Origin of the sequence: Prevotella heparinolytica, assembly GCF_002998535.1 — a bacterium.
GTDB classification, from domain to species: Bacteria; Bacteroidota; Bacteroidia; order Bacteroidales; family Bacteroidaceae; genus Bacteroides; species Bacteroides heparinolyticus.
Genome location: NZ_CP027234.1, coordinates 10001 through 67671, shown reverse-complemented (window position 1 = coordinate 67671; position 57671 = coordinate 10001). Strand labels below are relative to the sequence as shown.

47 protein-coding genes (1 of these 47 cut by a window edge) are annotated in these 57671 nt (G+C 44.1%); 22 read left to right on the top strand and 25 right to left on the bottom strand.

Translation table 11 applies throughout. The features are described 5' to 3' along the window. The 7 genes from C3V43_RS00295 to C3V43_RS00265 form a co-directional block, all read right to left on the bottom strand. Positions 1-1119, bottom strand: the 5' portion of a protein-coding gene (locus C3V43_RS00295) for a TlpA family protein disulfide reductase (protein WP_164996199.1). Its footprint begins 210 nt before the window's first position; 1119 of the gene's 1329 nt are visible here — the first part of the coding sequence; it begins with the start codon at positions 1117-1119; its stop codon lies off the left edge, out of view. A 13-nt stretch (positions 1120-1132) separates the two neighbouring features. Continuing rightward, positions 1133-2680, bottom strand: a complete 1548-nt coding sequence (locus tag C3V43_RS00290) for a PKD-like family lipoprotein (protein WP_164996198.1) — start codon at positions 2678-2680, stop codon at positions 1133-1135. Positions 2681-2704: 24 nt separating this feature from the next. Continuing rightward, entirely contained in the window at positions 2705-3382 is a 678-nt protein-coding gene (locus C3V43_RS00285; RefSeq protein WP_106068108.1) for a DUF4843 domain-containing protein, read from the bottom strand. A gap of 18 nt (positions 3383-3400) precedes the next feature. Then, positions 3401-4834 (bottom strand): RagB/SusD family nutrient uptake outer membrane protein, encoded by a 1434-nt coding sequence (locus C3V43_RS00280; protein ID WP_106068107.1) that lies wholly within the window; start codon positions 4832-4834, stop codon positions 3401-3403. 11 nt (positions 4835-4845) lie between these two features. Beyond that, complete coding sequence (locus C3V43_RS00275; RefSeq protein ID WP_106068106.1) at positions 4846-8154, bottom strand: SusC/RagA family TonB-linked outer membrane protein; 3309 nt, start codon at positions 8152-8154, stop codon at positions 4846-4848. Positions 8155-8365: 211 nt separating this feature from the next. Continuing rightward, a complete protein-coding gene (locus tag C3V43_RS00270; RefSeq protein WP_106068105.1) occupies positions 8366-9505 on the bottom strand; it encodes a FecR family protein in 1140 nt (379 codons plus the stop codon). A gap of 67 nt (positions 9506-9572) precedes the next feature. Next, positions 9573-10109, bottom strand: a complete 537-nt coding sequence (locus C3V43_RS00265) for an RNA polymerase sigma factor (protein WP_131927244.1) — start codon at positions 10107-10109, stop codon at positions 9573-9575. 196 nt (positions 10110-10305) lie between these two features. Between C3V43_RS00265 and uxuA the strand changes: the two genes are divergently transcribed. The 4 genes from uxuA to rprY all read left to right on the top strand — a co-directional run bounded on the left by uxuA (position 10306) and on the right by rprY (position 16838). After that, positions 10306-11520 (top strand): mannonate dehydratase, encoded by a 1215-nt coding sequence (gene uxuA / locus C3V43_RS00260; RefSeq protein ID WP_106068103.1) that lies wholly within the window; start codon positions 10306-10308, stop codon positions 11518-11520. Between the two features lie 523 nt (positions 11521-12043). Beyond that, on the top strand, positions 12044-14200 hold the full coding sequence (locus C3V43_RS00255) for an elongation factor G2 (protein WP_106068102.1): 2157 nt from the start codon (positions 12044-12046) through the stop codon (positions 14198-14200). 389 nt (positions 14201-14589) lie between these two features. Beyond that, entirely contained in the window at positions 14590-16131 is a 1542-nt protein-coding gene (locus tag C3V43_RS00250; protein ID WP_106068101.1) for a sensor histidine kinase, read from the top strand. A gap of 5 nt (positions 16132-16136) precedes the next feature. Continuing rightward, the gene (rprY, locus tag C3V43_RS00245; RefSeq protein ID WP_106068100.1) at positions 16137-16838 is read left to right on the top strand and encodes a response regulator transcription factor RprY; all 702 of its coding nucleotides are present in this window, start codon (positions 16137-16139) and stop codon (positions 16836-16838) included. 78 nt (positions 16839-16916) lie between these two features. Here rprY and C3V43_RS14725 read toward each other — a convergent pair whose 3' ends face one another. Then, positions 16917-17093, bottom strand: coding sequence for a hypothetical protein (locus C3V43_RS14725; protein ID WP_164996197.1), 177 nt, complete (start codon positions 17091-17093; stop codon positions 16917-16919). A gap of 202 nt (positions 17094-17295) precedes the next feature. Then, on the bottom strand, positions 17296-17742 hold the full coding sequence (locus C3V43_RS00235; RefSeq protein ID WP_106068098.1) for a MarR family winged helix-turn-helix transcriptional regulator: 447 nt from the start codon (positions 17740-17742) through the stop codon (positions 17296-17298). 145 nt (positions 17743-17887) lie between these two features. Between C3V43_RS00235 and rpsF the strand changes: the two genes are divergently transcribed. The 3 genes from rpsF to rplI are packed head-to-tail and all read left to right on the top strand — an operon-like array spanning position 17888 to position 18973. After that, a complete protein-coding gene (gene rpsF / locus C3V43_RS00230; protein WP_106068097.1) occupies positions 17888-18232 on the top strand; it encodes a 30S ribosomal protein S6 in 345 nt (114 codons plus the stop codon). A gap of 2 nt (positions 18233-18234) precedes the next feature. Further along, positions 18235-18507, top strand: coding sequence for a 30S ribosomal protein S18 (gene rpsR, locus C3V43_RS00225; protein WP_004288442.1), 273 nt, complete (start codon positions 18235-18237; stop codon positions 18505-18507). Between the two features lie 16 nt (positions 18508-18523). Then, a complete protein-coding gene (gene rplI / locus C3V43_RS00220; protein ID WP_106068096.1) occupies positions 18524-18973 on the top strand; it encodes a 50S ribosomal protein L9 in 450 nt (149 codons plus the stop codon). A 721-nt stretch (positions 18974-19694) separates the two neighbouring features. Here the strand turns inward: rplI and C3V43_RS00215 are convergent. Next, complete coding sequence (locus C3V43_RS00215) at positions 19695-19904, bottom strand: hypothetical protein (RefSeq protein ID WP_106068095.1); 210 nt, start codon at positions 19902-19904, stop codon at positions 19695-19697. A gap of 160 nt (positions 19905-20064) precedes the next feature. Beyond that, complete coding sequence (locus C3V43_RS00210) at positions 20065-21738, bottom strand: long-chain fatty acid--CoA ligase (protein ID WP_106068094.1); 1674 nt, start codon at positions 21736-21738, stop codon at positions 20065-20067. Positions 21739-21822: 84 nt separating this feature from the next. On the opposite strand from C3V43_RS00210, the gene mtaB reads away from it, so the two are divergent. From mtaB to C3V43_RS00190, 4 genes are read left to right on the top strand one after another with little or no spacing between them, the layout of a single operon-like run. Then, positions 21823-23154: a tRNA (N(6)-L-threonylcarbamoyladenosine(37)-C(2))-methylthiotransferase MtaB gene (mtaB, locus tag C3V43_RS00205; RefSeq protein WP_106068093.1), complete on the top strand. Its 1332-nt coding sequence runs from the start codon at positions 21823-21825 to the stop codon at positions 23152-23154. Then, positions 23151-24050 (top strand): lysophospholipid acyltransferase family protein, encoded by a 900-nt coding sequence (locus C3V43_RS00200; protein ID WP_106068092.1) that lies wholly within the window; start codon positions 23151-23153, stop codon positions 24048-24050. The genes mtaB and C3V43_RS00200 overlap by 4 nt, the downstream gene beginning before the upstream one ends. Further along, positions 24043-25059, top strand: a complete 1017-nt coding sequence (locus C3V43_RS00195; protein WP_106070372.1) for a glycosyltransferase family 2 protein — start codon at positions 24043-24045, stop codon at positions 25057-25059. Before C3V43_RS00200 ends, C3V43_RS00195 begins: the two co-directional genes overlap by 8 nt. Before the next feature lie 32 nt (positions 25060-25091). Beyond that, positions 25092-25610 (top strand): methylglyoxal synthase, encoded by a 519-nt coding sequence (locus C3V43_RS00190; protein WP_106068091.1) that lies wholly within the window; start codon positions 25092-25094, stop codon positions 25608-25610. A 386-nt stretch (positions 25611-25996) separates the two neighbouring features. Here the strand turns inward: C3V43_RS00190 and C3V43_RS00185 are convergent, their stop codons facing one another. From C3V43_RS00185 to C3V43_RS00130, 11 genes are all read right to left on the bottom strand, one after another. Beyond that, complete coding sequence (locus tag C3V43_RS00185; RefSeq protein WP_164996196.1) at positions 25997-26560, bottom strand: DUF5025 domain-containing protein; 564 nt, start codon at positions 26558-26560, stop codon at positions 25997-25999. Between the two features lie 73 nt (positions 26561-26633). Then, on the bottom strand, positions 26634-28235 hold the full coding sequence (locus C3V43_RS00180; protein ID WP_235655866.1) for a hypothetical protein: 1602 nt from the start codon (positions 28233-28235) through the stop codon (positions 26634-26636). Positions 28236-28319: 84 nt separating this feature from the next. After that, positions 28320-28697 carry a BACON domain-containing protein gene (locus tag C3V43_RS00175; protein ID WP_106068088.1) on the bottom strand — a complete coding sequence of 126 codons (378 nt, stop codon included), beginning with the start codon at positions 28695-28697 and terminating at the stop codon, positions 28320-28322. A 34-nt stretch (positions 28698-28731) separates the two neighbouring features. Then, a complete protein-coding gene (locus C3V43_RS00170; RefSeq protein ID WP_106068087.1) occupies positions 28732-29109 on the bottom strand; it encodes a BACON domain-containing protein in 378 nt (125 codons plus the stop codon). A gap of 134 nt (positions 29110-29243) precedes the next feature. Then, positions 29244-29729 (bottom strand): C10 family peptidase, encoded by a 486-nt coding sequence (locus C3V43_RS15025; RefSeq protein ID WP_262494714.1) that lies wholly within the window; start codon positions 29727-29729, stop codon positions 29244-29246. 44 nt (positions 29730-29773) lie between these two features. Next, positions 29774-30808: a Spi family protease inhibitor gene (locus tag C3V43_RS00165; protein ID WP_262494713.1), complete on the bottom strand. Its 1035-nt coding sequence runs from the start codon at positions 30806-30808 to the stop codon at positions 29774-29776. A gap of 360 nt (positions 30809-31168) precedes the next feature. Next, on the bottom strand, positions 31169-32338 hold the full coding sequence (locus C3V43_RS00155; RefSeq protein WP_106068085.1) for an IS4 family transposase: 1170 nt from the start codon (positions 32336-32338) through the stop codon (positions 31169-31171). A gap of 427 nt (positions 32339-32765) precedes the next feature. Then, complete coding sequence (locus tag C3V43_RS00145) at positions 32766-34454, bottom strand: tetratricopeptide repeat protein (RefSeq protein WP_106068083.1); 1689 nt, start codon at positions 34452-34454, stop codon at positions 32766-32768. Positions 34455-34487: 33 nt separating this feature from the next. Next, on the bottom strand, positions 34488-34853 hold the full coding sequence (folB, locus tag C3V43_RS00140; RefSeq protein WP_106070371.1) for a dihydroneopterin aldolase: 366 nt from the start codon (positions 34851-34853) through the stop codon (positions 34488-34490). A gap of 136 nt (positions 34854-34989) precedes the next feature. Next, a complete protein-coding gene (locus C3V43_RS00135; RefSeq protein ID WP_106068082.1) occupies positions 34990-37686 on the bottom strand; it encodes a 4-alpha-glucanotransferase in 2697 nt (898 codons plus the stop codon). Positions 37687-37870: 184 nt separating this feature from the next. After that, positions 37871-40408, bottom strand: a complete 2538-nt coding sequence (locus C3V43_RS00130; protein ID WP_106068081.1) for an adenosylcobalamin-dependent ribonucleoside-diphosphate reductase — start codon at positions 40406-40408, stop codon at positions 37871-37873. Positions 40409-40754: 346 nt separating this feature from the next. On the opposite strand from C3V43_RS00130, the gene C3V43_RS00120 reads away from it, so the two are divergent. Then, on the top strand, positions 40755-41489 hold the full coding sequence (locus C3V43_RS00120) for an NADPH-dependent oxidoreductase (RefSeq protein WP_106068079.1): 735 nt from the start codon (positions 40755-40757) through the stop codon (positions 41487-41489). A gap of 46 nt (positions 41490-41535) precedes the next feature. Here the strand turns inward: C3V43_RS00120 and dnaA are convergent, their stop codons facing one another. From dnaA to C3V43_RS00105, 3 genes are all read right to left on the bottom strand, one after another. Then, positions 41536-42924, bottom strand: coding sequence for a chromosomal replication initiator protein DnaA (gene dnaA, locus C3V43_RS00115; RefSeq protein ID WP_106068078.1), 1389 nt, complete (start codon positions 42922-42924; stop codon positions 41536-41538). A gap of 352 nt (positions 42925-43276) precedes the next feature. Then, the gene (locus C3V43_RS00110; RefSeq protein ID WP_106068077.1) at positions 43277-44170 is read right to left on the bottom strand and encodes an MlaD family protein; all 894 of its coding nucleotides are present in this window, start codon (positions 44168-44170) and stop codon (positions 43277-43279) included. 13 nt (positions 44171-44183) lie between these two features. Further along, entirely contained in the window at positions 44184-45434 is a 1251-nt protein-coding gene (locus C3V43_RS00105) for an N-acetylmuramoyl-L-alanine amidase family protein (protein WP_106068076.1), read from the bottom strand. A gap of 590 nt (positions 45435-46024) precedes the next feature. Here C3V43_RS00105 and lysS point away from each other — a divergent pair. The 10 genes from lysS to C3V43_RS14720 all read left to right on the top strand — a co-directional run bounded on the left by lysS (position 46025) and on the right by C3V43_RS14720 (position 57525). Then, the gene (gene lysS / locus C3V43_RS00100) at positions 46025-47755 is read left to right on the top strand and encodes a lysine--tRNA ligase (protein WP_106068075.1); all 1731 of its coding nucleotides are present in this window, start codon (positions 46025-46027) and stop codon (positions 47753-47755) included. Between the two features lie 83 nt (positions 47756-47838). Beyond that, the gene (locus tag C3V43_RS00095) at positions 47839-48834 is read left to right on the top strand and encodes an NAD(P)H-dependent glycerol-3-phosphate dehydrogenase (protein WP_106068074.1); all 996 of its coding nucleotides are present in this window, start codon (positions 47839-47841) and stop codon (positions 48832-48834) included. A 60-nt stretch (positions 48835-48894) separates the two neighbouring features. Further along, the gene (locus tag C3V43_RS00090) at positions 48895-50232 is read left to right on the top strand and encodes a glucose-6-phosphate isomerase (protein WP_106068073.1); all 1338 of its coding nucleotides are present in this window, start codon (positions 48895-48897) and stop codon (positions 50230-50232) included. 122 nt (positions 50233-50354) lie between these two features. Then, positions 50355-51560: a helix-turn-helix domain-containing protein gene (locus tag C3V43_RS00085; protein ID WP_106068072.1), complete on the top strand. Its 1206-nt coding sequence runs from the start codon at positions 50355-50357 to the stop codon at positions 51558-51560. Between the two features lie 494 nt (positions 51561-52054). Further along, positions 52055-53326, top strand: a complete 1272-nt coding sequence (locus tag C3V43_RS00080) for a hypothetical protein (protein WP_129588715.1) — start codon at positions 52055-52057, stop codon at positions 53324-53326. Between the two features lie 56 nt (positions 53327-53382). After that, positions 53383-53910 carry a hypothetical protein gene (locus tag C3V43_RS00075; protein ID WP_106068070.1) on the top strand — a complete coding sequence of 176 codons (528 nt, stop codon included), beginning with the start codon at positions 53383-53385 and terminating at the stop codon, positions 53908-53910. Between the two features lie 48 nt (positions 53911-53958). Beyond that, a complete protein-coding gene (locus C3V43_RS00070) occupies positions 53959-54804 on the top strand; it encodes a Cbp1 family collagen-binding glycoprotein adhesin (RefSeq protein ID WP_106068069.1) in 846 nt (281 codons plus the stop codon). Between the two features lie 28 nt (positions 54805-54832). Then, positions 54833-55525 carry a porin family protein gene (locus C3V43_RS00065; protein WP_129588714.1) on the top strand — a complete coding sequence of 231 codons (693 nt, stop codon included), beginning with the start codon at positions 54833-54835 and terminating at the stop codon, positions 55523-55525. A gap of 144 nt (positions 55526-55669) precedes the next feature. Further along, positions 55670-57034 (top strand): hypothetical protein, encoded by a 1365-nt coding sequence (locus C3V43_RS00060; protein WP_106068067.1) that lies wholly within the window; start codon positions 55670-55672, stop codon positions 57032-57034. A gap of 323 nt (positions 57035-57357) precedes the next feature. Beyond that, positions 57358-57525: a hypothetical protein gene (locus C3V43_RS14720; RefSeq protein ID WP_164996195.1), complete on the top strand. Its 168-nt coding sequence runs from the start codon at positions 57358-57360 to the stop codon at positions 57523-57525. Positions 57526-57671: the final 146 nt, after the last annotated feature.

Genomic DNA, 57671 nt, shown 5'->3' with positions numbered 1-57671 from the left:
GTCATCAATAGAGATACCGACAAAATGAATCTGCTTTCCTCTATACCTTTCCTCCAACTGTTGCAATAAAGGAAGTTCCCGACGACAGGGAATACACCATGTAGCCCATACATCTATATAGACATATTTCCCCGACAAGCAAGAAAGGGAAATCCGTTTTCCATTAATATCCGGAAGCATAAAATCCGGAGCTTTTTCCCCTTTTGCCAAATGCAGGTATTTCTGATAAATTTTAGCGAACTCTGCTTTTCGGCCAAAATCATTCACCTTCTCCTTATAAACAGGCAGGAATTCTTCAACTCCTTTCGCTCCGAATTTTCCGATATGTCCGTATATAAACGTATGAACCAGATAATCAGAAAGTCGGGAATCTCTCACAGAGTCTTGTATGTAACGCAATGCATAACGCAACTGCTCCAATGGTTTATTTTCGGTAAATTTTTCTGCTAATATCCGGATACCATTCTTAAAAACTTGCCGATATTCCCACAACTCATAGGCTTCCTTATCCTCTCTCATTGTTTTCTCCACCTGCCGGTAATAGTTTTCTTTAGGAAAATACTTATTTATATTCAGTTTCCTCGCATGATAAAGCGGATAAGCCTGTAACATATTACAAACTTGATAATACAATCGTTTTCGTTCCAACCGTTTAAATTCTTCAGGTAGCGGAAGCGAGTCCAGATGAGTTTGGAACCTATCCGGCAGCAACTTCCATTCTTTTAAAAAGGCTTCCTCCGATTGCTCATATTTCAAATTTAGCATACTCAGAAATCCCCCGTTTAAATATTCATTAATAATTTTTCCATCTCCTTCAAACTCAAGATGCCCGTCAGAATATTTATTTATGCTTTGCCGCCCACCCGGAATAAGATAGAAGTAATTGACACTGCGCGGTCCATACAAAACGGCATATCCGGAAGTTAGCGAGGTGGGAACTTGGATAGTTCCCAACCCCGATTCGTCCAGCACTGCTTGATATGATGAGTCTCGGAAAGCGACTTGTATCTTCACTTTCGTGAATGACTCAAAGTAAAAAGTCACTTGGGAGAATACTTGCCCTCCCCATTGAATACAGAGAAAAACAAGCCCTATTTTTATAATAAACAGTTTTTTCATTGGAAAATATTTTTCAAGAACCATATTTGGGGTAATTATACTCCATATCCAAGATTTGTCCGAATCCGCTAAAAGTTTTCTCCGAAGAAGTGTCGATGGCACCATTACTTACGTTGATATAATACATATACACTTTTCCTTCTTTTGAACTTTCGTTATAAGTGGAAATTATCAGAATCTTATTATTGTAAGGATGTGACTTAATGAAACGATCGACACAAGGTTTGAAGATTTTCATTCCTGTAATCCTTTCCTCGCTGTTAGCTAAAGAATAAACCTTCTTGCCTGTATTGGAACCTGTATAGTCATATTGATAAATATCCCTGTCTGTAGCGTAATAAAATACCGGTCCTAAGTCTCCTACGGCAAAATGACTGGCATTCTGTATCTCAGGACAGTTAGCCGCACTATACATCGCCTTATCCACATTAGTTCTCCTATCAAAGTTAAATACACACAAAGTATTCGTATGAGTATCCCAATCTTCAAACAATCCATACTCATAGTTCTTAAAACCTGTATCCATATACCGCAGTTTCGCACGCATATTCTTTATGTTGAACACCGAGCCTGAAGCATTATCCGGCATTTCTTGAAGCACCCATGTAGAGCCTCCGTTTTTTTTAGGAAAACATAAGAAACGCCCACCCAGTTCATCATAGATAATAGCCAGATAATAATCAAAATAACGAGGAGCATAAGAAGATGACTTATAAGTCATTCCATCTATCAAAATAGGTTCAATATATGTAGTAAAGCCCATCGCACTGATGACGCTATATTCATAAAAACGTCCGTTAGAAATGAGAGCGTCATAACCGTATCGTCCGGGGCTCCAATAATAATGATAGAAAATATAGTTTTCCGGCTTCCAGTCACTCATATCCGTCATCAAAGTAGAGATATCATACGTTTTCTGCATGGTAATGGCATCCAAGCGAGCTCCCCCCTTATCTGTCAGAATCATTACATGCTGATAGCGTCCCAAACAGAAAAAGCTACCTATCTTAACGCCCCTTCCTTCCAATTGTTCTCCGTTGATCGACTTATAAACGTCATGTAATATCTGATCTTTATCTACTCGGTTAGAAAAATAAGGACTCATAATAAGATCGAAATCGGTCTTTCCGTCTTTCTCTTGCAAAACCATCCATCCTTCGGTAATAATTCCTTGTACAACCAAAAGAACCTTTTTGTAGGTATCTATTCCAGATTTCTTATTATGACAAGTAAGTACCAGCGAGTAAGATCCTGGAATTTCGGTCACAGAATAAGAAAGTTTTTTTGTCTTGCAGATAGTTTTTTGTTTCCAGACACCTCCGATTTCGTTCGACCAAAGACGCCAACTAAATTCATAATCACTTTCTTCTACACCATCCAGTTTGATTTCCACCGACAATTCTAATGGCTTGAATTGGGTGGCATATACCGTATCTTTTACTTCAAGAGTGATACCGGGTAACTCGGAATAATTATAATTCCCGTGATCATCATAACAAGCAGCCAGACCTATTATCAATCCGATAAGGCATAGGCCGTTTCTTAATATATTTTTCATCATTGCACGCATCTTTACCATTAATACTTAGAATGTTACCACCAAACCGTTTTCATCAGTCAAAGGTTCTCCCGGATGTGCTTTATTATATTCATAAAGCGCTTTTATCAGTACGCCTTTCCAATAGATTTGCTCCGAAGTACTCCATTGGTCATAATTCGTAGCAACCCCTGTATGCAATATAACAAACTCATGCTTTACACGACTGTACTCATTGAAAATCCATCCCACAGGTTCAGCCAATTCATTGGTTATTACAATCCGGAACATCGACTCATTGACCGGAGCCTCAGAAAAGTAATTGTTGCCGCATAAATGTAGAGTAACAACCCTGCGCTCCGCATCCGAATTTGCATTTTTTCGTACTTTTATCTTTACACTACCGGTAATAGCATCTGCCGGTAATCTGCACGGTTCAATCACAAAATCATTATTTTCCGTAGCCGTTGTCTTCTCTTTAACTACTTCCACAGCAACGTCTCTTGCTCCGGAAGAACTTACACCTATCAGTTTGAACGGAACTTCTACGATATCTTCTTCTATCCCCGGATGTAAGCCAAAAGAGTAGATCGTACTATCTTTCCCTGCCGGAGAATAAATAAACCGCAAAGAGGCTACATCTGTGTCATATCGCAAATACCCGGTTTGGGTACAACTTACCATCAATAGCAACAATAAACCTGTCGTATAACCGAATCTTTTCATATATCGTCTCCTTTCTTTTTATTTTCTACTACCATATTCCTTTTCCTGATCAGGCATCGGAAGTATATAAAATCCCTTACTGAAAGGAACCGTTACATTAGGAATCTCTTCAATATCCAAACGTTTGCAATATAAGAACCATTGCCCTTCACCGATAAACTCTTTTCGGTATTCTTTTCCAATAATGGTTTTCAACATTACATCGGTCGTCCCCTCTTCGGCCAGCATACCCCCTTCATCAAAACCTCTATGCCTGCGCAATGTATTGATACAGTTCACAGCATCTTTCTTCGTAGCTGCACATTCAGCCGCAATCAACCACATCTCACTGATTCTGAGCAATGGCTGACGATTGTTATAATTAGAAGAAAACTGCCACAACTTAGTACTGCCAAGATAATAGCTTGACAATGTTTCAAAATAATAATTATACCGCCAATCAAAACCATACAAATTGGTCTCAAATATTTCCGCACATACTTCCGGAGACATGATAAGCAAATTACCCACGGTATTGCTTTCTCCTTCTTTCAAGAATCTTTCTGTCAACGACTTCAACCTTGTATTATTAAGAGTGAAGATACACTCCGACTTAAAAATCCCGTCACGTGTTTCACGTGTATTGGTAGTGACATTAGTACTTTCCACCCAAGGATACTTGTTCGATTCAATCACTTCATGAGCACATCGCAACGCATTACTTTTATCATTTTTATAAAGATAGGCACGAGCCAACAAAGCGCAAGTAGCATAATAATTGAAATGAAAATCACGCGTACCCAAAAAAACCGTAGCAGAATCACCTGTCTTTATGGGATCTGCCGCCAATAAATCCAATGCACGTTTCAAATCCTCAATCACCAAATCAATGCACTCTGAAACTGTAGATAATGGAGTGACCTCCTTTGATACCCCCTTCACATACGGAATGGCTTTTTCACCGGTACCGCTCACATAACTCTTACCGAACCATCGGAGCAAATCGAAATGCAAGAAGGCACGCAAAGCATAGGCTTCGCCTTCATAAACATTTTCTTCTACTTCCGACAGAACTCCCCGATGCTCATCAATGCCCTGCAAGAAGATATTAATATTGGCAATCGCATTATACATACTACTCCACACATTGTTGATTACCCCACGGCTAGTAGTATTCTCGTATTCAAACCGATGCAGGTGATAGTAAGTACCTGCCTCCTGCTTCCATACATATTGCTGTCCCAAGGCATCCGCCATACCAAAAGTAAGGTTCGCACCATACAAATTATCGGCACAAAGCGCTGTATAAATTCCAGTCAACTGATCTTTAAATCCATTTTTGTAGCTGAACAAATCATCATATTTCACTTCAGACTTCGGACTGACATCTAACCAGTCCTGACACGAAATACTCAGCAAAGACAAGAACAGTATCCCAAGTATTCCTCTTATTTTTTGTATTTTTGCCATCATATCTTACTATATTAAAAAGTTGCCTGTAAAGAAACCGAATATGTGCGAGCAAACGGATAGTCTAATCCTCTTTCCACTTTCACGGTAGATACACGAAAAATATCGTTCATATAAAAACTGACCTTCAGTTGTGCGAGTTTAAGCCGGTTCAGAAAAGTCGTATGGCGAAAATCATAACCGACATTCAAGATAGAAAAACGCAATTCATTCAAATCCTGAATAAAACGGGAGCTTGGCTTGGTTGTCTTATAAGGACTATAAGAAAAATCAACGATATCACCCGGTTGCTTCCAAACCGCATTATATATCCGCTTATCTACGTTCAGACCGACATAAGCATTTTCCACACGGTTTACCAATGTCTGATTATATATTTGTCCGCCCAACTGATAATAGAAAGACATATTCATGAAAATACCTTTATAATCTAAGTTCAATCCGAAAGTGCCTGTACATTTCGGCATGGCATCTCCACACACAACTTGATTTTCAGCTTTCCATTCCGTTGTAGTTTGTCCATCTTTAGTCCGATATAATTCATCTCCCGTAGCCGGGTCAATACCCAATGACCGTACAGCCCAAATAGCATTCATTGATTCTCCTTCAATAAAATGAAGCTGAGGTCTATTCGTTTGTCCGGCTATAATTTTGCCATCTACTTCATCATTGTAGTTTTTCAAGGCATTTGATATTTTTTTAAGCTTATTCGAGTTATTGGCAATAGAGAAAAATGCGCTTAAGTAACGATTATCTGCCGGATTATATAAAAGATGCGCATTCAACTTCAGCTCCATACCTTTGTTTTCGGTACTTCCCAAATTCTCCATATAACTACGAAATCCCATGGAAGGCGGAATTGTAAGCGCCAAAAGCTGGTCTTCGGTCTTCTGTACATAATAATCGTAACGGATACTCAAACGATTAAAGAGGTTAACATCAACCCCAATATTATAATCTTGGGTTTTCTGCCATTTCAAGTTGTCGTTAGGCAAAGTCATCAGATAAGCTCCTATCCAATTATCATAAGCTTGCGTCTGATAATAACTAAAAGTGGCCAATGCCTGATACGAACTGAAATTTTGTGCTCCGGTATAACCCGTAGAGGCCCTTACTTTAAATTGCTTCAACCATGTAACGTCTTCCATAAAATGTTCCTTATGCAAATTCCAACCTGCGCCCATTGCCCAAAAATGTCCCCAACGGTTTTCTTTTCCAAAAAGAGAAGAGGCACTGGCACGATACGAGAGGTCTGCCAAATAACGGTCATCGTATGAATAGTTCAAAGCCGACAGCAAACTAATTGAGCGAACGATACTTTCGTTTCCGGAAAATGGTTGATTCGGGTCCGGTTTCAAACCGGAAGCAATGAAGTTGATACGATCATTGGGAAAACCTATTACTTTAAAACGAGTAGTTTCCGATTGATTTTGCTGCATATTCCAACCTGCATTGAAAAACAACTGATTTTTATTCAATAATAACGAATAATTCGCCGTTACGTCAACAGATACAGAACTACTCTCGCCGTCAGATTTACTATAACTTCCTTTATCAAAAGAACGTTCTTCCGAATACCCTAAAAAATAAGTATGAGAGGCAGGATAAAAATCATCTCGCTTATTGATTGTTTTCGACAGTCCCAGACGTCCCATCAATTTTAATGATTCGAGCAACTGCCACTCGATATAGAAATTATTAGTCAGATTGGTATATTTACTGAAATTCCTTGTACCTATAGTAGCATTCCACAACGGATTTCCTTTAGTCACCCCCACCAAACCTCCACCGCCTGTTGAACCGGCTATTTGCTTCAAATTGCCATTCCTATCGTATGGTGTCCAATAGGGGTTCAACTCTGCATATTCAGAAAAAGAGCCGTAAGGAGAGTCATCTGCATGATTCAAAGTGGCGTTGAATTGATTGCGAAACAATAAATTCTTATAACGGTAGGAAAGCATACTTCCTCCGGTGAACGTTTTACGCCCAGAACCTTTCATAATACCTTTGATATCATTATAAAGTAGATTTACGCCATATCGAAGACGTTCATCACCGCCTTCCAGATAAACAGAATGTCGATGTCCGACTCCCATACGTAAAGGTTGCGCCAACCAATCGGTATCTACACCACGCGCTATCTCCGATTGTATATTATTCAAATATTGTTCCCAAAACCACGGGTCGGAATACGTTCCATGTGCTTTATCCACTTCAAACTTCTCACGTGCATTGCAAAGATTATATCCCGTCAGATCAGGAATAGTAAAATTCAAATCTCCCTTATAAGTGATTCGCAGTTTTCCGGCTTCAGGCTTACGTGTTTCTATCACCACTACCCCATTAGCAGCCTTAGAGCCGTAAATTGCTTTTGCCGCAGCATCTTTCAACAAGACAATAGTCTCTACACGATTCATATCCAAGTCGTAAACAGCAGTAACATCGGCCTCAAAACCATCCAATATAAACAATGGTTGGTTAGGATTCCCATTATACGTTCCTTTCAAATCGGGCATTGACTGTTGACCACGCATTCGGATTTCGGGCATGGCATTTGGATTGGAACCTAAGTCCATATTCTCTACAATCTTAAAAGACGGATCTATATTCTTCAAATTTTGCAACAAGTTTTGACTGCCGTTCCGCATCAGTTCTTCTTTTCTAATAACAGTAGTGGCACCCGTGAAGCTCTCTTTTTTACGCTCAAATATACCATTGACGACTACTTCATCTACAAGCTGCGTATCATCTTTCATGAAAATAAAGAGTTGCTTTCCCGTAAAAGGCACAGATACGGCTTTCATCCCAATATAAGAAAATTTCACTTCCGTTATTTCCTTTTTATCGGGAATTAAAATATCAAAATTCCCATCAACATCACTGACTCCCGCCACATAAAGGTCATTGGTAAGAATAGTCACACCGGGCAAAGGGACTCCGGCAACATCCACTACACGCCCTTTTATGCGTTTCTGCTTCGCTTTCTGCAAAGCTGAAACTGTGACATATATCCCGTTAATCTTATAAGTTAACGGATAAGAGGCTAAAATAGCCTTCATCACCTCATCAATTGTTTTCGATTTAATCTCAACCGTTACCTTAAAATGCTGTATCTCATTATAAGTAAACAAGAATTTGAATTTAGTCTCTTGTTCCAACTTTTTCAGTACAGCCGGCATAGCCTCATTCTGACATACCAAATCTATTTTCTGTGAAGTACTTTGCGCCAGCGCACTTCCACTCCCAATACCCCCGGTAAAAAAGAATAGTAAGAAGAATAAAAACTTCATACGGAAGGTTTTCAAAAAACAATAACTTTTCATAAAATTATGATTAAATTAAAGGTGACTTTTATTTAAATACGAAAAAAGAAAGCGTTTAGTCCCACTAAACGCTCTTTATTTTAAATCTTTACCTTCTTACTCTTGAGAACCACATTTTACATCATCTCTCGCTTATGCGGAATAATTCATTTCATTTGTTCTCTAAGACAAATATTTATCTCATTATTTCAAAATCATATTTGATACTCCTTCATTGGATTTCATTATCTTTCCATTTCACGGTCAGCTTATTCTCTGTTTTTATAACAGAAAAAGACTCATAAGCATTCAAATTCTCAATTACCTGTTCGATATTATCGCCTCGCTCTGCAATAAAGTGTAGTCGCAGATTCATAAGTGAAGGATTCTGTTCTATCTCGACAGAAAAATTATACCAACGCCCGAGATCACGTAAAATATCAGTAAGGGATACGTCATCATAATAAAAGTAACCTTCCATCCACTGGCTATAATAACTTGTATCTATTTTTCTCACTTGGTAGTTATCCTCGGTGCAAACAATGTCGTCACCCGGAGTTAGAATTACTTCCTCTTTTTTATGAGGCAATCGCACGCATACCGAACCACGTACCAGCGTCACATGTGTTTCAGATTCTTTATACGCTTTGATATTAAACTCTGTCCCTAATACTTGTGTTGTCATTTTATCAGTGACAATAATAAAAGGCTTATGCTCATCAGGCGCTACTTTGAAATATGCTTCCCCGTCAAGTGTCACAACACGATTCTTACCGGAAAAACGGGAAGGAAAAGAGAAGCGACTGTCTGCATTAAGCCAAACCTCCGTTCCATCGTTTAAAAGTATCTTATAGACTTTGCCCCGAGGTATGGAAACAATATTATGACGGATTTTCTTGACGTTTACATGAGTATAATCGGCTTCTCTTTCCGACAAAACAGCACCTTGTTGTTCTATACGAGGAACTGTATTATCAATCACCACCGTCCGTTCTTCGGAAACAGCGTCTTCCGACTCCTCCAAAACAACTTGCCGTTCCTCAGATTTTGAAGTTATCAATAGTTCCATCTTTTCGCGACCTTTCACTCTCTGCGCTTTATGCTCCGGCAAAACAAAAAAAACCGCCCCCAATATCATTGCGGCTACCGAGATTCCACCTATAATATAATAGGTAAAAAGGCGCTTTTTACGTTTGTCGGTCAATAGATTCGACGGTACCGAATGTTGGAACTTCTTCCATTCATCATTGACAGAAGGCAACTTGAAATGACAGCGCAATAATGCTTGCTCACATTCGTAATGCAAATTCTCTTCAGGCGCTTGATATACTTCTTTACCCAATTTATCATCTTTACTATTTGAGTTATTCATAAAGCTTACTTCCTCACAATATAAGATATTTATAACATTATCTATTACAAACTGAGCAACGACTCAGTCACTGTCGTTTTTTATATTTAACGGAAAAATATCGTCTGATAATATTCAATCCTTTCATCACATGCTTACGCACACCACTCTCTGAAAGGCCTGTAAATTCAGCTACCTCTACGTATTTCTTTTTATATATATAACATTGCTCCATTACTGTCCGGGTAAGTGTGGGCATCTGCTTTATCAGACACATAATATTCTGAATACGTTCTTCACTTTCTCTCCAATCATTCTCATTCCACTCTCGAAGCATAGCAAGATAAGAGTCTGTTTTGCTAACTGCCATACCTAAACGACGAAGATAATCAATGCAAAGCCGTTGAAGATGAGTATACATATAAACCTTTGCTGTTTCCATACGTAAGGTTTCAATATTTTCCCATATAAAATGGAATGTATCACTTACTAAATCTTTACAAATCTCACTATCAGGAATAAAATGAAGAGCATAATAATAAAGACAAGAATAATTCTCTTTGAAAAGCGTCTCAAATTTATCTTTCAAAGCATCTGACCGATTGTTCTCTTTTTCTTCCTCCATACCGACTTTCGGGTATCTGAATAAAGTAAATAAGTTACAGAATAACAAATATACGAAAAAACAATTATCCAATAAATCTCTGCCTACTATTTTTTTCTGCTTTAAAACAGCAGCGATACAGATTCTTTTTGTTATTTTTGAATCATATCTGCAAATCACAAAACAAGCAGTATCGTATAGACAACGAATTATAGAAATGGAAAAAACTTGGAGATGGTTCGGCAAGAAAGATAAAATCACACTTGCCATGTTGCGTCAGATAGGCGTAGAAGGTATTGTCACAGCTTTGCATGAGGTTCCAAACGGAGAAGTCTGGACATCGGAAGCTATTGAAGAGCTGAAGGCGCATATCGAATCCTACGGTTTGCGCTGGTCTGTAGTGGAAAGCCTTCCGGTCAGCGAGCCAATAAAGTATGCAGGAACCGAACGCAATGTACTGATAGAAAACTACAAAGTCAGCCTTGCCAATCTGGGAAAGGCAGGGATAAAGACAGTTTGTTACAATTTTATGCCAGTGATTGATTGGATTCGCACAGACCTTCAACATCCTTGGGATGACGGCACTTCGTCTCTCTATTTCGACAAAATCCGTTTTGCCTATTTCGATCTGAAGATATTGGAACGGAAAGGCGCCGAAGTCGATTATTCTCCGGAAGAACTGGCAAAAGTGGAAGAGCTGGACAAAGTGATAACAGAAGCGGAGAAAGACGAATTGGTAGATGCCATCATTGTAAAGACACAAGGATTTGTAAATGGAAACATCAAGGAGGGCGACAAGAATCCGGTAGCCATCTTCAAGCGCCTGCTGGCTCTTTATGAGGGGATTGACCGCACCGCATTGCGCGAAAACATGCGCTATTTCCTGTCGGCCATCATGCCGGTGTGCGAGGAATATGGAATAAATATGTGCGTACATCCCGACGATCCTCCTTTTCAAGTATTGAGTTTACCTCGCATTGTAACGGACGAACAGGACATCGACTGGCTGCTGAATGCCGTGGATAATCCCCATAACGGACTGACTTTTTGTGCCGGCTCTTTGAGTGCAGGCGAACAAAACGATACCCGCAAGCTGGCACAAAAGTTCGCCAAACGCATTCATTTCGTGCATCTGCGCAGCACGAAAGCCATGCCAGGCGGAAGTTTTATCGAAAGTTCCCACCTCGAAGGCAGGGGCCATATCATTGATTTAATCCGTATTTTCGAGAAAGAAAATCCCCGACTTCCCATGCGCGTGGATCACGGACGTATGATGCTGGGCGATGAAGACAAGGGATACAATGCAGGTTATTCGTTTCACGGCCGTATGCAGGCATTGGCCCAAGTAGAAGGAATGATGGCTGTGGTAGACGATGAATTAAAAACGGGAAATAAGCAAAAGACGGTGTGTCCAAACTGGTTTCCCGCTTGATTGACATAGAAAAAAGATGACAACCGACGTTTGATGCGTCTCTTCCCGAGAATGAATTTGTACCAAGCTGATTATCAGCGGATAATGTCCTAAATTTTTTCTTCTTCAAGATAACGCATCGTTCGGCACCGAGGAACGCATCGTTCGACACCGAGGAACACCCTCTTCGACACCGAGGAACGAGACTTTCGACACCGAGATACGATTCACCCCTATCGCATCCATACATATTTTTTTACAAGCGAACGTCCCGGCCATATTATAAATAGGAAGAGCCATATCATTACTCGAAAAAACAGAGCCTGATATGGCTCTTTAGTTTGACGGTATGGCTGTTTAATAGGTAAATATGTCTCAAAAGACGAAGCTATCCCATGTTCACTACGTGCAGACAAAAACCGGGTGTGTTTTATAACATGCTTTGCTTTGTTGCTTTTTCTTTTATTAATGCCTAATTTGCGCCTCACAAAAAATTAACGGCATATTTTTATGTCAGGTTATTCACTTAAAATCTTAATACATCATGAAAGTATATCAGACGAATGAAATTAAGAACATTGCCCTCCTTGGCAATGATGGCTCGGGTAAAACCACTCTCACAGAAGCGCTGCTCTTTGAGAGTGGTATTATAAAACGTCGTGGCAGAATTACTGCCAAGAATACGGTCAGCGATTACTTTCCGGTGGAGCAGGAATATGGCTATTCTGTGTTTTCCACCGTTTTCCATGTGGAATGGAACGGTAAGAAACTGAATATCATCGACTGCCCGGGCAGTGATGACTTTGTGGGAGCAGCCATGACTGCACTCAATGTGACAGATACCGCCATTTTGTTGCTGAACGGGCAATACGGCCCGGAAGTAGGCACTCAAAACCATTTCCGCTATACGGAAAAGTTGGGGAAACCGGTCATTTTCTTGGTGAACCAGCTTGATAACGAAAAGTGCGATTATGACATGGTGCTGGAACAATTGAAGAGTATCTATGGGTCTAAAGTCGTTCCCGTACAATATCCGCTGTCCACCGGTCCAAATTTCAATTCGCTGATAGACGTGCTTCTGATGAAAAAATATTCGTGGGGACCCGAAGGAGGAGCTCCTACCATTGAAGACATTCCGGCAGAAGAAATGGATAAAGCTACGGAAATGCACAAGGCCTTGGTGGAAGCTGCTGCCGAACACGATGAAGGCTTAATGGAGAAATTCTTTGAACAAGAATCCTTGACGGAAGACGAAATGCGCGAAGGCATACGCAAAGGCTTGGCTTCACGCGGCATGTTCCCCGTGTTCTGCGTGTGTGCAGGAAAAGACATGGGCGTGCGCCGTTTGATGGAGTTTTTGGGAAATGTAGTACCCTTTGTAGACGAAATGCCATCGGTACACAATACACGCGGTGAGGTGGTGAAACCGGATCCGGACGGGCCTACCTCTCTATACTTCTTTAAAACAGCCGTCGAACCCCACATCGGTGATGTTCAGTACTTCAAGGTAATGAGCGGCAAAGTGCACGAAAGCGATGACTTGACGAACGCTGACCGTGGCTCCAAAGAACGCATCGCACAAATCTATGCATGCGCCGGTGCCAACCGCATCAAGGTGGAAGAGATGGTAGCGGGCGACATAGGTTGCACAGTGAAACTGAAAGATGTACATACCGGCAACACACTGAACGGCAAAGGTTCTGAAAACCGCTTCAACTTCATTAAATATCCTAACTCCAAATATTCACGTGCCATTAAACCGATAAACGAGGCGGATACGGAAAAGATGATGGTTATCCTGAACCGCATGCACGAAGAAGACCCCACTTGGATTATCGACCAGTCCAAGGAATTGCGCCAGACCATCGTACACGGACAAGGCGAATTCCACCTGCGTACTTTGAAGTGGCGTCTTGAGAACAACGAAAAATTGCAGATCAAGTTTGAAGAGCCCAGAATCCCCTATCGTGAAACCATTACAAAGGCTGCCCGAGCCGACTATCGCCATAAGAAGCAGTCGGGCGGTGCGGGTCAGTTCGGTGAAGTTCATCTTATTGTAGAACCTTACTACGAAGGAATGCCGATGCCGGATACCTATAGATTCGGCGGACAGGAGTTCAAAATGAACGTGAAAGGAACAGAAGAAGTGCCACTGGAATGGGGTGGCAAACTGGTATTTGTCAACAGCATTGTGGGCGGTTCCATTGATAGCCGTTTCATGCCGGCCATTCTGAAAGGAATCATGTCTCGCATGGAGCAAGGCCCGTTGACCGGTTCTTATGCCCGCGATGTACGCGTCATCGTGTATGACGGCAAGATGCACCCGGTTGACTCTAACGAAATCTCCTTCATGCTGGCAGGACGTAACGCCTTCAGCGAAGCGTTTAAAAATGCCGGGCCGAAGATTTTGGAGCCTATCTATGATGTAGAAGTTTTTGTTCCGTCGGACAAGATGGGCGACGTGATGGGCGACTTGCAAGGACGCCGTGCCATGATCATGGGTATGAGCAGCGAAGCCGGCTACGAAAAACTGAGCGCCAAAGTGCCCTTGAAAGAGATGTCTTCTTATTCTACTGCTCTCAGTTCATTGACCGGCGGACGGGCTTCGTTTATCATGAAGTTTGCCAGCTATGAACTTGTTCCGAGTGACGTGCAGGATAAGCTTATCAAAGAGTTTGAAGCCAAACAAACAGAAGAGTAAATACTTCTTTTCAATTGTTTATATAGAATATTTAGCAACGAGGTGTTAAAACACCTTTACCACTCTCTTAGGCACGGAATTGTTCGGTATTTCACGTTTTCATTCACAAAAAGCCGTGTTAAACCGTAAATTCCGTGCCTAATGCTTTTTAGAACAGATATAGCGTTCTTTCTTTTTCCCGACTTTTTTCTGAGTTCAGCTCAAAAACACAAAGAAATGCAAATTAAACACTTAATTTTTTATTAAATTTGCAAACCAAAGGCCTCTGTTTTTGTTTTAATGTAGATAATAGAAACTAAAAAAGCTGCATCGGTTAATTTACAAGAACTTCCGGTTAAATCAGGTTAATTCACCATGAGTGTTAATTAGAGAGTGTTAATTTTGTGACTATGAAAAAGTCAACTATATGGATATTGGGCGCCGTGATGGGGCTTTCCTTCCTCAGTCTATTGTATCTGCAGATCAGCTACATAGAGGAGATGGTAAAGATGCGCAACGAGCAGTTTGATGAATCGGTAAAACGCGCATTGATGGCTGCCTCCAAAGACGTGGAGTCGGCAGAGGTTGACCGTTGGTTGCGCGAAGACATCTCCGAAGCCGAAAAAAGAGCCTGGGAGCAGTCGCAAGGCACCGGAACAGTGCAAACCCAACGTTTTATGATGACCTCACCGGATGGTTCCGTACGTTCTACCATTGAGCTAAAAACATTCAGTAACGAACCGCCCGAACCGCCCCGAGCGATGATCTCGCGCAAGCATGGAACAAAGACTATTCCACAGACATCCCGCTCGCAGGTGGAAATGATAAAGAATCGTTATCTCTATCAACGGGCATTGGTAGACGAAGTTGTTTGGCAGATGATTTACCGTGCCAGTGACAAACCGATTGAGGAACGTGTCAATTTCAAGAGTCTGGACCAATACCTCAAAGCAGGCTTGATGGACAATGGCATCGGTGATTTGGATTACCACTTCAGGGTGATAGACCGTGATGGCAGAGAAGTCTACCGCTGTTCGGATTACAGTGATGAAGGAAGCGAAAGTTCTTATTCACAACCGCTGTTCTTGAACGACCCTCCTGCACGCATGAGTATCGTCAAGATACATTTTCCGGGCAAACGCGATTATATCTTCGATTCGGTCAGTTTCATGATACCGTCGTTGATATTCACGATCGTGCTGCTGATAACATTCATTTTCACGATTTACATCGTTTTCCGCCAGAAGAAACTGACAGAGATGAAAAATGATTTTATCAACAATATGACTCACGAGTTCAAAACACCGATCTCGACCATTTCGCTGGCTGCCCAGATGTTGAAGGATCCGGCTGTGGGTAAATCTCCCGCCATGTTCCAACACATATCGGGTGTCATCAACGACGAAACGAAACGCTTGAGATTCCAGGTAGAGAAAGTTCTTCAAATGTCCATGTTCGATCGGCAGAAGGCCACACTGAAGATGAAAGAACTGGACGCCAACGAACTGATAACCGGGGTAATCAATACTTTCACCCTGAAAGTAGAACGATATAATGGACAAATTGAATCGGAACTGGACGCCACGGATTCGACCATCTTCGCCGATGAGATGCATATTACCAATGTAATTTTCAACCTCATGGACAATGCCGTGAAGTATAAACGTCCGGATGCAGACCTCCAGTTGGTTGTACGAACATGGAACGAAGCGGGTAAACTGATGATTTCCATTCAAGACAATGGCATCGGCATCAAGAAAGAGAATTTGAAAAAGATATTCGATAAGTTCTATCGCGTGCATACAGGTAATCTGCACGACGTGAAAGGTTTCGGGTTGGGATTGGCTTATGTAAAGAAGATTATTCTGGATCATAAGGGAACCATCCGGGCAGAAAGCGAACTGAACGTAGGAACTAAATTTATTATAGCATTACCTTCATTAAAAAATTAATTGATATGGACGAGAAACTGCGCATTTTGCTGTGCGAAGATGATGAAAATCTTGGCATGCTTTTGAGAGAATATTTACAGGCGAAAGGTTATGCCGCCGAGTTATATCCGGACGGGGAAGCAGGATATAAAGCTTTCCTGAAAAATAAATACGACTTGTGCGTATTCGATGTGATGATGCCTAAGAAAGACGGTTTCACGCTGGCACAGGAAGTTCGTGCCGCCAATGCCGAAATCCCTATCATCTTCCTTACGGCAAAGACTTTGAAAGAAGATATTTTGGAAGGCTTCAAGATTGGTGCGGACGATTATATCACCAAACCTTTCAGCATGGAAGAGTTGACATTCAGAATTGAAGCGATCCTGAGACGTGTTCGTGGAAAGAAAAACAAAGAAAGCAATATCTATAAGATCGGTAAGTTTACGTTTGACACTCAGAAACAGATTCTGGCTACTCCTGAAAAACAGACCAAACTGACGACCAAAGAATCGGAACTGCTGGGACTGCTTTGCGCACATGCCAATGAAATTTTGCAGCGCGACTTTGCACTGAAGACAATCTGGATTGACGACAACTATTTCAACGCACGCAGCATGGACGTATACATCACCAAACTGCGTAAACATCTGAAAGAAGACGAATCCATCGAAATCATCAACATTCATGGAAAAGGATATAAACTGATCACTCCGGAAGTGGAAGGCTGATAAAGATCACACTTCTCTGAATAAAAAAGGCGGTTGTGCATATGCAAACCGCCTTTTTATTCTTTTTCTTTTTTGATATCAATCAGCCAGTCTCTTGTTGATGGCAATGTAGGAAATCAACCCTACAACAACTAAAACAACAGAACCGCCCAAGATGGCGTTGTTGTTTACATTGCCCGTAAAGGAACATGCCACTAAGATCAGTGCTCCTATCAAGACCAATATCAATCCCAGATTTTTTAATAAGCCTTTCATGCGTGTGTATTTTAATAGATTATTATATTCTTTCGTATTCTTGTCACAAAGAAAAGCATAATTCTTTAACAAGCGAAATTATTTCTGCAAAAAAACCATATTTTAATAAAGAATGAAGAATGATGGTTGAAAAATACCCCTCCGCAACCTTCTATCCATTACATCGGCTTGACACCAAGTACTAATCGCCAACCGTTTATTCTCAGTCTTTTGTATTGAAGAAAATTGTCCTCAACACTTCCTGGCTCACTCTAAGGTCCTCCACCCCAATACCTTGCAAAGCTTCTTTTAGAGTCTGATTGGCAATGACACGAGCACGTTCCTCAAGCTCCCTGCCCCCTTTGGTCAAATGAATAAGATTAGTACGCCGGTCTTTTTTATCCGATATGCGCACAACGAGATGTTGACGTTCCATGTTGTCAATGAGACGGGTCATACTGGGTTTGTCCTTAAAAGTCGCATTGCACAATTCCTGCTGAGTGACCCCATCCTTTTCCCACAAAAAGAGGAGTACGGTCCATTGTTCCGGTGTGATTTCCAGACCATTCTGCCGAAAATTGCGAGACAGCTTACGATTGATGGCGGCCGACACCTTGCCGTTCAAAATGGCAAAGATAAGCCGGATGTCGAAATTAAATTGCTCTATCATGAAATTATTGCTTAAACAACTTTGCAAAGATAATGTAAGCAACAGATAAAACAAAATAAGTCGGCTTATTTTTGCAGTTCAAAATAAAATGTCTACCTTTGCACCCGCATAAACAAATAATTTATTTATTTAATTAAAAACGAGTATGAATCAATACGAAACCGTTTTCATTTTAACTCCCGTTTTGTCTGATGTTCAGATGAAGGAAGCGGTAGAGAAATTCAAAGGCATTCTTACAGATGAAGGTGCTGAGATTGTAAATGAAGAAAACTGGGGACTGAAAAAGCTGGCATATCCCATCCAGAAGAAGTCAACCGGTTTCTACCAGCTGATTGAATTCAAGGCAGCTCCTACTGTCATTGAGAAACTGGAAATCAACTTCCGTCGTGACGAGCGCGTAATTCGTTTCTTGACTTTCAAGCAAGACAAATATGCTGCTGAATATGCTGCGAAGAGAAGAAGTGTTAAATCAACTAAAAAGGAGGATTAATCATGGCACAACAAGTTCAATCAGAAATCAGATATTTAACTCCGCCCTCAGTAGACGTTAAGAAGAAGAAGTATTGCCGTTTCAAAAAGAGCGGTATTAAGTACATTGACTACAAAGATCCTGAATTCTTGAAGAAATTCTTGAATGAACAAGGTAAGATTCTTCCGCGTCGCATCACCGGTACTTCACTGAAGTTCCAGCGTCGTGTGGCTCAAGCCGTGAAAAGAGCACGCCACTTGGCATTGCTACCTTATGTAACTGACATGATGAAATAATTAGGAGGAGGAAAGTATGGAAATTATATTGAAAGAAGACATCGTAAACTTGGGTTATAAGAACGATATCGTAACCGTAAAGTCCGGTTATGGTCGTAACTACCTCATCCCTACCGGAAAGGCCATCATCGCTTCTCCGGCTGCAAAGAAAATGTTGGCAGAAGAGTTGAAGCAACGTGCCCACAAGTTGGAAAAAATCAAAAAGGATGCTGAAGAATTGGCTGCTAAGCTGGAAGGCGTTTCTTTGAAGATTGCTACCAAGGTAAGCTCCACAGGCACTATTTTTGGTTCTGTAGGCAACATCCAGATTGCTGAAGAGTTGGCAAAATTGGGTCACAACATCGACCGCAAGATCATCATCATCAAAGATGCTGTGAAAGAAATTGGCAACTATAAGGCTGTTGTCAAGTTGCACAAGGAAGTTTCTGTAGAGATTCCTTTCGAAGTGCTTGCTGAAGAGGCATAAACAATAATCTATATAAATATAATAAGGCCCGGTTTCCCTGAGAAATCGGGCTTTATTTTATCCAATCAATCACGATAGACAATGAGCGATGTATACCAGCAGGAATAAGGAACAATGCTTGTATAGATATGTCATAACACAAGTAGGAACAAAACCTCAATGACACAAGGGCTATCAAGGAAGGCTATCGAGGCTTCCTCTTGAACATACCTTCCTCAAAGTGTGGGCTTATGTCCTCCGAAGTGTGGGCTTATATCCCCTAAAGTGTGGGAAAACCGTCTCTAAAGTGCGGGCTTACATCTGCTAAAGTGTGAGGGCAGACCTCTTAAAGTGCAGGCATAAGATTACTCAGAAGTAGAGTTTTGTTTTCAGCCCCTTTAGTTACACAAAGACTGCAAACAACCTGAAGATTTAGCGAGCAAACTTTCCTTTCCATAACCTAAAGGGATTCAACGTTGTACTCTTGACACAGGTATCGCCTCACACTTGCACATGCATAAGCCATCGTTTTGTACTATCGTAAGCCCAAGACTTGCACAGGCCTGAACTTACGCATATGGAAGAATAAATTAAAAGGGAATAACCAAACAATGGACTCCCGAATTGAGCCGGATAAACTTTTGGAGGAGAAAGGAATAAATACAGCCAAAAGAGCATAAAAAAAGTCTGAGTGCTTTCGCACGTCAGACTTTCAATTCTCTCTAAGATAGGGTTGTGCTAATTATTCAGCTACAACCGCTGCGCTATCTACTGCTACAGTATCAGCGGCTGCGGCTGCTGCTGCTTCAGCTGCGGCTGCTTCTACAGCTGCGATTGAGTCAGCGATACGGATTGAATCAGCTGCTGCTTGTTCTGCGTTAGCTGCTTTGTTACCACAAGATGCGAAAGATACTGCTACGATAGCTGCTGCCATCAAAACTAATTTTTTCATTTTTCTTTGCTTTTTAAAAACGTAATACAATCATTTGCTTTATTAAAACGGTGCAAAGTTATGTACTTTTTGAATACGTTGTTCTCGAAACCTCAACTTTTTTTATATTTTTTTTCGAGGCAAGCCTAAAAAGTAGATTACCAACATGTTATACAACATATTATTCTTCTGCAATAGTGTTGTATAAATACCTCTTGATGCTTCTTTTAGGCGTTTTCTCGAATTCCGTCGGATAGAGCTGGATCTGGCTGACTTTTTCATAAGAAGCCACACTATTATTCAGGTTCTTGAGATTCTCATCCATGATGGTCTTAAGATGTTCAGGCTGATTCAGTCCCAACGAATCCAACGCTTCATAGTCGGCATAAACCAACGCCACCAGTTTCTTATTTCGTTCAATGACAAGACTTTCAAGTACAAAAGGCAGGTTATTAAGACGAGCCTCTATTTCTTCGGGAAAGATATTCTGTCCGCTGGAAGAGAGAATCATCGTCTTGCTGCGTCCGCGAATATACAAATTGTTGTTCTCGTCCAATGTACCCAAGTCGCCGGTACGCAACCATCCGTCCTCAGTAAAGACTTCCTTGGTAGCCTCCGGATTCTTATAATAGCCCACCATAACATTTTCACCGCGCACCTGAATTTCACCCAGCTTATCATCCGGGTTCTCTTTATGGATACGAGCTTCCATGATATCAAGCACTCGCCCGGAAGAAGTCAACACAAACTCATTCCACGGGGCATAACTGATAAGGGGAGCGCATTCGGTCATACCATAACCTATGGTGAATGGGAACTTGATACGGTGAAAAAACTCCTCCACTTCCGGATTCATGGCCGCACCTCCTATAATCACCTCCTTGAACCGCCCGCCCAGCGCGTCAATCAGTTTTTTACGTATTTGCCCGTATATCTGTCCGTCGAGCAAAGGAATATTGAGCGCCCACTTCATGGCCTTTTTGCTGATGATGGGCTGAATGACATTCTTATAGATTTTTTCAATGACAAGAGGAACGGTGATAATCAAGTTAGGTTTTACCTCCTCAAACGCCTTCATCAAGATTTTGGGAGAAGGCACTTTTCCCAACAGGGTGACGTGTGTGCCGACAGCCGTGGCGGTGAGGAAATCGAAAGCGCAGCCGTAAGCATGCGCCAAAGGCAGGAAAGAAAGCACCTTATCCCCTTTTTTCAGCAATCCGGTGCGTATGCCGAAAGTAACATTACCTGCCAGATTATTTCCGGTGAGCATTACTCCCTTGCTGAATCCGGTGGTGCCCGACGTATAGTTGAGCAACATGACCTTGTCGTTGGAAAGTTCCGTATACACCACATTTTCTTTCCGGAAACCCTCCGGATAAGCAGCCGACATTTCATCGGCCAGATGCTTGAGGAAACGCTGGATGGTTTCCCCGTCACGTTGATACAGACAACGAAAATCACTCAATGAGAACACACCGCGCAATCCCGTGAGCGAATCTTCTTCGAGATGCTCCCAAATGCTGTCGCTGGTGAAAAGGAACACAGACTCCGAATGGTTCACGATATGGTGCACGTCGTTTGGGTTGAAATCCTGCAAGATAGGAACCACGATGCCTCCATAAGTGACGGCAGCCATATAGGCAATGCACCAGCGGGCATTGTTCTTGCCGATGACGGCAATTTTGTCGCCACGGCGCAATTGGCAATGTTTGAAGATCAAATGCAGCTTTGCTATCTCTTGGGCCACTTCGCCATAAGTATAGCTTTCGTTCTCTCCATAATCGGTATAGCAGGGAAGCTCCCAATTCTCACGAAAACTATGCTCATATAGTTTGATAAAATTTTCCTGTATCATTGCACATTCTATTGTTGAGTGCGCAAAAATAGGAAAAATAGATTAATTATACATATCTTTGTCACGTAAAAGTGTTTTAAGTTCATGATAGATACCAATATATTCCAAAATAAGACAGCCGTTTACTATACGCTGGGATGCAAACTGAACTTCTCGGAAACCTCCACCATCGGCAAGGTGCTGCGAGAAGCAGGCGTGCGCACGGCACGCAAAGGAGAGAAAGCGGATATTTGTGTGGTAAACACCTGTTCGGTGACGGAAGTGGCAGACAAAAAATGCCGTCAGGCCATTCACAAATTGGTGAAACAACATCCGGAAGCCTTTGTCGTAGTGACCGGTTGCTACGCCCAGTTGAAACCCGAGACGGTGGCAAAAATAGAAGGAGTGGACGTTGTGCTCGGTGCCGAACAAAAGAAAGACCTGCTCCACTATTTGGGCAACCTGCAAAAGCATGAAACCGGCGAGGCATACACTTCTGCCTTGAAAGATATCCGTTCCTTTGCCCCATCGTGCTCGCGCGGCGACCGTACCCGTTTCTTCCTGAAAGTGCAGGATGGGTGCGACTATTACTGTTCCTACTGTACCATCCCCTTTGCCCGAGGCAGGAGCCGCAACGGTTCCATAGCCTCTATGGTGGAACAAGCTCGACAAGCAGCAGCCGAAGGCGGAAAGGAAATCGTACTGACAGGTGTCAACATCGGAGATTTCGGCAGGAGCACCGGAGAGAATTTCTTTGACCTTGTGAAAGCTTTAGACCAAGTGAAAGGCATCGAGCGTTACCGCATTTCGTCCATCGAACCGAACCTCCTGACGGATGAGATCATAGAATACGTATCCCGCTCGCAACGGTTCATGCCTCATTTCCATATCCCCCTGCAATCGGGCAGTGACGAAGTGCTGAAAATGATGCGCCGCCGTTACGACACCGCTTTGTTCGCCTCGAAGATAAAGAAGATAAAAGAGATAATGCCCGATGCTTTCATCGGAGTAGACGTGATTGTCGGTACCCGTGGAGAAACAGAAGAGTTTTTCGAACAAGCCTACCGATTCATCGAAGAAATGGATATGACCCAACTCCATGTGTTCAGCTATTCGGAAAGACCGGGAACGCAGGCTTTACATATCGACCACATTGTAACGCCCGAAGAAAAGCATGCCCGGAGCCAACGGCTATTGACGCTTTCGGACGAGAAGACACGAGCTTTCTATGCGCGCTTCATCGGACAGAAAATGCCCGTATTGCTGGAACGTCCCAAACCGGGATTGCCGATGCATGGCTTCACGCCGAACTACATCCGTGTAGAGGTGTCTTACGATGCTTCGCTCGACAATCAAGTAGTGCCGGTGCTTTTGGGAGATTTCAATGAAGATGGCACTGCCCTGCAAGGAACTGTTCTAATCGACAGAAAAATATGAAATCGAGAATATTCTATTGGCTGACCTACGCCGGCATGTGGCTTGTGGCGCTACTGCCTTTCCGAATGCTTTATGTGCTGTCCGACGGGATGTACTTTCTGATGCGCCACATCGTGCGCTACCGCAAGAAGGTGGTCCGTCGCAACCTCAGCCGTTCTTTTCCGGAGAAGTCACAACAGGATTTGCGTGAGATAGAACGCCGCTTTTATCATTACATCTGCGACTACATGCTGGAAGAAATAAAGACATTGCGCATGTCCTTCGACGACTTAAAACGGAGGATGGTTTACGAAAAAACAGACATCTTTCTTGAGATGATAGAAAAACACGGCGGCATCGTCGTCATGATTCCCCATTATGCCAATTTCGAGTGGCTGATAGGCATGGCCGCCATCATGCACCCAAACGACATTGCCGGACAGGTGTATAAGCCTTTGCGCAACAAGTACATGGACGGGATGTTCAAGCTGATTCGCTCACGCTTCGGAGGATACAACATCCCCAAACATTCCACCGCAAGAGAAATCATCAAGCTCCGCCGCGAAAACAAGCGCATGGCATTAGGGCTGATAACAGACCAATCGCCCAACCGCAGCGAGGCCCACTACTGGACCACGTTTCTTCATCAGGACACCGTATTCATGGACGGTGCCGAGCGGATAGCCAAAATGATGGATTTCCCGGTCTTCTATGCCGAGTTGCAAAAGACCGGACGAGGACACTGCAAGGTTTCCTTCGACCTGATCACCGAGACCCCGAAAGAAATGGCCGACGGCGAAATCACCGAATGCTTTGCCCGCCGCCTGGAGCAGACCATCTGCCGTGAGCCGGCTTATTGGTTCTGGTCGCACAAGCGCTGGAAACTGAAACGTGAAGATGTGGTACGACATGGATAAAACAGCAATTGTCATATTAAACTGGAACGGGTGCGAGATGCTCCGTTCCTTTCTTCCCTCCGTCGTGCGCTTCTCTCAAGCGTACGACACCGCAGTATATGTGGCCGACAACAGGTCTACGGACAACTCGATAGAGATGCTTCGGCATGAGTTCCCCTCTGTCCGCCTGATTCTGCTGGAAGAGAATCATGGCTTTGCCGACGGATATAACCTCGCCTTAAAACAGGTTGCGGCAGAATACGTCGTTTTACTCAATTCAGATATAGAAGTAACCGAGCATTGGCTTGCTCCGCTTGTCGCATACATGGATGCCCATCCGGAGGTGGCGGCTTGCCAACCCAAGATACGCAGTTGGCGGCAGAAAGATAAATTCGAGTATGCCGGCGCAGCCGGAGGATTTATCGACCGCTACGGTTATCCTTATTGCCGGGGGCGCATCATGGGAGTGGTTGAGACCGACAATGCTCAATACGATACGGTTCTGCCCATCTTTTGGGCCACGGGTGCCGCCTTGTTCATCCGGTTGGAAGATTATTGGCAGGCGGGCGGTTTGGATGGTCGTTTCTTTGCTCACATGGAAGAGATAGATTTATGTTGGCGCCTTCGCTCACGGGGGCGACAGCTGGTGTGCGTACCCCGGAGTGTGGTTTACCACGTGGGCGGCGCCACCTTGAAGAAAGAGAATCCTCGCAAGACGTTTCTCAATTTTCGTAACAATCTTGTCATGTTATATAAGAATCTGCCCCACGAGGAATTAAAGCCCGTGATGCGCACACGCGCAGTGCTCGATTATATAGCGGCATTAAGTTTTCTCATGAAAGGCCAGATACCCAACGCTTTGGCTGTGCTCCGCGCACGTCGTTCCTATGCCTCCCTGCGTCGATCGTTCACAGCCTCCCGCGAAGAGAACATGGCAAAAACCATCCTTCCGGTCATACCCGAACGGACAAAAATCAGTATCTTGGCACAGTTTTATGTATATGGAAAGAAACGCTTCTCTCAATTATGAAGAAGAAAAATAATTATCAAAGGCATTGATTTATGGAGAAATTAGTAAGAAAGATTGGATTGGTGGCGCACGACGCCATGAAGAAAGACCTCATAGAGTGGGCGCTCTGGAACTCCGAGCTACTGATGGGGCACAAGTTCTATTGTACGGGAACCACCGGCAGCCTCATCCTTGCCGCACTTAAAGAGAAGCACCCCGATGTGGAGTGGGATTTCACCATTCTCAAATCCGGGCCTTTGGGTGGCGACCAGCAGATGGGTTCGCGTATTGTAGAGGGCGAGATTGACTATCTTTTCTTTTTCACCGACCCGATGACGCTTCAACCGCACGACACGGATGTAAAGGCTTTGACCCGTCTGGCAGGTGTGGAAAACATCGTTTTCTGCTGTAACCGCAGCACGGCCGACCATATCATTTCCAGTCCTCTGTTTCTCGATCCTACCTACGAGCGTACCGTTCCCGACTACACCGGCTATACCAAGCGGTTCGAGAACAAGCCCGTGGTTGCCGAAGCGGTGGAGCAGGCAAAGAAGCGAAAACGGAAAAAGTAGTTGCACGGAGAGGATGCGCACTTCCCCCTCCTCTTCCACCTGATTTTTCTATGCACTTTTACTTACCGAACTTGCTTCATCCTTAAACTTTAATCTCTGTTTGCAGTGTGCGGATATTTGTTCGCACGCTGCGAACGTTTGTCCGCAACTTGCGTTTTTATGTTCGCACGGTGCGAACAGAGATTCATCTTAACTGCGAACAAGTTTACCGTTCGCTACAAACAACTTTATTCCATGTATTCAAGAAGTTTATCCCTTGAGTTCTGCACCTTGAATATAGAGACTTTGCAAAAAAAACATCTGCAACGCTCGTTTATGAACATTGCAGATGATAAAATCGCTTGCCCTTAAGTTTCAGCAGACAGCAATACTTTTGTATGCCTCTATCATTTCACCCCGAACTTACCTTTGATGGTAAGCGAGTCTTGATCCCTGAAGTAGAGCACACCGTCTATTTCGCCTTCAATGATACGGGGCCAGCCCTCTCCATCATATTCCACCGACGTGATATCCACTTTCACGGGTTTGTCGGGACGAGGAGTGAGACAGTACATTTGATCGGAATTACGCCCCAACACACCGTCATAGTCATAATCGTAAAAATAGGCTGACGGGTGATTTATAATATGACGTGCCCCTACTTTCGGATTCATAAGCATGATGGCTACTCCTAACTCGTCTTCTTTCCCTAACTCTCCAAGTTTATTGATACCGATGCAACTCCCTTTGACTCTCGGGTATCTTCCCTCAATATATTCTTTGCAATTCTTTTTCTCTATACGATCTTCCCAACCCTCATTTTCAAAGGAGACGGCTTTCCCATTGATAGTTCCTTCGAAATATCCCCATGTGGCAAGATCTTTTGGGTTGATTTCTTCGTCCTCATGGCAGGAGGAAAACACGAGAATACCAAAGGACAAGCATGCGAGAATGATTGAAATATTCTTCATATCCATTATTATTTATTGTAAGTAAGATAACTTATAGCTATCGTTCCAACTGATATGCAAAAATACACATTTATCAATATCTATGAATATCTCTTGGCAATAAAGTTGCTGCTACCGTACCGTTAAATACGCTATATAGATCATATAATCCATTACGTTCACCCCTGATGACAGGGTCATAATAGAAGAAAGAAAGTGTACCCAGATCATCGGAATTTAATGTTGTGGTGGTCTCCGCTTCCGAAGTGTTAGTCCTTGTTGTTGAAATGCCATAGCCTAATTTAGCAGCAAGCTTCACCCCGGAAATCTCTGTCCCTGCATCCAAAGAGAAGTCCATCTTACTGGAAAACTCATTCAAAACAGTCGTTTTTTCTTTTATTATTTGGGCATCATCACGTTCTTCTACGAATATATGTATTGCCAATGACTTGGTATATAAATCCCAAGGTAGTGTAAAAACATAGTTATCTTCAGCATGATGGCTTTTGGGGTAATACCATTTAGACCTCAAATTATCCGGATCCACGGAGTAAGTGTTCTTAGAACGCCTGAAAGCAGTGCTGTTCCGGTGATGAACATGTACTTTTTCTATGGAAAACAAATCTTTTGGAGCTACGGAGAATGTAAGTACATGTCCCATTCCTTGACCTTCAATCTCAGAACCAACACATGACTTGAAATGGAATTCAAATTTCCCGTCATTCCATACCCTCTTTATTATTTCTTGGTTGGTCAGAAATCTTTTTCTCTCCGAAGTAGTCTCTAATTTAGGGTCTTTATTTTCTTGGTCTGCAATTCTGCTGAACGCCTCCGGCTGAACCCTGAACCGAAACAGTTCTTCTCTGATGGCTCTGTTCAAATTGCCGGGTTTGTTTTCTCTGGTAATACCATAATAAATATAATCCCTTTGATAGGCTTGAGTCATACCTCTGAATTCTTTCCATGCTTGTACAATATCCGCTTTAAAGATGCTTGGGCTGACTCCCTTAGACAAATCTTCCGTTTTTTCCAATGGCATATCTTTCTCCCAATGACGTGTCACCGGCCTTTCCGTCCGCTTGCTGCCATCGAACGCATCGCTTGCAAACTCGTAGGTTGCTTCTCCCGAGCGGGTATTTACACTTTTCACCCTCATACGCTCATTATTCTTCACCACCAAGCAAGGAAATCCGGGAATTTCCCCTTTCTCCATTCGGCCTATGTTCTCTCCATTCTCATACATGGTGTCGCTCTCGTCATCCCGGCACATCACCACTATTTCGGCATCGTTCACATCCCACTTCTCTGCATTGAAGTCCCAGAAAAGCGTCAAATCCGGAATCAAGATATTCAGCAATAATTGCGACCGCTCAATTTCTATTAGTTCTTTCGGGTCTGTGGTGTAAGAAAGCAGAATGTTCCTGAAGCTTTTACCATCGGCAACAATCTTGTTCTTCACAAGCGGATAAAACACATCGTAATCGTTGTCGAACTGCTTCGTGGCTTCTGCCTTCAGAAACCGACGCACTTCTACACTTCCTGAAGCCGCCTGCGACAATAGTTTCGCAAACCTGACTTGCGCTTCGGCTGTAGTCAACTCCGACGTTTGAGACGCCACATTCTCATCGGCAGGACGAAGACTTTCCTCCTGCGTACATGCAAGCATAAAGAACATGCTTGCAAAAATAAAAATCATCTTTTTCATTTTTACTTCAATAATACTTAAGATTAACGTTTTGGTTTATATTACTATGTTATATAAAAAGACAATCAAGTATTACTATTTTGTCTGCACAACCTTAATATCAGCAAAAGAATTGTCTACCCAACCGGCAATATATAACTGTCGTTTCCGCCCAGTGTTATTAGGTTCAGCTATAATGGTCAAGCTATTATCAAACTTCTTTGCCCTTACGGTAAGCCATTGATAGGTCACAGAAACCGAGTCAGAATCATCATACGAAAATCCATTAGTATTTTTACCATCTCCATCATAATCTGTTATTTCCAACCCGTGAAAATACTCTTCTCCTGAAACCGTCTGACTTCCACCGGTAGCATCAAAGGTTACTTTACCGGGATAACCATAGTTCCCATTACAAGAAACAAATAGCAATACGGAGCAGAGCCATATACCAAACATTATTCTTTTCCGCATATGTCAGTATTTATAAGAAAGTAATCAAGCACCACTAATCTTTTTGCACAACCTTAATCTCATCAAAAGAATTACCCACATGAACAGCAACGTAGAGTTCCCTCTTCTTACCCGTTTCATTTGGCTCTGCCACAATAACAATATCTCGTTCGAATTTCTTCCCCTTTACGGTAAGCCATTGATAGGTCACAGAAACCGAATCAGAATCATCATACGAAAATCCATTAGTATTTTTACCATCTCCATTGTAATCTGTTATCTCTAACCCATCAAAATACTCTTCTCCTGAAATGATCCGGCTTCCACCATTAGCTTCAAAGATTATTTTACCAGAATAACCATAATCCTCTCTACAAGAAGTCATCAATAGCATGAAACTGAGCCATACGCCCAATATTATTCTTTTTTGCATAAGTCAGTATTTATATAAATGTTAATATTCAAGACCACTAAAAAAACTTTCATGTCTTCTATCCCTTTGCAGAAGTAACTGCATAAGGAATAGAAAAACTATTTAAAGAAGTTTTATACTTAATATTGTTTCACTTATCGAGGCTTATCGTATGTAACAATTTTGACAAGAGTGTTATATTTAGTATTCTTACCTTTGTCGTATGGATTATCAAACTCAACATCGGAGCTGTTTAATTTAAATATACCGGAAACGTAATATCCGTTACACGGCCCTCCCCAACCAAAATCACAATGCACCATTTCGCAGGTATCCGGTTTGTTGATGACCTCCTTTAAAACACCTCCCACATATTTCTTCGTTATAATTTCCCTTGCCTTTATCTTATAGCCATCAATATTCCAACTATGGCTTCTAAAGATATTTATACCGGGAATTGCATAAACTATCAACGGACAACCCTTATCCAGCATACCGACAACCCTTGAGTATTTGTAATTATAACTCCGGGCATTATCATAACCGGCAAATTTCATATAAGAGGTTGCTTTTCCGGGAAATGTAAAAGTACCCGCATAGAAGTACCATGAATCACATCCGGCACTGACAGCCCTGAGCAAAGCCGCCGCCGATTGTGCCCCCGCTGTCGATGTGTAGCCGTTCTTCAGACACTCCAATTAACTCTGTAGCCATTGTATGTAAATGAATTGGGATATTCAAAATGGGTCATTATTTTCGAAATAGCCAAAGGGAAACAACCTGCCGGTGCCTTTTTTCTATTTCCAAAAAGCAAATATCGCCGTCTTCGGGGATATAAATCGTTAAACGGAGATTCCTGCCTCCAAGATACATATTTTGATAAGATTGGAGCGACAACTTTCACATTCGACCAAGCGGTAGTGCTTGTCTCGGTCTTGGTTGAACCACTACCGGAACCACCTCCTCCGCCACCATAGCTATCAATCCGGTCAATGGCATAAGATAAGCACAAACTGCTCACAATTCTGCCGGGGTGGTCGTCAGGATTTTCGCATAAGCTCCTGGTAAGTATCGGATTGCCATTCTCATCTTCCGCTCCGGTGTTGTCCAAGCTAAAATGACCAACCAAGTCATCGCCCAGTTTCTCGTCATACAGCGAAACCGTGTTAGGATTCATAAATATTTCATCGGGATATTCATCAACAGTGAAAAAGCCTTCGCCCGTAAGAGGAAAATCTTCCACAACGGGTCGTTCATTACTAAAAATATCTTCCATTGCCGAATAAATCGTCTCACGCGAAAGCGAACCGTCACTGGTCACAGCCATAACTTCATCTGCAATACGATCATCGGCCGCCAATACTGCAAATCCTTGATTATCCTCAAAATTAGCGACATAAACGAGGTCTTTGCAGTCAAGATTTGGAGCTGAGACAGCCCTTGTTGTAAGCGTTTTGTACTCAACTGCGAAAACATCGCTGATTTTCCTATCGTTCATTACAGTTCTTGTTTTCTCTTCCTGAGAAGCATCCAAGAAATCTTGCAATGACAGCAATGCTCGTTCCACAGAGATAACATGAGAATTAGTTTCGACTTCTTCGGATTCGAGCAGAAGCGAGGCATCTTCTTTATTTTCACAAGAAGAAAGAATAGCAAGACTTGCTATTATAGTCCCAATAGCTATAGAATTGGACACTTCAATAAATAAAAACCGTTTCATAGTATTTTTAGTTGTTGATTATTTTATAAACACAGTCGCTCCATAAATAGGTGTTCAAAACACCTTCCCTTTTATTCCAGCGTGAGTTTAATTCAAGATTAAAACATCGGTTATCAGAAAGCTCTATAGTAACACGATTTCTCCCACTATATCCACTGCTGGTGAAGATATCTCTATAGTATAAGGGTAACCTTTGGGAGCATGGATATAAAAAACTTTCCCACCAAAACTGGATGTTTGAGGTTCGTAAACTACAGTATTCCCATCTTTATCCGCAACAATTATGTCGGCATCACTTAAGGGAAACCTTAACATGATTTGCAAACAAGTTTCATCACCACTTACATCACTGCTGGGCACTTAATCCCATCTGATTTTCAATTGTTTATAATTTAGTTCTTTGACATTTTTGTAATCGCAATCGGTAAGTATCTCTCTTACAGACGTTTTATCCAGTAGAGAAAAGCTCAAAATTTGTAGAATTTCGTAGATTGGACGGTTAACTTTCAATCTGTAAGCGACAATGGCAACCAGACAGTATGTTATGATGGCACAGTACACTTGTATCTTGACTGCATTCATCGTGGTGCCCCAAAAAGATTTTACTTTCAGGTGTTGCTTTATCCATTTGAAAAATAGTTCCACCTGCCAACGGTTCTTGTATAGCAAAGCAATTTCCTCTGCTGATAGTTCCATGTTGTTGGTGATGAACACAAATTCTCTGTCCAGTTCTTCATCGTAGTATTTAACCCGCCGGAGTTTGTCCGGATATGCTTTGAGCGATTTATACGTTTCAAGCATTCCAATCTGATCACATTTTATTCCGGTTGTTTTATCGACTTCACGGGAATACATTCTACGGAATCTCATATTATCTTTTGCACGTGTAACGAAGTAAGCACCACTGGTGTGAAGCTTATGCAAACGGGTGAAGTCAACATATCCTTTATCCATGATATAGAAACTTCCCTTTTCATAACTCAACTCATCCAGCATGTTTACGTCATGTACTTTAGCATTGGTTACCAGTACGATTGTCGGTATGGAAGTCTTTACATCATACAAGGTATGAAGTTTGATGCCTCCTTTGTGTTTCTTAAATTCCGCCCACCAAAAAACATTCAGACAAAGGTCTATGGTGGAGGAATCAAAGGCATAAACATTACCGTCAACTTTCACCTCGAAGTCATTTTTGTTGTAGCTATTACGGGCTTCCGCAATCAGGGTATAAGCAAATTCTTCGTAGATACGATAATCTCTATTCCGGTTTGCTTTCCCCAGATTGGTACGGCTAACTGTTGGACCGAATCCCAAGTGATAATACTTGTTCTTGTGTGCCTCAAGGCTGAGCATAAGGTCACGCATACTGTCTCGGGCGGTCAGTTGTCCGAAGATCATGCACAGCATCTGATTCCAACAGGTGAATGTTCTGATTTTCTTATTCCCGGAATACTTCTCTACCAAACGGTCAAAGACACGACGGGGAAGAAAATCTGTAAGTTGAGCGAAGATATATTTGCCTTGATTCATTGTTTTGAGCTTTTGGACAAAGCTAAAACAACTTTTCAATTCAAATCGTCACGCTACAAAAAGATACATAACTATGCGATTATCAAAGATTTCAAAGAACGATGTTTAATTTAAAGTGCCCACTAGTGCACTTACATCTATGGTATAATTGATGGGAGAACGAGTGACAGCACGTACTTCCTCCAAATGTTTTTTAACATGTGGCTTTCGTTTTTGCAGGTTTACTACCGCATTCATCGGTGCCACAATCAGTAGCGCTAAAAGAAAGATGAATATCTTTGCCTTCATTTCTGTTTTTATTAATTGGTTTCGGAGGCAAAATTAAAAGAAGGAATTGGGATAACAGCCAAAATAAAATCACACTTCAAAATCGCAACATGCTGATTTACAAAAGAATCACTTTCTCAATAATCACAATATCGTGTTTTCAGTTCTGCATTTTCTCTTTTATGCGATATTTTCTTTGAGCCAGCGCATGTGTATCTATATTCCCAAAGCAGAGGGATATGGCTTGGGAGGAAAATCCCATTTTATCCAAGCACAGATACAACAAGTCTTCTTTGGTCAACTTGCCATACCGGCTCTTTTGCTCCGCTATATAGTCGGCATAAATATCGAAGATGGTTTCCGTCAGTTTTTCCAGCTCATCGCCCGATAAAACGCTCAGTTCTTTCTTATCCGAGACTTTTTGTTCAGAGAGCTTCATTATCTTCTTATATATAGCGCTTTGCTTGAACAGCCAGTTGCGCAAGTTTATTTTCTCGCCTTGTAGCTTTGTGATGCGCGCTTCGCGCTCTTCTATCTCTTTTTGGTTCTGTTCCTTTTCCTGCATCAAGCCACTTTGTTCACGCTGCAACAGCGTAATGATGTGCTGACTCTCTTCGATAGAGTTTTGCAGAATGGAAAGTTCCTTCCGGGTTTGTGCCAACCTTTCCCCATAAACACGCTGCATCCTTTTCCTTTTATTGATGCGTGCGCGAAAAAAGAGTATGATAAGCAAGCAAACAAGAACAAAGCCTGTGATCATATTCCTCAATAGATTCCCGCTTCTTTCTTTTTCGGCATGTATCTTGGTTTGTATGTCATATTTATGAATAAGCTTTTGTATTTCAGTGGAACGGTCTGAGGCATATAAAGAGTCTATCAACGAGACATGCTCTTGCAGATAGGCTATGGCAGTCTTATAGTCTCCCTGCCCTTCTTCGATGTTGGATAAGTCTAATAATGCAGCGGCTCTTCTTCTGATATTTGTACTTTCTTCCAAACTCTTATTGATGTAGTATATGGCAGAATCCGTTCTTTCTTTATCCCAAAAGACTCTTCCTATATGAGCGTAATAATGACTCTGCATTTTACCGCCAAAATACCACTGTAAAGCTATCTGTGCATAATGCAATGCAGTATCCGGTAAATCTCTCCAATAATAATCTACGCTTAGGTTGTGTGCCGACATGGCAATGATGGTGGAATCTTTCGCCATTCGGGCATATTTCAAGGCTTTATGCTTAAGCACAAGTGAAGAATCGTCTTTCTCTATGGCAGAATAGTAAGAAGCAAGGCTGTTCAGCGCTATCGCTTTATCTTTGTATGCCGTACAATATTTATATAGATCCCGATAGGCACGACCGGCTCTTTCATAGAGATTCGCATTATAGTATTCATTGCCCAACGAACTAAGCAGATGCCTATGGGTTTCTGCTTCTTCGGGAAATTTGGCAATGACTTTCAGCCCTTTCAGGAAGAAGTCGACGGCTCTTTCACTTTGATCCATCTCTACTTCCAACCTTCCTTTGTAGAGCAAAGCAAGTGCGCATTCCTTTTCATCGTTGTCATAATAGTCCAAAGCAATGTCCAACAGCGAGTCACAAGGAAAAAGCGGCTTCTCGCATTTGTCTGTGGCTTGCGCCAGCAACAACGCATAACGCGCACTCTCGCTCCGGGATAGTTCTTGCGATGCAGGCAGTACTTGCAACAGTCGCAGCGCACTGTCGGGTTGTATATTCAATAGTGAGTCGGCCTGTGTGAAGAGTTTTTCCACTTGTTGCCTATCGGACGAGCAGGCGCAGCAAACAAACAAGCACAAAAGCAGCACCGAGTATATTCTGTTTATCATCATCTGTGTATGCGTATAAGATGTAAGGTATAAAAGTTATAGAGAGCGTTGAAGGGTCAGTTCTATACCTGCCGCTTCAATATCCGCCCCCATGGGAGGATTGCGCTTGGCAAGTTTCAAGTGGATTTCTTCTATCAACGGGAAGTTGCGAAACAAGCGGTCGGTAATTCGTCCGCAGACGTGCTCTAACAGCCGGGAAGGTACTGCCATTTCCGCTTTCACGGCTTCGTACACATCGGCGTAGCTGACGGTATCGGCCACATCGTCCGTGTGCATGGCCTGCGTAATGTCTACTTTCAGCCGTAAGTTTACGATGAACTCATTGCCCGAAAGTGTTTCTTGTTCGCCTACTCCGTGATGGGCAAAGAAAAGGAGATTGTCGAGAAAAATATAACCGGACATACGAAGATAGTTGCTTTGCCACAAACTTACGGATATTTCACGGGATAGACAAATATTTACTGTTTGAATATAGCGAGGCACGGAAACACAGGGCTTCTCCCCCTCTGCGTTTCCGTGCCTTCGTATCTCTTCACATTCAAAATCTGCCCGTCTGCCCAATCAGCCCTCTGATCTTTTCATTGAGGCTTTCGGCTTTCATCAGTTGTTCCAACGTCAGATGCATACGCCAGCGCCAGTAGTGCCGCGGATTGGCAGGCACGTTGATTCGCTCTTCGCCCGCATTGGGATTGCGCCACTTTCCGTCCATCGACATCCAGTCTTGCAGGGAGAGAATGCAGAGAATGGAGTTGCTTTCGAGGTGCTTGCGTATCACTTCCTCGCAAAGCTCCGGCGTAGCCACAGAGGGCGCACTGCCATAATGTCCGAGCATGGAGTTGTAGTATCGCTGCGTCTGCTGGAAATCTTCCTCCCACCAACCGCGCAGGGTTGACATGTCGTGTGTGGAGACCGTGCACACCGAACGGTAAGGATACCAATCGGGGTGTCCGAATTCCTGCGTCGGGTCTTTCGGCATGCGCTGTATCTCTAAAGAGAGAATACGCAATTCATTCATTACCCATGCCACACAGTCGGGAATCATGCCCAAATCTTCACCGCATACCAGCATGCGGGTAGATTGTGTCAGCTGCGGCAGTTTCTTCATGGCCTGTTGTCCCCAGAAGTCATTGTGACGATGGTAGTAATATTGGTCGTACAAACGATTAAAGGCCTCTTTCTCCCAATCGTTCAGTGCACGATAGACGTAATCGTGCTGCACAGCGATACGGGGATGGTATTTATACGGGTCTGTACGGTCGGGCACAAACAATACATTGCTGATAAGGGCGTATAGACCATCGCGAATCCAAATACTGTCAGCATCCGTTTTCCCGACAAAGTAAGCTTCTACTTTACGCTGGGTATCGAACTCAGGACGCATCCGATAGATTTCCCAAACATCCGTCGGTTCAATAAATGTCTGTTTCACATAATCGGCATGGGGGCCGAACATTTGTTCAAGAAAGTACTCGTGGATATAGGGTTTCAAGAAGAGGTCTTCGCGGAAGGCCAATCCGTAACTTTCTATCTCCTCGCGCGTCATGCCCAAGGCAGGAACAAACTGCCCCAACAAGCCGTGCACGGCATGCATCGGTATCTCCCAGATACGGAAGAAACCAAGGATATGGTCTATGCGATAAGCATCGAAGTATTCCGCCATTTTACTGAAGCGTTTCATCCACCATGCATAACCGTCTTTCTCCATTACATCCCAATTATAGGTAGGGAATCCCCAGTTCTGTCCGTTCACCGAGAAATCATCGGGCGGCGCACCGGCTTGACCGTTCAGGTTGAAGTAATGAGGCTCTTTCCATGCCTCCACACTGTTGCGGCTGATGCCGATGGGAATATCGCCTTTCAGCACCACCCCATTGGCACGCGCATGTTCGGTGGCAGCAAGCAATTGCAGGTGCAAATTAAACTGTATATAATAATAGATAGCGATGTGCGGATAGTCGGCAGCTTCAGGCCGGCACAATGTCTCTATCTCTGCAGCATCATAAGTGCTATAACGAGGCCACTCACGGAAGTTAGGAGTCTTGTAAGCATCGCGCAGATAACTGAAAACAGCATACGGACGAAGCCATTCCTTATTAGCCTCATAAAAGTTGCGGAAGGTATCCGAAGCCAATACTTTTTCTCCCTCCTGCTTGAATATGAGACGGAAATAGTCCCATTTCGTTTTATTGACCGCCTCGTAGTCTACAGTGGGCAGGGCATTCAACTCTTTCCGGCGTTTTTCGAATTCGGCCATCTGCTCTTTATCTTTCAACTTTCCCAGTTGTTTCAAGTCGGCGTACATGGGATGGAAAGCATAGATAGAGATGCTGTTATAAGGATAAGAGTCTGTCCAAGTATGCGTCATGGTGGTGTCGTTGATGGGCAAAATCTGTACAGCCTTCTGGTGAGTGGCTACCGCCCAATCAATCATACGCTTCAAATCACCGAAGTCGCCTACACCAAAGCTCTTTTCCGAACGAAGGGAGAATACGGGCACGGCCACCCCCGAACCTTTCCAGGCAGGAAGATTGAAATACACGTAACGATCGCCGATAACCAATGTTTCATTGGCTTCCATCTGCGGATTAGCCACATAGCGATTAGGATTATCCTCCCAAGCCACTACACGACCTTCTTTCTTATTGTATAAAACGAACTTATATTCCAGAGGGAAACTTATCTTGCCGGCATCCAACTCGATTTGCCATTCGGGAAAGTCAATGTCACTCATAAGAACCGCCTTGTCAGGATTCCAATCACCCAATGTTTTTTGGTTTCCACAAAGTGCCAGACAGTGGTCACTATCTATGCAAGGAGCATAGGCCTTTATCAACAAGCCTTTCTTATAAGAACGAGGAGCAGCACTGCGGTCATGGTGCGCCAATAAAGATTCGGTGAATGCGGAGGTGTAAAAATACTGTTGCTCCGGCAAGTTCTTCCAATTCTCTTCTATACGGTACGTCTTCTTCGGATTGTCTGCCACATGCAGGATACGTGGCAGGCTATTCCATTCGGAACGTACCGGCTTACCATCCTTGCAGATATGGTAGCTGTACCTGATTGTTTTATCTTCCGGAACCCGGATGTCGAGTTCCGCCGTCCAATGGATACCGTCTACTGTATGCAGAGAGAATGCCTCATCAAACCGATTGCCACCTAATTCCGGAATAGAACCCAGAACTCTGACTTCTTCGCCCCAGTTGGTACGATACTCAATATTAAATGATAGTGTCATATTATATTAGATTTAGAAATAGCAGTAGCTGCAATGATTATGCAAGTATAGGGAATATTACTCATAATCATGCAGCTACTGCGACCTAAGCCTCTCAAAATCCTATGCAAACGTTTGTGTTCCGGTACCGATGAACGGTCGGTAAGAAAAACCGGCACAAAAACACCTCAACACATTCAAACCATCATCCGCAACGGGAAGCACCGCACGTCTTACAGATGAGACAACCTTCCTGATAAACCAATGTTTCGTTGCCACAGTTCGGACACTTCTTGCCCTTGGCTTCCGTTCCATCCTGAATGTATTTCTTCAAGGCACGCTCCACACCGTTCTTCCATGTATTGATGTTTTCGCTATCCAGTTGCAACGAGCCTACCAGCTTGATAACCTGCTCGATGGGCATGCGATAACGCAACACTCCGGAAATCAGCTTGGCATAGTTCCAATATTCTTTGTTGAACTTCTCGGACAATCCTTCGATGGTCACTTTATATCCGCGCTTGTTTTCAAACTGGAAGTCGTAGCGCTTGTTTCCGTTCTCATCCACATTCTTGATGATATGCCCGGAGACTACATTCTTCGGCAGAATGATGCCTTCATCGTCATCCAGCACACCGGTAAATATTTCGTAAGGATGATTGTCCAGTAATCCGACAAACGCCACCCACTTTTCTTTATTGTTCTGAAAACGTACAACATCAGCATCCAATATTCTGGGACGCGTTTCAACAACCGTAGGCGGCTTGCATGGAGGCAGATCGGCTTTCTTATCCTTTTTGGTAGAGATGAGCACACCCGAACGCGAGCCGTCACGATAAACCGTACAGCCCTTGCAACCGGATTTCCATGCTTCTACATACAATCTGTTCACTAATTCCTCATCCACATCGTTAGGCAAATTGATGGTCACACTGATGGAGTGATCCACCCATTTCTGGATACGTCCCTGCATCTTTACCTTCATCAGCCAGTCCACATCGTTGGAAGTTGCTTTATAGTAAGGAGATTTCTCCACCAAAGCGTCAACCTCCTCCTGCGTATAACGCCGGGCCGGGTTGTAACCTTGTGCCTCCATCCAAGTTACGAATTTCGGGTGGAAAACGATATACTCTTCAAAAGCGTCACCGGTTTCATCGATAAAATCCACATGTACATTCGTGTCGTTCGGGTTCACCTTGCGACGGCGTTTATATACAGGCAAGAACACGGGTTCAATGCCCGAAGTAGTCTGTGTCATCAAACTGGTCGTCCCGGTCGGAGCAATGGTAAGGCAAGCGATGTTACGACGCCCGTATTTCTTCATCTCCTCGTAAATCTCAGGATCGGCCTCACGCAGACGGTTGATGAACGGGTTGTTTTTCTCACGCTCCGTATCATAAATATCAAAGGCACCTCTTTCCTTTGCCATCCGAACAGACGAACGGTAAGCGCTAAGCGCCACGGTCTTGTGCACTTTCTCAGAGAACTCAGTAGCCTCCTCTGTGCCATAGCGCAAGCCCAAGGCCGCAAGCATGTCACCCTCGGCAGTGATGCCTACACCCGTACGACGTCCTTGACCACTCTTCTTGTATATTTTCTGCCAAAGCGTACGTTCGGTTTGCTTCACGTCATTTCCTTCGGGATCGCCATCTATCTTCTGCATGATGCGCTCAATCTTTTCCAGCTCAAGGTCGATAATGTCGTCCATAATGCGCTGAGCCAGCTCTACATGTTTCTTGAAGAGTTCAAAGTCAAAATAAGCATCGGGCTTGAACGGATTGACCACATAAGAATAAAGGTTGGTGGCAAGCAGCCGGCACGAGTCATACGGACATAACGGGATTTCACCGCAAGGATTGGTAGACACTGTACGATAGCCCAAATCGGCATAACAATCAGGAACCGACTCTCTCAGAATAGTATCCCAAAAGAGCACGCCCGGCTCTGCGGATTTCCATGCGTTATGCACGATCTTCTTCCACAAGGCAGACGCATCGATATTTTTCTTCACTATCGGTTCGGTAGCATCGATCGGATATTGCTGGATATACGGTTGGTTGTCAACAGCAGCTTGCATGAAGTCGTCGGTCAGCTTCACCGACACATTGGCGCCGGTCACCTTGCCTTCGGTCATTTTGGCATCGATAAATGCTTCCGAGTCGGGGTGCTTGATGGATACACTCAGCATCAAAGCACCGCGCCGGCCATCCTGTGCCACTTCGCGCGTTGAGTTGGAATAGCGTTCCATAAAAGGAACCAGACCGGTAGACGTCAATGCCGAGTTCTTCACCGGAGAGCCTTTCGGACGGATGTGCGACAAATCGTGCCCTACACCGCCGCGACGTTTCATCAACTGAACCTGCTCTTCGTCGATTTTGAAGATAGCTCCATAGGAGTCGGCCTCACCGTCCACACCGATAACAAAACAGTTGGAGAGGGAGGCAACCTGATAGTTGTTGCCGATTCCTGTCATCGGACTTCCTTGAGGGACAATGTATTTAAAACGGTCGAGCAAATTAAAAAGTTCCTCCGAACTCAGTGGATTGGGATACTTCGCTTCTATGCGAGCCACTTCATTGGCTATTCTCCAATGCATGTCTTCCGGAGACTTTTCGTAAATATTTCCGAAAGAATCTTTGACTGCGTATTTGTTTACCCAAACTCTGGCAGCCAACTCGTCGCCTTGAAAGTATCGTAACGATTCTTTGTAGGCTTCGTCATAAGAATAAATTTTCTTTTCCACGATGCTGTTTCTCTAAGATTTAGTTGTAAATAAGTAAATTTGTAGAAGTCGTACTTATCGTTAACAAATGTGTTTGCAAATCTATAAATGTTTTTCCATCTTACAAAATAAAAACATCACTTTTTATATCAAGAATGAAAGTTTTCCAAAACAAACAGATAAAACACTTACCAACAACATATTAGCAAAAACAAAACAGGGCAAAAGTTTTCCCAAAAGGAAAACCCGGAACACCTCTCAAAACACAAAGCTCATCAATTTCATATAAGAGAGGGCAAATATTTTAGAAGCACCAATACATTTTATCCTCCGTTTACATTATCTTTGCAGAAAAAGAGAGAAGAGAATGGAAAACATGAAACAACGGAGAACAATCCGAAAATACCAACAGAAAGATATTTCTGCTGATTTGTTAAATGATTTGCTCGAAACCTCTTTCCGGGCTTCTACGGTCGGAAACATGCAGGTTTACAGTGTGATTGTAACGCACGATGCAGAGCGTAAAGCAAAGCTGGCTCCCGCCCATTTTAATCAACCCATGGTACAAACGGCACCGGTGGTGCTTACATTCTGCATTGATTTACGCCGTTTCAGCAAGTGGTGCCGGCAGCGCAATGCCGAACCGGGATATGACAACTTCGAATGGTTTGTGACAGGAGCTATCGATACACTGTTAGTGGCACAAACATTTTGTGTGGCTGCCGAAGAGAAAGGGCTGGGCATCTGCTATTTGGGCACTACAACCTATAATCCTCAGATGATTGTCGAAGCATTGGAACTACCCGAACTGGTCTTTCCGATTACCACCATCACAGTGGGATGGCCTGCCGAATTGCCGGCACAAGCAGACCGCCTGCCTTTGGAAGCAATCGTGCACGAAGAGGTCTATCATGACTATACTGCCGAAGACATCAACCGGTTGTATGCTCATAAAGAATCGCTTCCCGAAAATCGGCAGTTTGTGCAGGAGAACAACAAGGAAACGCTGGCTCAAGTCTTTACCGATGTACGTTATACAAAGAGAGACAACGAAGCCATATCGAAAATTTTATGGGAGACAATGAAAAAGCAGGGTTTTTGAAGCCCTGCTTACTTTTTTCTTTATTTATCCGAAATCTCTTTCACTTTCAATTCCGCTTCTTCAACGCCGACTGGATATCGTCTATTTCCGCCCGGAACGTTTTATCCACCTCTTTCAGTTCCTTGATGGTCTTACAAGCATGCAATACGGTCGCATGATCCTTCTGCCCGATGAGCGACCCGATTTTAGCAGTAGAAAAATCCGTATGGTTTTTAGCCAGATACATGGCCACCTGCCTTGCCTGCACCACTTCACGTTTTCTGGATTTCGTGTGAATAACTGCCGTATCTATGCCGAAATGCTTGCATACGACATTGATAATATCATCTACCGTTACGGACTTATTTTCGCTGTTCACCACCTTGCGAACAATACGTTGCGCCAGTTCCAGATCAATCTCTTTATTATAGATGGTGGAATGAGCCATGATAGAAATGACAATACCTTCCAAATCGCGCACACTGTCGCCTACGTTCTCAGCAATATAGTCAATAACCTCCTGCGGAAACTGCAAACCGTCGCGATGTATCTTATTTTTCAGAATATTCTTTCGAAGCTCTACGGTAGGCTTTTCAAGTTCCGCCACCATGCCCCATTTGAAACGCGTAATCAGGCGTTCCTCCATGCCTTGCAGCAGCACAGGCGCACGGTCGGAAGTCAGAATAAGCTGCTTGCCGTTCTGATGCAGGTGGTTGAAGATATGGAAGAAAGTGTTCTGCGTTTTGGTCACGCCGGCAAATTCCTGTATATCGTCAATGATCAAAACGTCAATGGTCTGGTAGAAGTTAATGAAATCATTGGTCGTGTTGTTGCGCACAGAGTCAGTATACTGCACCTGAAACAGATGGGCAGATACATACAATACGCGCTTTTCCGGATACAGCTCTTTTATCTTGGTACCGATGGCATTAGCCAAGTGAGTCTTTCCCACCCCTGAAGCCCCATACAAGAACAACGGATTAAAGATCGTTTTAGCCGGATTGAGCGCAACCGCTTCTGCCACACTGCGTGACAGCTTGTTGCTGTAACCCTCAATAAATGTTTCAAAGTTATACTCCGGGTTTAAGTGCGGATCCAGTTCCGGAACAGGGACTTGAGGAATCACCTTATCCACCACTGTTTTTTGAGGAATAATGGTGCGCCGGGTCGATTCATAATCCACGGTTTTCCGCGAACTCTTGTCAACCATTATATTATACATCAACCTCGTCCCTTCACCAATAATCTTATAGAGCGTCTTTCGCAATAAGTCCACATACTTATCCTCCAGATACTCATAAAAGAACTGGCTGGGCACCTGCACTACCAGCGTCTTGTCCTCATATTTCAATGGGATGATGGGAAGAAACCATGTTTTATATGCCTGCTCCGGCACATTGTCTCTTATAATTTCAAGACAACGATTCCACAGCCCGACATGATTTATTTCACTCATAACGGCTATAACTACATTTATTGATTAAGCATAACTTCTACAATTGCAAAATTGGCAATCTTATTTGAAAAAAACAAATCTGTTTTTTCTTGCGTTTTCCACAGATAATAATAAGCTGTTTACTTTCAGCAACTTATCTTTTTCTTATAAGCACGCCCTCAAAACCGGCGTATTGCATAAATGCAACATCCTGGTATACAGGAAATTAATCGAATAAATCCCGGGTATTCATTTTAGTCGGCGGATATAAGCAGAAAGCCGTTTTCCTGCTTTTCGTATAGAGTAGATGAGTTTTTTCTTATGTTTTGCTTAGCGGGCATTATTTAGACAAAATCTATATAAAGCCATTCTCTTACTTATTTTTTCTTCCGAACAAAGAGAAATGAACGTAGCGTTTCGGATGCGTTTTTAAATCTTCGAGCAAGCTTGCCGCATTGGCGGTAGTGACATTTAAATTATTGTATAGAGAAGAATCGTTCAGCAGAAGCCCGACGGTATTATCCTTTCTTGTCATCTTATCTGTAATCTTTTTTACATCCTGCAAAGTAGCATCTACTTTTTGCATGGCAGCAGCATAGTCTATTTCTTTCAGGTTGTTTGATATGAGAACAAAGTTATCCCCTATGCTATTCAGTTTACCGGTCAGTTGCGGGATGTCATTATGCATAAGCGTCCTCAGCTGCCGGCTTGTAACAGCCATATCGGCCGTCAGATGCTGCATATTGTGCAGAGTTGCAGGTATGGAGGGGTCGGCCAATATCACATTCAAAGAGGCAAGGATAGAATCCAATTTAGGCAACATCTTTTCTACTTGCGGCATCATGGAGGCTACTTTTTCCATCACGCCGTTGTTCAACAGGCCGGGAATCGTATCTCCTATTTGATATTTCTCGCGCGGATTATTGGCAAGCAGCAGTGTCATCTTCACGCCACCGAGCATCTCGGCTGCCAATTCCGCCGTACTGCCTTTGGGTATGCGCAGTTCCGGATTGACGTCTATCTCAGCAACCACTTTTCCGGGCCGTGTATAATCATAATACAAATCGCGTACAATGCCTACACGGAAACCATCTGCAAAAACCGGACTGGATTTCGTCAGTCCGTTCACATTCTGAAATTCCACATAGAAATAGCTGGAAGGCTTGAACATGTTGATGCCTTTCAGATAATTAATGCCATATACCAATATGCAGAGCGCAGCTATACCGGCTATTCCTATTCTGACTTCCCTTGTAATATACTTCATTATGTATCTTGTTTTATTTATTTCTGCTTTTCTTGAACTCGCTGATGGCTGTATTGATGTTCATTTTCTCTCCATCCTTGAAAGCTATGATAAACGCATCCTTAAATTTATCGGCAATGCCGCGCTTATTACGCAGTACTTGATTATAGTCGGACGATGCTCCATAGGTATATTTATAGATTCCGCCTTCGCGGTAAGACTCCACACCTTTCAGCCCCTTGAATCTTTTGTCGTTTCCTGCCAGAGGTCGTGAAGAGGTAAGTATCTGTATTTTAAACACAATACCACTCTGTTCTGTTTCAGCAGAAGTGTTTTTTTCCGCTTTTTTTGTAGATTCACCGGTGGAGCGGGCGACGCCGGCGGAGGCAGCAACCGTTTTTTCCGGTTCTGCCTGAACAATGTCGGCGGCAGTATCTTGTGCGGAATCAACCACCGCCTCCGTCTCTTCCGGCAAAACCGTATTGCTGCTTCCCTTCAGCCGGATTTCCTGTTCGCGCTTGTAGGTAAAGAATGCGCGAAAGATGCCGTTGGCAAGGGATGTGATGCCTTCCTCCGTATTCAGGTAACGCTCTTCCGCCGGAGTGGAGATAAAGCCGAGTTCTACCAGAATGCCGGGCATGGCACTGGCTTTCAATACGAGGAAGCCGGCTTGATGCACCCCACGGTCCACGCGCTTACAGGTGTTGCGGAACTGTTTTTGCACAAGAGCCGCCAAGTGTACGCTTTGCGACATATATTTGTCTTGCATGAACTCGAAAATGATGTACGATTCGGCGGAGTTGGGATTGAACCCCGCATAGCGTGTCTTGTAATCGCTCTCGTATAGGATAACGGAGTTTTCGCGTTTGGCAACCTCCAGATTGGCGTCCGATTTTGCCAGACCCAATGTCCAAGTGGAAGCCCCTTGAATGGTCCGGTTATTGGGCAACGCATTGGTATGTATGGAGATGAACAAGTCTGCCTTGGCATTGTTGGCTATCTCCGCCCGGCGGTCGAGCGGAATAAACACGTCTTTTTCGCGCGTGTAAATCACTTTCACGTCGGGACAGTTCTTTTTAATCAGCCTTCCCAACCTCAATGCCACATTCAGGTTGATGGTTTTCTCATTGGATATCTTACCCACGGCTCCCGGGTCGTGTCCGCCGTGGCCGGCGTCAATAACGACAACAAAATCTTTGGCTTCAACGCCTACTATACAGCAGGGAAAGACAAGCAAGCCCAAGCATATACCTATATATAATATGTAACGTCTATATAATGCCATATTAAAAAACTTTGCAAATGTAGTGGAATTTTATAGAAAACTCATCATTTACCCCTAAGTTCTGCCTATCTGAATATTTTTTCAATAATCCGGAGTTATTTTCAATCGAATGATTAGTCTCTTTTTTTTACCACAGAACAACAAGATTTCCTGACTTTTCATTTCCCCCTCTCACCCCACCCGGAAGGCATTCTGAGAGGGGGTACAATCAGTCGGCGACTGAAACCATTTCAGTCCCTGAGTGAAACCGTTTCAGTCGCCGACTGATTCCCATTCACTCAAGGACTGAAATGAAATGGCTTCGGGAGATAAACTTTTTTTCATCCTATTTGTAACATAAAAAGAAAAACAAACGCACATTTGCCGCACTCATCATAAGCAATCCCGGCAATTCCTGTTTTCAGAAACCTTGTCGAATTTGTTCCGGCCACCGAATCCCCTGCCCCATGATTCTTGCGAAGCTCATGCCGCACGCACAGTTTTCCGGCCCTCGGGCATCTTCTCTGCTCATAAGCATTATTTGGAAAAAGGTTCGCATATCTGAAAAATGTTTCTTACTTTTGTACCCGAATTGAGTGAAATATAGCGAAATGAACGTATTAGAACTAAGTGAACAGGAAATCATTCGTCGCAACAGCATGAATGAACTTCGCGCGATGGGTATCGAGCCTTATCCCGCGGCAGAGTATGTAACCAATGCTTTCTCCACCGATATTAAAGACGAATTCAAAGACGACGCCGAACCCCGGCAGGTATCCGTGGCCGGACGTATGATGAGCCGCCGCGTGATGGGCAAGGCCTCGTTCATCGAATTGCAGGACTCGAAAGGACGTATACAGGTGTACATCACCCGCGATGACATCTGCCCGGACGAAGACAAGGAGATGTACAACACCGTGTTCAAACGCTTGCTCGATTTGGGCGACTTCATCGGCATCGAGGGTTTTGTATTCCGCACCCAGATGGGCGAAATCAGCATCCATGCCCGGAAGCTGACCGTACTCTCCAAAAGCATCAAGCCGTTGCCCATCGTCAAATACAAGGACGGCGTGGCATACGACTCTTTCGACGACCCCGAACTGCGCTACCGCCAACGGTATGTAGACCTCATCGTGAACGACGGCGTAAAAGAGACTTTCCTGAAGCGCGCCGCCATCATCAAGACCATGCGTGCCGTATTGGACGAAGCCGGATACACCGAAGTGGAAACGCCGATTCTGCAATCCATCCCCGGCGGAGCCAGCGCACGCCCTTTCATCACACACCACAACTCGCTGGACATCGACCTTTATCTGCGCATCGCCACCGAACTGTACCTGAAGCGTCTCATCGTGGGCGGATTCGAAGGAGTGTACGAAATCGGGAAGAACTTCCGCAACGAAGGCATGGACAAAAACCATAATCCGGAGTTCACCTGCATGGAGCTGTACGTACAATATAAAGACTACAACTGGATGATGAGCTTCACCGAGAAACTGTTGGAACGCATCTGCATCGCCGTAAACGGAAGTACGGAGACCGAGATAGACGGCAAGACCATCAGCTTCAAAGCTCCTTACCGCCGTCTGCCCATTCTGGAAGCCATCAAGGAAAAGACGGGCCACGACCTCGAAGGAAAGAGCGAAGACGAAATCCGGGCGGTGTGCAAGGAACTGAAAATGGAGATTGACGACACCATGGGCAAGGGCAAGCTGATCGACGAAATCTTCGGCGAATTCTGCGAAGGCAGCTTCATACAACCTACCTTCATCACCGACTATCCCGTAGAGATGAGTCCGCTCACCAAGATGCACCGCAGCAAGCCGGGGCTGACCGAGCGTTTCGAGCTGATGGTAAACGGCAAGGAGTTGGCCAACGCATACAGCGAGCTGAACGACCCCATCGATCAGGAAGAACGCTTCAAAGACCAGTTGCAACTGAGCGAAAAGGGAGACGACGAAGCCATGTTCATCGATCAGGACTTCCTCAAAGCCCTGCAATACGGCATGCCTCCCACATCGGGCATCGGCATCGGCATCGACCGTCTGACCATGCTGATGACCGGAAAGGCATTCATTCAGGAAGTGCTCTTCTTCCCGCAGATGCGTCCCGAAAAGACAACGCCGAAAGACGCTGCCGCCAAATTCACGGCTCTGGGCATTCCTGAAGCGTGGGTGGCCGTCATCCAAAAAGCCGGATACAACTTGGTAAGCGACATGAAAGACGTGAACCCGCAAAAGCTCCACATGGACATTTGCGGCATCAACAAGAAGTATAAACTGGAACTGGCAAACCCGACGGTAAACGACGTTACCGACTGGAAAAATGCGATTAAAGATTAAAAAATTAATAATGAAAAGTGAGAAAGGGAAGGCATCCGACCTCCTTTCCGCTTTTCATTTTTCTTTTTTCATTATTAATTATCATGAAACTACCCGGTAAGATAGCCATCATGGGCGGAGGAAGTTGGGCAACAGCCATTGCCAAAATGGTTCTGTCGCAAGCAGAGTCGATAAACTGGTACATGCGGCGCGACGACCGTATTGCCGACTTCAAACGGCTCGGACACAATCCGGCCTACCTGACGGGCGTCAAATTCGACATCAAGCGCATCAATTTCAGCTCCAACATCAACGACATTGTGAGAGAATCCGATACGCTCATCTTCGTCACCCCCTCTCCTTATCTGAAAGTCCACCTGAAAAAACTGAAGACCAAAATCAAGGATAAGTTCATCATGACGGCCATCAAAGGCATTGTGCCCGATGACAACATGATTGTATCCGAATATTTCACCAAAGAATACGGCGTACCGGCCGAGAACATCGCCGTGCTGGCAGGTCCTTGCCATGCCGAGGAAGTGGCTCTGGAACGCCTGTCGTATCTCACCATTGCCTGCCCCGACACCGACAAGGCGTGTGTCATTGCCCGCAAACTGGGCAGCTCGTTCATCAAGACCTCCGTCAGCAACGACGTTGCCGGCATCGAATACAGTTCGGTGCTGAAAAACGTATATGCCATTGCTGCCGGAATATGCAGCGGCCTGAAGTATGGCGACAATTTTCAGGCGGTGCTCATGTCCAACGCCGTACAGGAGATGAACAGGTTTCTGCAAACCGCGCATCCGTTGAACCGGAACGTGAACGACTCCGCCTATCTGGGCGACCTGTTAGTGACGGGCTACTCCAACTTCAGCCGCAACCGCACGTTCGGCACGATGATTGGCAAAGGATACTCCGTGAAAAGCGCACAGATAGAGATGGAAATGATTGCCGAAGGATACTATGGCACAAAATGCATCAAGGAAATCAACAAGCATTATCATGTCAACATGCCCATCGTCGATGCCGTGTACAACATTCTGTACGAACGCATCTCGCCGATGATTGAAATCAAGCTGCTCACCGACTCCTTCCGGTAAGACAACCAAGAATAACCACAATAATCGTTACAGAATACAGAACTTAAAACTTGGAACATTATGATTGATTTAAACATTGAAAAGACACTCGGATTCATTTCCAAAGAAAAAGTCTTCGCCTATGAAGCTCAAGCAAAAGCTGCACAGGAAGCTTTAGAGAAAGGTACGGGCAAAGGCAACGACTTCTTGGGCTGGTTGCATCTCCCCTCTTCCATCACCAAAGAGCATCTGGCCGACCTGAAAGCCACCGCAAAAACCTTGCGCGATAACTGCGAGGTAGTGGTCGTTGCCGGCATCGGCGGAAGCTACCTCGGTGCACGTGCGGTAATAGAAGCCCTGTCGGACAGCTTCACTTGGTTGCACGACAAGAAAACGGCGCCGGTCATCCTGTATGCAGGACACAACATCGGTGAAGATTATCTGTACGAACTTACCCAATACTTGACAGACAAGAAATTCGGCATTATCAACATCTCCAAATCAGGAACCACCACCGAAACAGCTCTGGCTTTCCGCCTCCTGAAGAAGCAATGCGAAGACCAGCGAGGCAAGGACATGGCAAAGAAAGTAATCGTAGCCATCACAGACGCCAAGAAAGGAGCAGCCCGTGTGACAGCCGACAACGAGGGTTATAAATCTTTCATCATCCCCGACAACGTAGGCGGACGCTTCTCTGTTTTGACTCCGGTAGGTCTGCTGCCCATCGCAGTGGCAGGTTTCGACATCGACAAGCTGGTGGCCGGTGCAACAGCCATGGAAAAGGCTTGCGGCAAAGATGTTCCGTTTGCCCAAAACCCTACCGCCATCTATGCCGCTACCCGCAACGAACTCTACCGGAACGGTAAAAAAATTGAAATTCTCGTAAACTTCAACCCCAAGCTGCACTACGTGAGCGAATGGTGGAAACAACTTTACGGAGAGTCCGAAGGCAAAGAAAACAAAGGCATCTTCCCTGCCGCCGTAGACTTCTCTACCGACCTGCATTCCATGGGACAATGGATTCAGGAGGGCGAACGCACCATCTACGAGACGGTGATTTCGGTAGAAAAAACAAACCATAAATTAGAAGTTCCCACCGATGCACAGAACCTCGATGGTCTGAACTTCCTCGCCGGCAAACGTGTGGACGAAGTGAACAAAATGGCGGAACTGGGAACACAGCTTGCCCACGTCGATGGCGGTGTGCCCAACATACGCATCGTCATTCCCGCTTTGAACGAAGAGAGCATCGGCGGTTTGCTCTACTTCTTCGAGAAGGCATGCGGCATCAGCGGCTACATTCTGGGAGTCAACCCGTTCGACCAACCGGGCGTAGAGGCCTACAAGAAGAATATGTTCGCCCTGCTCAACAAACCGGGGTACGAAGAGGAATCCAAAGCCATTCAGGCAAGACTGTAATCCGGGAATCCGGAATCACACAAAAAAGTTACATCATGGCTTTCGTGATGTAACTTTTTTTACGTTTTATTTTTTATTTAATACATAAACATTTATCTTTGTTTCATCAAAAAATAGAGACAATGATAAACGCCATATTCTCCACCCTCCCTTTCGGAGTGTGCCTTTTTTGGTCGGTAATCTTCTTGAAGGAATATCGTGCGGCAGACCCCGCCAAGAGATTATTGACCCGTTTCATGTTGGTCTGTGCCATGCTCTACTTCTCGCATGCAGCTTACTTCAACAAAAATGTCCAACTTTTTTCCATCGTCGAAAGCATCTACACTTTCTGTACACTGGCAGGCTATCCGCTATACTACTTATACATCCGCAAACTTACGGACGCTACACCCCTGCGCATCCGGGATTATTGGGTATTGCTCCCCGCCCTGCTTATCAGCCTGGCGGCCGCCGTGCTCTACATCATGATGGGCAATGAGCGGATTCCTTTCGTAGAAAGCTGTTTTTACAAACATGATGCATCAGAGGTCACGCATTCCGCCATCGCCCAAGCGCAATACCTCAGGCTACTCGTCATGAAGACAGTTTATGCCATCCAACTGATTCCGGTATGCTACTTCGGTTCCAAAAGACTCACCGCATTCAACAAGCAGGTCAATAACTTCTATGCCAATACCGAGGAGAAAACGCTGACTCCGATACGCTCACTGCTGATCATATTCATAATCTTCACCATTCTGTCGGCCATAGCCAACTACATCGGACGCGATTTTTTCATTCAAAGGTCATGGATGGTCATCATCCCTTCTGTGATTTTCAGCACCATGATTTTCTCTGTGGCATACGTGGGTTTCAAACAAAAATTCACCGCCATCGACTTCTGCCACGACGAACAAACGACGGCTGAAAAAGACGAATCAACAACTGTTGCCGGAAATATCATCGACAATGGCAGGAACGGCCTCACTGCCCAAGACACCAATCCGGAATATCTTCTTCTCGGAGAAACAATGTGCCGGGTCGTAGAAAGCCGACAGCTCTTCCGTCAAAAAGGATTGCTCATCACCGACGTTGCCAAACTGACAGGCAGCAACCGGACATACATCTCCAATTACCTCAACAAGGAGCTTAACACCTCTTTCTCCGATTTCATCAACAGCTACCGGGTGGAGTATGCCAAATCGCTGCTCACCTCGAAAGACCCGGAATATTCCATACTCGAAATCTTTGAGATGTCAGGTTTTACAAACGAAGTATCTTTCTACCGAATCTTTAAAAAACACACGGGTGTCACACCCAAGCAATGGAACAAACAGCATTGCAAATGATGCGGTTTCCTGACGTGCGGGCTTAGCTCTCCTAAAGCGTGGGCTTACCTTCCCTAAAGTGTGAGGGTAGCAAGCCTAAAGTGCGGGCTTAACCCAACTAAAGTGCGGGCTTAACCCAACTAAAGTGCGGGTTCAGACCTACTAAAGTGTGAGCTTGGATTTACTAATGTGTGGACTCAGACATACTCTGATATGGGAATTATTTAACAATTTTGTCCCTCCTCCCTCCGACAGCCTCAAAATATGCCCTTAAAACGAACCTTTGTACGTTTTGTTAGTCGATTTGTACGTTTTGTTAGTTCCCTCAAAGCCTATTTTAATTTTTTTTGTGTAAAAATCACAAGAACATGAGTAGCGAAGCCGAAAAGCTAAGACAGAGTAGGACAACTTAAAACTTATTAATTATGAAAACAGAGAACTGCAAATTGTACAAAAAAAGAAGAAAAGGTGTGCAGAAGTACCGGTCTCTTTTGCATTCGGTCAAAAGGAGATACATGCTAACCTCCTTATTGGGAATACTCTCTTTTACTCTGCTTCATTTTATGGCCTGCGAAAAGAGCGACTCTGAAGATTTGAGTACATACGAAGGAAATGTGAAAGCATTCGACACTCAAATTGTGGATATGAACAGAAGTCTTGAAGACTATATCGTCAAGACTCAAGCCTTTGAATCGGCCAACTTCCAAAAGCTTGCCGTAGCAGAGGCAAGCAAAATAGTGGAAGAATATATTAAAGCAGGCGAACAGCTTGTAGCGGCTCTGGAAAGACAGAACGAACTGCAAAGCCATTGGGAAGCATTCACCAAATCGCATACAGTGGAGACAAGAGCCGAATTCAGTTGCAGCGTATACGACTTCATTCCGGGCACAGACAACGGTCTCAGCGTGGGATTGGCGAAGTCTGTGGGAGATGTGATTAAAGAAACAAAGGAAGAGGTCAAGAAGATAGAGAAAAAATATGAGGAAAAGAAAAAAGTAGATGAAGTAGATGCACTTGAAGAATATCACACAGGCATGAACAAGCTCCAAAAAGAGCAACTTAAAAAGGCTGCAAATATAGGAACAGGAGCAGTTATCGGAACCGGTGCTGCCTTAATCACCGGTGCTGCTCTATCGGTGGCCGCAGCCCCCGTTGTCGTCACAGTAGCCGCCACTACCGCCGTAGGGGCAGTGGTAGGAGCCGGAGTAGCGTGGATGTGTAGTTGGTGGGGAAAAAGCAAGACCAAAAGCAGCGAAGGTACATATTATATGACAACGGGAAAAACCACCGTAGGAGGACATCTGCCTACCCACATGATTCCCGAAGGTGCAACAGTATCGCTTCACGTAGATGGCGGATACGCTCCCGTAGTAATTAAAAACTTCAAATATCCCCAAGCCGGCAACGAGCGTACGCTCGACATACAATTGGTAAAGACTTCGGAGGTGAACAACAGCGATACCAAACCGGAGATTTGCAGAATGGACAAACCGTTTGCAGCCAACAGTTGCGACGACATCAAGTTCGTAAACGGAGCAGCCTCTCCGACCAATCCGTCGCCCGGACAAAGCGTAACTGTAACCGCCACACTGATGCCTGCCATAGCCGGATGCAACATACACTTCCATATCATCGGCACCGATGGCTATTCGAAGGAGGAAACCAAAGCCAGCAATTCCAACGGCCAAGCCACATTCTACATACCGGGTGGGGCAGAGGAGGTATTCGACAAAGTAACAATCACCAGTTCCAACGGAAAGCAATACATCGTGACTTATACCTTCTGATAAATTAACAGATAGAAGAATTACTGCTTTACAAACAATCATAAATAAGATTCAGTATGAAAACAGCAACAATCAAACTATTCGCCATGCTTGCAGCATTAGCCATATTCAGCGGATGCGACAAGGTAAAAGGATTGGCCGATGTGGAATTTCAATCCGAAGTGGCTATTAACATTCCCGTCAGGTTAAACAACGACACGTCGGGCGAAGACCAGTTGGAGGTAAAACTCAGCGACGCCGAGGAGCTGAAAGAGTACATGGACTACTTGGAGAAAATCAAGGTTACGAGCCTCGTTGTGAGCGTGCCCGCCTACAACGGCAACAATGCCGTGTATGACTTGGAACTGAAAGTAGACGGCAGCACCGTGTATAAAGGAAATGATGTGGACGTGCCCGAAATGAAACAGAAAGGAACAACCATCAATGTGGCCGATCAAAGCACACTCGATAGGATAGGCAATAACCTGCTGAAAAACAAGAAGATTGTTGTACGTGGCAGAGCCGAAACCAAATCCGGTGCCGTAACTGCCAGTTTCACTGTGAGGTGTACCATTAAAATGGAGATCACGGCCAATCCACTGTAAAAGAGGAAGCACGTAATAACGTCAAGAAAACAACCCAAAAATTATACAATGAGAAAATTACTGTATTTAGCCACAGCCCTCATCGCCCTGACGGGCATGGCGGCTTGTGGCGGAGCAACCGACAAATTGAGAAAGCAAGTGGACTCTTTGGAAGCCATGAACGCCCAAAACCAAAGCATCATGGAGCAGATGACCTCGTTTGTGTCTACCCTCTCCGAAGGGCTCGACACCATTGCAAAACAAGAGGGCAGGCTCTTCTTTTCAAACAAAGGGCCGGAAGGGACATTGGTAGACAAAGAACAGTTGAAGAAGAACCTCGAATCCTTTGCCAACACGCTCATGGAGCAGCGCGAGAAGATAAAAAAGATGGCCGAAATGCTGGAAGCGAAAGGTGTGGACATGAAGAAGCTGGAAACGCTTATAGACTATCTGAACCGACAGATTGAAGAGAAAGACCAAATGATAACCCAGCTGAAGAACGACTTGAGCCAGAAGAACGTGAACATCGCCCAACTGCGTGGAAAGGTAAGCTCGCTGAATCAGGACAACCAAACGCTCAACAAAAAGTTGCAAGAGCAGGAGAAGCTACTGAGCAGTGCGAAGATAGGCAAAGGCTTTGTCGTGATGGGATCGAAGAAGATCCTGAAAGAAAACGGTATCCTGAAGGGATCGAAAATAAACTATGACGACCTGCCGCACGAACTCTTCACGGAAGTAGACACACGTACCTTTGGCGGAATGGAGATTCCGGCAGGCAAGCCGAAAGTACTCTCCACCATGCCCTCGTCTTCCTACGAGATTGTACGCACAAGCAAGGATGCTTCAGAAATCCACATCTTAGACCCGGAGGCTTTCTGGAGCAACACGAAGTACCTGATTATTCAAACCAATTAGTATCAATAACTTTTAAATCCTATTTATTATGAAACGATTCAGATTCTTAATGATGGCAGCATTCGCAGTAGTTTGCGCATCAATGTCGGCACAACAAGTGATTACACTCGACCAACTGAAAGCGAAAAAGCAGAACAAGCAGACGCAATCGCAAAGCCAACAGAAAGCACAGCCGCAGAAGCAGCAGAAAAGTTACAGCTCGTCCGATTACGAGGGATTCAGCAGCTTCATCGTGCAGTACAACGCATCCAGTTGGAAAATCAGTGCCGAAGGAATGAGTGCCAGCAGCGGATTCACAGGACTCTCCGCCGGCTATCTCAAAGCCATCAACATGGGCAATACACCCTTCTACATCGAACCGGGAGTCATAGCCCAATATTTCTTTCAAGACAAGTTCAGCATGTTATCCGCCAAGATACCCGTCAGCGCCATCTATACTTTTCCGATTGCCGACAATATCAACCTCGACCCCTATGCGGGAGTCTATTTGCGGGGAAATATCATAGGAAAATTTGACAAAGTAGATGTTTTCTCAAAGGAAGAGATGAAAAAGGCGGGACAGGAGCCGTGGAAGCGTGTGCAGTTCGGCCTCCATTTCGGACTACGCGCCCGTTTCAACGACAAGTTCATAGGTGGTATCAGTTATTCGATGGATTTGAATGAAATCACCGCACATACAAAAGTGAACTCGTTCGACTTGACTTTCGGAATCATCTTCTGACATCTGCCGGATATAGAGCAAGAGAGGGTTCAAGGCAAAGAATCAGGAAACAGCCATGAACCCTCAACCGGCTTTCCGAAGAAAAGATTGTTGCTTAGAAGAAGCTATATTAAGAAACGTAGAATCATTATCATCTGTACACTTATGAAAAGGTATTTATTATTTTTCATCCTGATATGCTCGGCGTGTGTCTTCACCTCTTGCGAGAAAAACGACACGGAAGCCGATTATGAGTTTATGGATACGTCCGTAAACGGCAAGTCGTTCTATTCGGTGTACGAGGAGTTGCGCATGCGCATGATTTTTGGCCTTGCCAATCCGGATGCCTCATACAACGACCCGGATAAGATATACGAACTACTGACGGCACTTGGCAAGAGTCAGACAAAGACGCGCGGAACAATCGCCCAAGTAAAAGCAGGCTACGACTTCTACAAAGCAATGGAGTCGTCCACCGCCCTGCCGAGATACGCAGCTTTGGGAGTCATCAAAAAAGCGGGCATCAATATAAAAGACAGCAAGGTGAGGCGCGAACTGTTTGGCGCCATAGACCCTGACCATCTGCCCAAGAATTACAACGTCAAAGATTTTTGGGCGGATTTCTCTACCGGAAAGCTGGACCGCTATGCGCCGGCCATCTTCAAGGACATATACTACACCGGTGGACTTTCCGGACATGGGAGTGAACATAAGCCCTATTGCGAAGCCTTTCAAAACTATTGCGACCAATGCCACATACGCCCCATTGACTTGGCGATTACGGCTGCGCCGAAGCTTATTCAGGCCGGAGTAGGGCTCGTCATCGCCACATCCGACGACCTCATTCAATGGGGAGAAAGTGCCTATAACTTCGTCAATGACAATGGAGAACTGCTGATTTCCTTTGCCGACGGCAATCTTGACGGCGCAAAACTGTCAAAAGCATGTAATACAAACTTCAAGCTGTTGACCACAGTTCTAAAATCGACTCTTGCAGAGACTTACAATTCAGATCTGCTTGATGCCGAGAAAGACTTTCTCGACATCCTCGGCGACTGGACACAAGAACAGGTTGCGGAACTCAACAAATCGGTCAATGAACTCATTCAGGATCGCTTAGGCTCTAAATATGAACTGTTGGATTCAGATCTGGAAGATTTTGCAGAACGCATCAAGGAGATAGCTTCCTCCGGCAATGGGCCGGAACAGTATCTTATACAGATAGGTAAATGGATAAGCTATGACGAGGGCGGAGTTGCCATTCTGGTATTTAAAGCGAACCATACCGGAACGATCACAGAATACATCCTTGATGATTCTTATGAAGGAGGGTTTAAGAAAGAAAGAGAGATTCAGATAAAATGGAAACTATCAGGAGATACGCTAAGTATCACTGGCACCGATGAAGATGGGAAAACTGAGACCGTAGTCCTTAAATTTTCTATTAAAGAAGGAGCATTTCATCTGACCAACAGCGATGGAGAGACTGTAGTGTTATATCCCTATAAAAATGGGCAAGGGTTTTCCTGATAAAAGCCTGTTCCATTTGAAAATATGATTCAAATAGAAAATATAAATCATTAAAGGAGCAGAATCACGAAACCCCTGTTCTTAGTTTCAGCCGTCATTGCATGTCTTGTTCTCTTTGATTGCAAACAAGGTGAGAAAGAGTTGTTGGAATTGTCCGACACCTCTTTCTCCGGCATCAGTTGCGAAGGGGCGACGTTAGAAATAAGCGTCAGCAGTAATGTGGAATGTGCTCTGTGACCTAAGCTCCGCAGTGGTGCGCCGTCGAGGAGTTGGCACAACGATACGACTGCGAAAGGGATAAAGTCTTTACGTCACTAAACATCATGGACTATGAGATTGGTTACATACAAGAATTCACCCCCCAACAAAGAGCAAGAATACGTCATGTACTGAATTACTGTTCCTTGATTCCGGGGCCGAAAATAAGATTGGCAAGCACACACGCCACATACAACGGAGTGGCGGACTTGCCCATCCGTACAATGGAATAGTTTGGTTGTTCTTTTTTCTCGTCAGGGGGTGTTGCGAAACACCTCCATGGCGACTTTCAGAGTACAGAATCATGTGGGAATTTGCGGTATCGAACCATAAAGACCGCATATATCCGTAGATTCTGTATTTGTTATCATCAATCAAG

Excerpts from the sequence above, each read along its gene's own strand:
- C3V43_RS00105 (WP_106068076.1), bottom strand. The coding sequence starts at position 45,434 with ATGGCATTATATAGACGTTACATATTATATATAGGTATATGCTTGGGC.
- C3V43_RS00280 (WP_106068107.1), bottom strand. The coding sequence starts at position 4,834 with ATGATGGCAAAAATACAAAAAATAAGAGGAATACTTGGGATACTGTTC.
- uxuA (WP_106068103.1), top strand. The coding sequence starts at position 10,306 with ATGGAAAAAACTTGGAGATGGTTCGGCAAGAAAGATAAAATCACACTT.
- folB (WP_106070371.1), bottom strand. The coding sequence starts at position 34,853 with ATGTCCGGTTATATTTTTCTCGACAATCTCCTTTTCTTTGCCCATCAC.
- C3V43_RS00250 (WP_106068101.1), top strand. The coding sequence starts at position 14,590 with ATGAAAAAGTCAACTATATGGATATTGGGCGCCGTGATGGGGCTTTCC.
- C3V43_RS00210 (WP_106068094.1), bottom strand. The coding sequence starts at position 21,738 with ATGATACAGGAAAATTTTATCAAACTATATGAGCATAGTTTTCGTGAG.
- C3V43_RS00200 (WP_106068092.1), top strand. The coding sequence starts at position 23,151 with ATGAAATCGAGAATATTCTATTGGCTGACCTACGCCGGCATGTGGCTT.
- C3V43_RS00080 (WP_129588715.1), top strand. The coding sequence starts at position 52,055 with ATGCTAACCTCCTTATTGGGAATACTCTCTTTTACTCTGCTTCATTTT.
- mtaB (WP_106068093.1), top strand. The coding sequence starts at position 21,823 with ATGATAGATACCAATATATTCCAAAATAAGACAGCCGTTTACTATACG.
- C3V43_RS00120 (WP_106068079.1), top strand. The coding sequence starts at position 40,755 with ATGGAAAACATGAAACAACGGAGAACAATCCGAAAATACCAACAGAAA.
- C3V43_RS00075 (WP_106068070.1), top strand. The coding sequence starts at position 53,383 with ATGAAAACAGCAACAATCAAACTATTCGCCATGCTTGCAGCATTAGCC.
- C3V43_RS00165 (WP_262494713.1), bottom strand. The coding sequence starts at position 30,808 with ATGAAACGGTTTTTATTTATTGAAGTGTCCAATTCTATAGCTATTGGG.
- C3V43_RS00095 (WP_106068074.1), top strand. The coding sequence starts at position 47,839 with ATGAAACTACCCGGTAAGATAGCCATCATGGGCGGAGGAAGTTGGGCA.
- C3V43_RS00285 (WP_106068108.1), bottom strand. The coding sequence starts at position 3,382 with ATGAAAAGATTCGGTTATACGACAGGTTTATTGTTGCTATTGATGGTA.
- C3V43_RS00185 (WP_164996196.1), bottom strand. The coding sequence starts at position 26,560 with ATGAAGAATATTTCAATCATTCTCGCATGCTTGTCCTTTGGTATTCTC.
- C3V43_RS00275 (WP_106068106.1), bottom strand. The coding sequence starts at position 8,154 with ATGAAAAGTTATTGTTTTTTGAAAACCTTCCGTATGAAGTTTTTATTC.
- C3V43_RS00290 (WP_164996198.1), bottom strand. The coding sequence starts at position 2,680 with ATGATGAAAAATATATTAAGAAACGGCCTATGCCTTATCGGATTGATA.
- C3V43_RS00255 (WP_106068102.1), top strand. The coding sequence starts at position 12,044 with ATGAAAGTATATCAGACGAATGAAATTAAGAACATTGCCCTCCTTGGC.
- C3V43_RS00090 (WP_106068073.1), top strand. The coding sequence starts at position 48,895 with ATGATTGATTTAAACATTGAAAAGACACTCGGATTCATTTCCAAAGAA.
- rplI (WP_106068096.1), top strand. The coding sequence starts at position 18,524 with ATGGAAATTATATTGAAAGAAGACATCGTAAACTTGGGTTATAAGAAC.
- rpsR (WP_004288442.1), top strand. The coding sequence starts at position 18,235 with ATGGCACAACAAGTTCAATCAGAAATCAGATATTTAACTCCGCCCTCA.
- C3V43_RS00175 (WP_106068088.1), bottom strand. The coding sequence starts at position 28,697 with ATGCGGAAAAGAATAATGTTTGGTATATGGCTCTGCTCCGTATTGCTA.
- C3V43_RS00145 (WP_106068083.1), bottom strand. The coding sequence starts at position 34,454 with ATGATGATAAACAGAATATACTCGGTGCTGCTTTTGTGCTTGTTTGTT.
- C3V43_RS00270 (WP_106068105.1), bottom strand. The coding sequence starts at position 9,505 with ATGAATAACTCAAATAGTAAAGATGATAAATTGGGTAAAGAAGTATAT.
- C3V43_RS00135 (WP_106068082.1), bottom strand. The coding sequence starts at position 37,686 with ATGACACTATCATTTAATATTGAGTATCGTACCAACTGGGGCGAAGAA.
- C3V43_RS00190 (WP_106068091.1), top strand. The coding sequence starts at position 25,092 with ATGGAGAAATTAGTAAGAAAGATTGGATTGGTGGCGCACGACGCCATG.
- C3V43_RS00085 (WP_106068072.1), top strand. The coding sequence starts at position 50,355 with ATGATAAACGCCATATTCTCCACCCTCCCTTTCGGAGTGTGCCTTTTT.
- C3V43_RS00265 (WP_131927244.1), bottom strand. The coding sequence starts at position 10,109 with ATGGAGGAAGAAAAAGAGAACAATCGGTCAGATGCTTTGAAAGATAAA.
- C3V43_RS00195 (WP_106070372.1), top strand. The coding sequence starts at position 24,043 with ATGGATAAAACAGCAATTGTCATATTAAACTGGAACGGGTGCGAGATG.
- C3V43_RS00060 (WP_106068067.1), top strand. The coding sequence starts at position 55,670 with ATGAAAAGGTATTTATTATTTTTCATCCTGATATGCTCGGCGTGTGTC.
- C3V43_RS14720 (WP_164996195.1), top strand. The coding sequence starts at position 57,358 with ATGGACTATGAGATTGGTTACATACAAGAATTCACCCCCCAACAAAGA.
- C3V43_RS00235 (WP_106068098.1), bottom strand. The coding sequence starts at position 17,742 with ATGATAGAGCAATTTAATTTCGACATCCGGCTTATCTTTGCCATTTTG.
- C3V43_RS00110 (WP_106068077.1), bottom strand. The coding sequence starts at position 44,170 with ATGAAGTATATTACAAGGGAAGTCAGAATAGGAATAGCCGGTATAGCT.
- C3V43_RS00065 (WP_129588714.1), top strand. The coding sequence starts at position 54,833 with ATGAAACGATTCAGATTCTTAATGATGGCAGCATTCGCAGTAGTTTGC.
- C3V43_RS00180 (WP_235655866.1), bottom strand. The coding sequence starts at position 28,235 with ATGATTTTTATTTTTGCAAGCATGTTCTTTATGCTTGCATGTACGCAG.
- C3V43_RS00170 (WP_106068087.1), bottom strand. The coding sequence starts at position 29,109 with ATGCAAAAAAGAATAATATTGGGCGTATGGCTCAGTTTCATGCTATTG.
- C3V43_RS00070 (WP_106068069.1), top strand. The coding sequence starts at position 53,959 with ATGAGAAAATTACTGTATTTAGCCACAGCCCTCATCGCCCTGACGGGC.
- C3V43_RS00215 (WP_106068095.1), bottom strand. The coding sequence starts at position 19,904 with ATGAAAAAATTAGTTTTGATGGCAGCAGCTATCGTAGCAGTATCTTTC.
- lysS (WP_106068075.1), top strand. The coding sequence starts at position 46,025 with ATGAACGTATTAGAACTAAGTGAACAGGAAATCATTCGTCGCAACAGC.
- C3V43_RS00155 (WP_106068085.1), bottom strand. The coding sequence starts at position 32,338 with ATGAATCAAGGCAAATATATCTTCGCTCAACTTACAGATTTTCTTCCC.
- C3V43_RS14725 (WP_164996197.1), bottom strand. The coding sequence starts at position 17,093 with ATGAAAGGCTTATTAAAAAATCTGGGATTGATATTGGTCTTGATAGGA.
- rpsF (WP_106068097.1), top strand. The coding sequence starts at position 17,888 with ATGAATCAATACGAAACCGTTTTCATTTTAACTCCCGTTTTGTCTGAT.
- rprY (WP_106068100.1), top strand. The coding sequence starts at position 16,137 with ATGGACGAGAAACTGCGCATTTTGCTGTGCGAAGATGATGAAAATCTT.
- dnaA (WP_106068078.1), bottom strand. The coding sequence starts at position 42,924 with ATGAGTGAAATAAATCATGTCGGGCTGTGGAATCGTTGTCTTGAAATT.